General features: G+C 67.1%; 49 protein-coding genes (2 of these 49 cut by a window edge). 25 read left to right on the forward strand and 24 right to left on the reverse strand.

Annotated features, from left to right (window positions below; all coding sequences use genetic code 11):
• Nucleotides 1-148: the 5' portion of a nucleotidyltransferase family protein gene (locus LNV23_RS05290; protein ID WP_318023207.1), read on the reverse strand. 437 nt of this gene lie to the left of the window's left edge; the window shows 148 of its 585 coding nt (coding positions 1-148); the start codon lies at nucleotides 146-148; its stop codon lies off the left edge, out of view.
• A 289-nt stretch (nucleotides 149-437) separates the two neighbouring features.
• Here LNV23_RS05290 and recG point away from each other — a divergent pair, with 289 nt between their 5' ends.
• Nucleotides 438-2,540: an ATP-dependent DNA helicase RecG gene (recG, locus tag LNV23_RS05295; RefSeq protein ID WP_263562012.1), complete on the forward strand. Its 2,103-nt coding sequence runs from the start codon at nucleotides 438-440 to the stop codon at nucleotides 2,538-2,540.
• A gap of 56 nt (nucleotides 2,541-2,596) precedes the next feature.
• Here the strand turns inward: recG and LNV23_RS05300 are convergent, their stop codons facing one another.
• The 3 genes from LNV23_RS05300 to LNV23_RS05310 all read right to left on the reverse strand — a co-directional run bounded on the left by LNV23_RS05300 (nucleotide 2,597) and on the right by LNV23_RS05310 (nucleotide 5,774).
• The gene (locus tag LNV23_RS05300; RefSeq protein WP_263562013.1) at nucleotides 2,597-2,923 is read right to left on the reverse strand and encodes a hypothetical protein; all 327 of its coding nucleotides are present in this window, start codon (nucleotides 2,921-2,923) and stop codon (nucleotides 2,597-2,599) included.
• 154 nt (nucleotides 2,924-3,077) lie between these two features.
• A complete protein-coding gene (locus LNV23_RS05305) occupies nucleotides 3,078-4,448 on the reverse strand; it encodes an NAD(P)/FAD-dependent oxidoreductase (RefSeq protein ID WP_263562014.1) in 1,371 nt (456 codons plus the stop codon).
• A 99-nt stretch (nucleotides 4,449-4,547) separates the two neighbouring features.
• The gene (locus LNV23_RS05310; RefSeq protein WP_263562015.1) at nucleotides 4,548-5,774 is read right to left on the reverse strand and encodes a cytochrome-c peroxidase; all 1,227 of its coding nucleotides are present in this window, start codon (nucleotides 5,772-5,774) and stop codon (nucleotides 4,548-4,550) included.
• Nucleotides 5,775-5,969: 195 nt separating this feature from the next.
• On the opposite strand from LNV23_RS05310, the gene LNV23_RS05315 reads away from it, so the two are divergent.
• Nucleotides 5,970-7,634, forward strand: coding sequence for a hypothetical protein (locus LNV23_RS05315; protein ID WP_263562016.1), 1,665 nt, complete (start codon nucleotides 5,970-5,972; stop codon nucleotides 7,632-7,634).
• Nucleotides 7,635-7,686: 52 nt separating this feature from the next.
• Here LNV23_RS05315 and LNV23_RS05320 read toward each other — a convergent pair whose 3' ends face one another.
• From LNV23_RS05320 to panB, 6 genes are all read right to left on the reverse strand, one after another.
• Entirely contained in the window at nucleotides 7,687-8,328 is a 642-nt protein-coding gene (locus LNV23_RS05320) for an ABC transporter ATP-binding protein (protein ID WP_263562017.1), read from the reverse strand.
• A 4-nt stretch (nucleotides 8,329-8,332) separates the two neighbouring features.
• Complete coding sequence (locus LNV23_RS05325; RefSeq protein ID WP_263562018.1) at nucleotides 8,333-9,385, reverse strand: hypothetical protein; 1,053 nt, start codon at nucleotides 9,383-9,385, stop codon at nucleotides 8,333-8,335.
• A 35-nt stretch (nucleotides 9,386-9,420) separates the two neighbouring features.
• On the reverse strand, nucleotides 9,421-10,110 hold the full coding sequence (locus LNV23_RS05330; RefSeq protein WP_263562019.1) for a peptidylprolyl isomerase: 690 nt from the start codon (nucleotides 10,108-10,110) through the stop codon (nucleotides 9,421-9,423).
• A 97-nt stretch (nucleotides 10,111-10,207) separates the two neighbouring features.
• Nucleotides 10,208-10,912: a peptidylprolyl isomerase gene (locus LNV23_RS05335; protein ID WP_263562020.1), complete on the reverse strand. Its 705-nt coding sequence runs from the start codon at nucleotides 10,910-10,912 to the stop codon at nucleotides 10,208-10,210.
• A 172-nt stretch (nucleotides 10,913-11,084) separates the two neighbouring features.
• The gene (gene panC / locus LNV23_RS05340) at nucleotides 11,085-11,918 is read right to left on the reverse strand and encodes a pantoate--beta-alanine ligase (RefSeq protein ID WP_263562021.1); all 834 of its coding nucleotides are present in this window, start codon (nucleotides 11,916-11,918) and stop codon (nucleotides 11,085-11,087) included.
• A 25-nt stretch (nucleotides 11,919-11,943) separates the two neighbouring features.
• Nucleotides 11,944-12,750, reverse strand: coding sequence for a 3-methyl-2-oxobutanoate hydroxymethyltransferase (gene panB, locus LNV23_RS05345; protein ID WP_263562022.1), 807 nt, complete (start codon nucleotides 12,748-12,750; stop codon nucleotides 11,944-11,946).
• A gap of 156 nt (nucleotides 12,751-12,906) precedes the next feature.
• Between panB and LNV23_RS05350 the strand changes: the two genes are divergently transcribed.
• From LNV23_RS05350 to LNV23_RS05360, 3 genes are all read left to right on the forward strand, one after another.
• Complete coding sequence (locus LNV23_RS05350) at nucleotides 12,907-13,827, forward strand: hydrogen peroxide-inducible genes activator (RefSeq protein ID WP_263562023.1); 921 nt, start codon at nucleotides 12,907-12,909, stop codon at nucleotides 13,825-13,827.
• Nucleotides 13,824-16,694 carry an ATP-binding protein gene (locus tag LNV23_RS05355; RefSeq protein ID WP_263562024.1) on the forward strand — a complete coding sequence of 957 codons (2,871 nt, stop codon included), beginning with the start codon at nucleotides 13,824-13,826 and terminating at the stop codon, nucleotides 16,692-16,694. The genes LNV23_RS05350 and LNV23_RS05355 overlap by 4 nt, the downstream gene beginning before the upstream one ends.
• Nucleotides 16,695-16,763: 69 nt before the next feature.
• The gene (locus LNV23_RS05360; RefSeq protein WP_263562025.1) at nucleotides 16,764-17,621 is read left to right on the forward strand and encodes a methylated-DNA--[protein]-cysteine S-methyltransferase; all 858 of its coding nucleotides are present in this window, start codon (nucleotides 16,764-16,766) and stop codon (nucleotides 17,619-17,621) included.
• On the opposite strand, the gene LNV23_RS05365 is transcribed toward LNV23_RS05360, so the two are convergent.
• The 3 genes from LNV23_RS05365 to LNV23_RS05375 form a co-directional block, all read right to left on the reverse strand.
• Nucleotides 17,614-18,654 carry a substrate-binding domain-containing protein gene (locus tag LNV23_RS05365; RefSeq protein WP_263562026.1) on the reverse strand — a complete coding sequence of 347 codons (1,041 nt, stop codon included), beginning with the start codon at nucleotides 18,652-18,654 and terminating at the stop codon, nucleotides 17,614-17,616. The two genes, LNV23_RS05360 and LNV23_RS05365, sit on opposite strands and share 8 nt — an antisense overlap.
• Nucleotides 18,655-18,724: 70 nt before the next feature.
• The gene (locus LNV23_RS05370) at nucleotides 18,725-20,383 is read right to left on the reverse strand and encodes an ATP-binding protein (protein ID WP_263562027.1); all 1,659 of its coding nucleotides are present in this window, start codon (nucleotides 20,381-20,383) and stop codon (nucleotides 18,725-18,727) included.
• 130 nt (nucleotides 20,384-20,513) lie between these two features.
• Nucleotides 20,514-21,272: a PepSY domain-containing protein gene (locus LNV23_RS05375; RefSeq protein WP_263562028.1), complete on the reverse strand. Its 759-nt coding sequence runs from the start codon at nucleotides 21,270-21,272 to the stop codon at nucleotides 20,514-20,516.
• Nucleotides 21,273-21,422: 150 nt separating this feature from the next.
• Between LNV23_RS05375 and katG the strand changes: the two genes are divergently transcribed.
• A complete protein-coding gene (gene katG / locus LNV23_RS05380) occupies nucleotides 21,423-23,585 on the forward strand; it encodes a catalase/peroxidase HPI (protein WP_263562029.1) in 2,163 nt (720 codons plus the stop codon).
• Between the two features lie 231 nt (nucleotides 23,586-23,816).
• The gene (locus LNV23_RS05385) at nucleotides 23,817-26,627 is read left to right on the forward strand and encodes a sensor domain-containing diguanylate cyclase (RefSeq protein WP_263562030.1); all 2,811 of its coding nucleotides are present in this window, start codon (nucleotides 23,817-23,819) and stop codon (nucleotides 26,625-26,627) included.
• On the opposite strand, the gene LNV23_RS05390 is transcribed toward LNV23_RS05385, so the two are convergent.
• Nucleotides 26,611-27,264, reverse strand: a complete 654-nt coding sequence (locus LNV23_RS05390; protein WP_263562031.1) for a LysE family translocator — start codon at nucleotides 27,262-27,264, stop codon at nucleotides 26,611-26,613. The genes LNV23_RS05385 and LNV23_RS05390 overlap by 17 nt on opposite strands.
• Nucleotides 27,265-27,359: 95 nt before the next feature.
• Here LNV23_RS05390 and LNV23_RS05395 point away from each other — a divergent pair, with 95 nt between their 5' ends.
• The 6 genes from LNV23_RS05395 (at nucleotide 27,360) to LNV23_RS05420 (ending at nucleotide 33,864) form a co-directional block, all read left to right on the forward strand.
• Entirely contained in the window at nucleotides 27,360-28,337 is a 978-nt protein-coding gene (locus tag LNV23_RS05395) for a helix-turn-helix transcriptional regulator (RefSeq protein ID WP_263562032.1), read from the forward strand.
• Between the two features lie 62 nt (nucleotides 28,338-28,399).
• Nucleotides 28,400-28,909, forward strand: coding sequence for a Dps family protein (locus LNV23_RS05400; protein ID WP_263562033.1), 510 nt, complete (start codon nucleotides 28,400-28,402; stop codon nucleotides 28,907-28,909).
• A 179-nt stretch (nucleotides 28,910-29,088) separates the two neighbouring features.
• Nucleotides 29,089-30,480: a TolC family protein gene (locus LNV23_RS05405; RefSeq protein WP_263562034.1), complete on the forward strand. Its 1,392-nt coding sequence runs from the start codon at nucleotides 29,089-29,091 to the stop codon at nucleotides 30,478-30,480.
• Nucleotides 30,481-30,521: 41 nt separating this feature from the next.
• A complete protein-coding gene (locus tag LNV23_RS05410; protein ID WP_263562035.1) occupies nucleotides 30,522-31,505 on the forward strand; it encodes an HlyD family secretion protein in 984 nt (327 codons plus the stop codon).
• A gap of 89 nt (nucleotides 31,506-31,594) precedes the next feature.
• Entirely contained in the window at nucleotides 31,595-32,701 is a 1,107-nt protein-coding gene (locus tag LNV23_RS05415) for an ABC transporter permease (protein WP_263562036.1), read from the forward strand.
• A complete protein-coding gene (locus LNV23_RS05420) occupies nucleotides 32,701-33,864 on the forward strand; it encodes an ABC transporter permease (protein ID WP_263562037.1) in 1,164 nt (387 codons plus the stop codon). The genes LNV23_RS05415 and LNV23_RS05420 overlap by 1 nt, the downstream gene beginning before the upstream one ends.
• A 52-nt stretch (nucleotides 33,865-33,916) precedes the next feature.
• On the opposite strand, the gene LNV23_RS05425 is transcribed toward LNV23_RS05420, so the two are convergent.
• Nucleotides 33,917-34,681 carry a glutathione S-transferase family protein gene (locus LNV23_RS05425; RefSeq protein ID WP_263562038.1) on the reverse strand — a complete coding sequence of 255 codons (765 nt, stop codon included), beginning with the start codon at nucleotides 34,679-34,681 and terminating at the stop codon, nucleotides 33,917-33,919.
• Nucleotides 34,678-35,139: a DoxX family membrane protein gene (locus LNV23_RS05430; RefSeq protein ID WP_263562039.1), complete on the reverse strand. Its 462-nt coding sequence runs from the start codon at nucleotides 35,137-35,139 to the stop codon at nucleotides 34,678-34,680. The genes LNV23_RS05425 and LNV23_RS05430 overlap by 4 nt, the downstream gene beginning before the upstream one ends.
• A gap of 88 nt (nucleotides 35,140-35,227) precedes the next feature.
• On the opposite strand from LNV23_RS05430, the gene LNV23_RS05435 reads away from it, so the two are divergent.
• Complete coding sequence (locus LNV23_RS05435; RefSeq protein WP_263562040.1) at nucleotides 35,228-36,115, forward strand: LysR family transcriptional regulator; 888 nt, start codon at nucleotides 35,228-35,230, stop codon at nucleotides 36,113-36,115.
• 22 nt (nucleotides 36,116-36,137) lie between these two features.
• Here LNV23_RS05435 and LNV23_RS05440 read toward each other — a convergent pair whose 3' ends face one another.
• The 3 genes from LNV23_RS05440 to LNV23_RS05450 form a co-directional block, all read right to left on the reverse strand.
• Entirely contained in the window at nucleotides 36,138-37,589 is a 1,452-nt protein-coding gene (locus LNV23_RS05440) for an MBL fold metallo-hydrolase (RefSeq protein WP_263562041.1), read from the reverse strand.
• A 113-nt stretch (nucleotides 37,590-37,702) separates the two neighbouring features.
• Nucleotides 37,703-38,122 (reverse strand): tetratricopeptide repeat protein, encoded by a 420-nt coding sequence (locus tag LNV23_RS05445; protein ID WP_263562042.1) that lies wholly within the window; start codon nucleotides 38,120-38,122, stop codon nucleotides 37,703-37,705.
• A gap of 6 nt (nucleotides 38,123-38,128) precedes the next feature.
• Nucleotides 38,129-39,949, reverse strand: coding sequence for an OPT/YSL family transporter (locus tag LNV23_RS05450; RefSeq protein ID WP_263562043.1), 1,821 nt, complete (start codon nucleotides 39,947-39,949; stop codon nucleotides 38,129-38,131).
• A gap of 86 nt (nucleotides 39,950-40,035) precedes the next feature.
• On the opposite strand from LNV23_RS05450, the gene LNV23_RS05455 reads away from it, so the two are divergent.
• From LNV23_RS05455 to LNV23_RS05475, 5 genes are all read left to right on the forward strand, one after another.
• Complete coding sequence (locus LNV23_RS05455) at nucleotides 40,036-40,701, forward strand: DJ-1/PfpI family protein (RefSeq protein ID WP_263562044.1); 666 nt, start codon at nucleotides 40,036-40,038, stop codon at nucleotides 40,699-40,701.
• The gene (locus LNV23_RS05460; protein ID WP_263562045.1) at nucleotides 40,698-41,477 is read left to right on the forward strand and encodes a substrate-binding periplasmic protein; all 780 of its coding nucleotides are present in this window, start codon (nucleotides 40,698-40,700) and stop codon (nucleotides 41,475-41,477) included. The genes LNV23_RS05455 and LNV23_RS05460 overlap by 4 nt, the downstream gene beginning before the upstream one ends.
• Before the next feature lie 175 nt (nucleotides 41,478-41,652).
• On the forward strand, nucleotides 41,653-42,246 hold the full coding sequence (locus tag LNV23_RS05465; protein ID WP_263562046.1) for a hypothetical protein: 594 nt from the start codon (nucleotides 41,653-41,655) through the stop codon (nucleotides 42,244-42,246).
• The gene (locus LNV23_RS05470) at nucleotides 42,243-43,340 is read left to right on the forward strand and encodes a sensor histidine kinase (RefSeq protein ID WP_263562047.1); all 1,098 of its coding nucleotides are present in this window, start codon (nucleotides 42,243-42,245) and stop codon (nucleotides 43,338-43,340) included. The genes LNV23_RS05465 and LNV23_RS05470 overlap by 4 nt, the downstream gene beginning before the upstream one ends.
• Nucleotides 43,337-44,059, forward strand: a complete 723-nt coding sequence (locus tag LNV23_RS05475) for a LytR/AlgR family response regulator transcription factor (protein ID WP_263562048.1) — start codon at nucleotides 43,337-43,339, stop codon at nucleotides 44,057-44,059. The genes LNV23_RS05470 and LNV23_RS05475 overlap by 4 nt, the downstream gene beginning before the upstream one ends.
• A 31-nt stretch (nucleotides 44,060-44,090) precedes the next feature.
• Here the strand turns inward: LNV23_RS05475 and LNV23_RS05480 are convergent, their stop codons facing one another.
• From LNV23_RS05480 to LNV23_RS05490, 3 genes are all read right to left on the reverse strand, one after another.
• Nucleotides 44,091-45,971, reverse strand: a complete 1,881-nt coding sequence (locus LNV23_RS05480; RefSeq protein WP_263562049.1) for a serine hydrolase domain-containing protein — start codon at nucleotides 45,969-45,971, stop codon at nucleotides 44,091-44,093.
• Between the two features lie 147 nt (nucleotides 45,972-46,118).
• Nucleotides 46,119-46,535, reverse strand: a complete 417-nt coding sequence (locus LNV23_RS05485; protein ID WP_263562050.1) for a hypothetical protein — start codon at nucleotides 46,533-46,535, stop codon at nucleotides 46,119-46,121.
• A gap of 11 nt (nucleotides 46,536-46,546) precedes the next feature.
• Complete coding sequence (locus LNV23_RS05490; RefSeq protein WP_263562051.1) at nucleotides 46,547-47,671, reverse strand: porin family protein; 1,125 nt, start codon at nucleotides 47,669-47,671, stop codon at nucleotides 46,547-46,549.
• A gap of 181 nt (nucleotides 47,672-47,852) precedes the next feature.
• Here LNV23_RS05490 and LNV23_RS05495 point away from each other — a divergent pair, with 181 nt between their 5' ends.
• The 4 genes from LNV23_RS05495 to LNV23_RS05510 all read left to right on the forward strand — a co-directional run bounded on the left by LNV23_RS05495 (nucleotide 47,853) and on the right by LNV23_RS05510 (nucleotide 51,525).
• Nucleotides 47,853-48,374 (forward strand): DUF1203 domain-containing protein, encoded by a 522-nt coding sequence (locus LNV23_RS05495; RefSeq protein WP_263562052.1) that lies wholly within the window; start codon nucleotides 47,853-47,855, stop codon nucleotides 48,372-48,374.
• 63 nt (nucleotides 48,375-48,437) lie between these two features.
• Nucleotides 48,438-50,081, forward strand: coding sequence for a peptide chain release factor 3 (locus LNV23_RS05500; RefSeq protein WP_263562053.1), 1,644 nt, complete (start codon nucleotides 48,438-48,440; stop codon nucleotides 50,079-50,081).
• A 158-nt stretch (nucleotides 50,082-50,239) separates the two neighbouring features.
• Complete coding sequence (locus LNV23_RS05505; RefSeq protein ID WP_263562054.1) at nucleotides 50,240-50,428, forward strand: hypothetical protein; 189 nt, start codon at nucleotides 50,240-50,242, stop codon at nucleotides 50,426-50,428.
• 149 nt (nucleotides 50,429-50,577) lie between these two features.
• Nucleotides 50,578-51,525, forward strand: a complete 948-nt coding sequence (locus LNV23_RS05510; protein ID WP_263562055.1) for an amino acid ABC transporter substrate-binding protein — start codon at nucleotides 50,578-50,580, stop codon at nucleotides 51,523-51,525.
• Between the two features lie 3 nt (nucleotides 51,526-51,528).
• Here LNV23_RS05510 and LNV23_RS05515 read toward each other — a convergent pair whose 3' ends face one another.
• Nucleotides 51,529-52,980, reverse strand: a complete 1,452-nt coding sequence (locus tag LNV23_RS05515; protein WP_263562056.1) for a peptide MFS transporter — start codon at nucleotides 52,978-52,980, stop codon at nucleotides 51,529-51,531.
• 328 nt (nucleotides 52,981-53,308) lie between these two features.
• Between LNV23_RS05515 and LNV23_RS05520 the strand changes: the two genes are divergently transcribed.
• Nucleotides 53,309-54,109, forward strand: coding sequence for a hypothetical protein (locus LNV23_RS05520; RefSeq protein WP_263562057.1), 801 nt, complete (start codon nucleotides 53,309-53,311; stop codon nucleotides 54,107-54,109).
• Nucleotides 54,110-54,379: 270 nt separating this feature from the next.
• On the opposite strand, the gene LNV23_RS05525 is transcribed toward LNV23_RS05520, so the two are convergent.
• Entirely contained in the window at nucleotides 54,380-55,351 is a 972-nt protein-coding gene (locus tag LNV23_RS05525; RefSeq protein WP_263562058.1) for an MBL fold metallo-hydrolase, read from the reverse strand.
• A gap of 118 nt (nucleotides 55,352-55,469) precedes the next feature.
• Here LNV23_RS05525 and LNV23_RS05530 point away from each other — a divergent pair, with 118 nt between their 5' ends.
• Nucleotides 55,470-56,018 carry the 5' portion of an aspartate/glutamate racemase family protein gene (locus tag LNV23_RS05530; RefSeq protein ID WP_263562059.1) on the forward strand. 240 nt of this gene lie beyond the right edge of the window, so the window shows 549 of its 789 coding nt (coding positions 1-549); the start codon lies at nucleotides 55,470-55,472; its stop codon lies beyond the right edge, outside the window.

Raw genomic sequence — 56,018 nt, forward strand, 5'->3', positions numbered from 1 at the left:
CCCAGACCCGATTGCGCAGCGCCCCGGCGCCGATGCACCACTGGGGCAGGCCCAGATCACGGGCGGCATGGAGCGCCCGCATCAGCCAAGGGGAACTGCGCACGATGGCCTGCAGCTCGTCCTGGCGATCGGGGTGCCTGGCATTCACCCGCCCCGCCTCGTGGCCGAGCGCGCGGCCGCGCTCTCGCAAGCATTCTGGCTGCGGCACATCGGGCTGACGATCTTGCTGATAAACTGGATATTCATACAGTATTCGTGTCGCGCGCAGAGCCAGCGGGCCTTTGGGCTGAAGGGCAGCCGGTGGCACCGAACGAAAACACCATTATGTTGCCAGTCATGAGCTGCGAAGAGGCTTGAACATGCAGATGCCAGCGCCCCGCACCAGCTCGACGCCCCGGCCGGGTTTCGAACTCCGCCCGCAGGGCAAAATCCCGCCCATGCCTTCTTCGGCCCCCCAGCCTCCTCGTCCCTCGCCTGCCGGTGCTGCACCGGCTGCTGCATCGGCGGCCGCCCCCAAGCCCAAGTCCGCGCCGCAGAAGGCCATGGAGAAACTGGGCCTGCTGCGCGACATCGACCTGGCCCTGCACCTGCCCCTGCGCTACGAGGACGAAACCCAGATCACGCCCATCGGCCGCACGCGCGAGGGCGACACCGTGCAATGCGAGGGCGAGGTGATCGAATGCCGCATCGAAACGCGCGGCCGGCGCGTGCTGCTGGTGCGGCTGGAAGACGAGACCGGCGATCTGCTGCTGCGCTTCATCCACTTTTACCCCTCGCACCAGAAAAGCATGGCCGTGGGCCAGCGCATCCGCGTGCGCGGCGAGCTGCGCCACGGCTTCTTCGGCCGCGAGATGGTGCACCCGACCTTCAAGGCCGTGCAGCCCGACACGCCGCTGGCCGAGGCGCTGACGCCCGTCTACCCGGCCAGCGCCGGCCTGCCGCAGACGTACCTGCGCCGCGCCATCGCCTCCGGCCTGCAGCGCGCCGATCTGCGCGAGCTGCTGCCCCAGGGCACGGTGCCCAGCAGCTTGCCGCCGCTGCGCGACGCGCTGAACTTTCTGCACCACCCGCCGCCGCAGGCCCGCCTGGGCACGCTGGAAGACCACAGCCACCCGGCCTGGCAGCGGCTCAAGTTCGAGGAGCTGCTGGCCCAGCAGATCAGCCAGATGCAGGCCCAGCGCGAGCGCGCCCTGCTGAAGGCACCGGCCCTGCGCGCCAAGCCGGGCGGCCTGGTCGAGCGCCTGCTGGCCGTGCTGCCCTTCGGCCTGACCGGCGCACAGCAGCGGGTCAGCGAAGAGATCGCGCAAGACCTGGCCCTGGGCCAACCGATGCACCGCTTGCTGCAAGGCGATGTGGGCTCGGGCAAGACGGTGGTGGCGGCCCTGGCCGCCGCCGTGGCCATCGATGCCGGCTGGCAATGCGCGCTGATGGCGCCGACCGAAATCCTGGCCGAGCAGCATTTCAAGAAGCTGATCGGCTGGCTGGAGCCCCTGGGCCTGCAAGTGGCCTGGCTGACCGGCAGCGTCAAGGGCAAGGCGCGCCAGAAGATGCTGGACGCGGCGGCCAGCGGCGCTGCCCAGCTGGTGATCGGCACCCATGCGGTGATCGAAGACAAGGTCAGCTTCGCGCGCCTGGGCCTGGCCATCATCGACGAGCAGCACCGCTTCGGTGTGGCGCAGCGCCTGGCCTTGCGGCGCAAGCTGGCGTCGATGGATTTAGAGCCACACATGCTGATGATGAGCGCCACACCGATTCCGCGCACCCTGGCCATGACTTACTTCGCCGACCTGGCGGTCAGCACGATCGACGAGTTACCCCCAGGCCGCACGCCCATCGTCACCAAGGTCTTTGCCGATGGCAAGCGCCAGGACGTGATCGAGAAGATCGCTCAGGAGGTGGCCGGTGGCGCCCAGGTTTACTGGGTCTGCCCGCTGATCGAAGAAAGCGAGGCCCTGGACCTGAACAATGCGACCGAGACCCATGCGGAGCTGGTCGACGCCCTGCCGGGCTTCGAGGTGGGCCTGCTGCATGGCCGCATGCCGCCGGCCGAGAAGGCCGCCGTGATGGCGCGTTTTTCGGGCGGAGAGGCCAGCGTGCTGGTGGCCACCACGGTGATCGAGGTCGGCGTGGACGTGCCCAATGCCAGCCTGATGGTGATCGAGCATGCCGAGCGCTTCGGCCTCTCGCAGCTGCACCAGCTGCGCGGCCGCGTCGGCCGTGGCGCGGTGGCCAGCGTCTGCGTGCTGCTCTACACCGGCCCGCTGTCAGACACCGGCAAATCGCGCCTGCGCGCCATGGCCGAAACCAACGACGGCTTCGAGATCGCCCGCCGCGACCTGGACATCCGCGGCCCCGGCGAGTTCATGGGCGCCCGCCAGAGCGGCGCCGAGCTGCTTCGCTTTGCCGACCTGCAGGAAGACTCCCTGCTGCTGCAAGCCGCCCGCCGCCTGGCACCCCAGCTGCTGGACAAATACCCCGAGGCCGCGCAGCGCCAGGTGGCGCGCTGGCTGGGCTCGAAGGCGGAGTTCCTCAAGGCTTGATGGAGGGCGGCGCGCAACCATGTGGCTGATGCTCCGGTTTGTCGCGCCGAACTGACTCAGTCCTTGCTGGCAGCAAGCAGGCACGCATCGCGCCGCTTGTCGAACACCTCGTTCATCATCAAAAAATCCCGGGTCAATCGGGTGGCGCAATTCCCTGCGCCCCAGCCTGCGGTCTCGAACAGGAACTGCTTGCCCTGCTCGCCGAGGTAGCCCAAGGTGCTCTTCATCTGCCGACGACACACCTCCATCTGGGCCTGATAACTTGTCTGAAGCTCCGCCCGAGACTCGTTTCTGTCGCGTTCGCAGGCCGCCAGGCGAGTGGACTTGGCCCCCGCCTCCTGAGCCTGCACGAACGAGCTTCCCATCCAACAGGCCAGGAACACGGAGGTGACAGCTCGCTTCACAGCTGCATTCGAACTTCGCATAAACCCCATCAACGTTTCAAGGGCGGCACCATCACCACCATGTCAGCCTGGATTCTCAGGGACTGAAACGGGCATGCCGCTTCCGCCGCACATCGCCGTGCGCCCTGCAGATTCAGTCACCGGCCTTCTGCACCGCATCCACCGGCTCCGCCACCACCCGCGCATAGCGCTGAAAACTCCAGTAGGCCCAGGCCCAGTCCATCAGCACGACCAGGCGGTTGCGGAAGCCGATCAAGAAGTAGATGTGGACGAACAGCCAGAACAGCCAGGCGAAGTAGCCCGAGAACTGAAGGAATCCCAGATCGGCCACGGCCGCCTTGCGGCCGATGGTGGCCAGGGCACCGTAGTCGCGGTAGCGAAAAGCGCCGGGCGCATCGGCCGGCAAGGGAGGCAAGACCTGACCCTGTGGCGCCCGCAGCGATTGCAGGATCTGGCTTGCTGCGTAAGCGCCCATCTGCTTGGCCGCCGGGCTGACGCCGGGCACGGGCTTGAGCGTGCGGCCATCGGACTGCCGGCTGTGCGCGGCGGCCAGGTCGCCGATCACAAAAACCTCCGGGTGGCCAGGAATATTGAGCCGACCGTCGACGATGACGCGGCCGGCGCGATCCAGCGCCACGTCCAGCATACGGCCCAGGGGCGAGGCGGCCACGCCGGCCGCCCAGACCACGGTGCGGGCGGCGATGCGCTCGGTGCCCTCGGCGCCTTCCCCGGTCTGCACCTCCACTCCGCCCGCATCAATGCCGACCACCCGGCAGCCGGTACGCACCTCAACGCCCAGGGCACGCAGCTGCGCCTCCGCCTTGGCCGAGAGCTCGGGCGGCAAGGCCTGCAGCACGCGCGACGAACCCTCCAGCAGCAGCACGCGGGCGCTGGCCGGGTCGATGCGGCGGAACTCGTTCTTGAGCGTGTGGCGAGCGATCTCGGCCAGGGTGCCGGCCATCTCGACCCCGGTAGGGCCGGCGCCAATGACCACAAAGCTCAAGCAGGCGCGCTGCTGCGCCGGGTCGGGCGAGCTCTCGGCCTGCTCAAAGGCCTTGAGCACGCGGGCGCGCAGGGCAAAGGCGTCTTGCAAGGTCTTGAGCCCCGGCGCATGGGTGGCCCAATCGTCGCGGCCGAAATAGCTGTGCGTGGCGCCGGCGGCGACGATCAGATAGTCATAGCCCAGGCTTTGGCCATCAGCCAGCTGCACGCGGCCTTGCTCGCGATCGATACCGCAGACCTCGGCCATCAGCACCATGGCATTGCGCTGGCCGCGCAGCATGTGGCGGATGGGCGCGGCGATCGAGGGCGCCGACAGGCCGGCCGTGGCCACCTGGTAGAGCAAGGGCTGAAACAGGTGGTGGTTGCTGCGGTCGATCACCGTGATGTTCACCGGGGCACCGGCCAGGGCGCGGGTGGCGGCCAAGCCGCCGAAACCGCAGCCGATGATCAAGACCCGGGGTCGCGCAGCGAGGTGACCTTTGCCGTTGTTGTTTGTGCTCATGCGGCGATTCTGGCCGCCCAGCCGGGCCGCCGGCGCTGCCATACGCAAAGCGAATGACTTGCAGCGGTGGCGGGCATGGCTGCCCGGCACCACACACGATCAGTTGCAACCGGGCTTGGGCGGCGTGGCGGGGCCGGGGTAGCCGTCGCTGAGGGTGCGCAGAAAGCACAGGATGTCGGCGATGTCGGCATCGCTTACCAGCCGCGACGGGCCGAAGGGCGCATTGCGCATGACATTCGCTTGCAAGGCCGCAGGAAGATCGTCGTAGAGCTGCACCTGGCCTGCGACGGTCGGGTACCACTGCGCCGGGTCGGTATCGCGCGTCGCGTAGAAGCGCAGCACCTGCTCCAGGCTGCTGAATTTGCCGTTGTGAAAATACACCGGCCTATGCTCGACATTGCGGAGGCTCGGGATTCGGAAGAAGCCACAGGCTTCGTCACGCCCTTGCATGACGCTTCTCTTCGACTGACAAAGACCCAGATCGAAGGCATGGGCGTCCGCATTGTTTGGCAGGTCTGCATTGCGCGGAACGCCCAACGCCGCATAGCCAAAGGATGTGAAAGCAACTGGCGCATTGTTCGAGCTGAACGAAGGATGACAAGTCAAACAAGCCCCTCGCTGGGGATCGTTGAACACCCTCAGGCCGCGGGTCTCAGCATTGCTGAACTGCGCCCGCCCCTGCTGAACCCAATCGAACTTCGAGTCGTAGGGGTGGAAACGCGGGTCTTCGAGCTGAAACATCTGCAAAGCCTGGCTGGCCTGGCTGACCAGGCTGTCGTCGTCCGGGGCGGAGGCGCCGGCGGCGGGTGGGAAGGCGCGACCGAAGTCGCCAGCATAGGCGGCGCTACGCAGCTTGCGCGCCAAGATCCCGGCATTGCCGTTGTCCATCTCGCGTGGGTTGAACCATGGAAGCTTGGCCTGCTCGGCCAGGGTGTCGACCCGGCCATCGGCCATCAAGCCGCCGCGCAGATCGGCCACGGCGGTCTGGGCCGTGCCAGTGAATGCGGGCAGCCTCTCCAAATAGCGCAGCGAAGGCGCGGCGCGCGTGCCGAATTCGGTCTCGAAGGCCCCGCCCACCTGCACCGGAAGACTGTTCGGCGGCCCGTGGAAGAAGGCCGGGTCATGGCAGGTGGCGCAGGACATGCGGCCGGAGCCGCTGAGATTGCGATCAAGAAAGATCTTTTCGCCCAGCTGGGCCTGCAAGCTCAGCGGCTTGCTGCTCGTGGAGGGTGCCGAAGCCGGCATGCCCGGGCTGCTGGCAGCGCCAGCTGGCGCCACCGCGGGCGAAGTTCCACCGCCGCCGCAAGCGCCGAGCAGCAAGAGCAAGCCCATTCCCAGTAACGACGCGCGCCGAGGCAAGACGAAAGGGGTTTCAAAGGCCACAGGCATGCTGCTGATTGTCGAGCTTAGGCCTGGATTCGGGCGCCTAGGGAATTCACCCGGGCCCAAGTGCAGGTGCACCGCGTCCAATTCCTCTCACACCAGCTTTGGCTGTCATCTGCTTTAGACACCCCGCCCACCATGACCGAACACCTCGACTCTTGCGCCCCGCCCCAGCCATCGCCCTGCCCGCGGCCGCAACGCCGGCAACTGCTGCTGGGCGCAGGCCTGGCCGGTCTGCTGCAGGCTTGCGGTGGCGGTGGCGGCTCCGAACCCGCACCAGTGCCCACACCTGCACCCGTTCCGCCGGCACCCATCCCCCCGGCGCCCACGCCCCCGGCCCCGAGCCCAGCCACAGCGCCCTTTTGGGCCAACTACGGCGGCAATGCCCAGCACCAGGCCCAGACGCTGATCGCCACCCAGGCCTTGCAGCGCATCGTCTGGAGCACGCCGGTGGACCTGGCCCCGCCCTACCGGGCCGGCGGTTTTCTGCTGATCCACTACGGCACGCCGGTGATTTCAGGCGGCAACACGGTGCTGGTGCCGGTCAAGACCACGAGCGCCGGTGATTTCGAGGTGCAGGCTCGCAAAGCCACCGACGGCAGCCTGCTCTGGACCCTGAAAAGCGACTACCTGCTGCCGGCCAGCAGCTGGACGCCATCCTGGAACATCGGCCTGGACTTCAAGGGTCGCTTGTTCGCCCCGGCCGCCGGCGGCCGGCTGCTGATCCGCGACGCGGTGGACAGCACCAGCGCCAGCGTCCAAACCCTGGCCTTCTACGGCAACGCCGCGTTTGATGCCGACAGCGTCAACTACCGCGACAAGATCCGCATCAACACGCCGCTGAGCCTGGACAGCCAGGGCACGGTGTTCTTCGGTTTCACCGCCAAGGCCGGCGCACCCGGCGGCCTGCAAGGGGGCATCGTGCGTGTAGCGGCCGATGGCAAAGCGCTGTGGAAGTCCGCCGCCGAGCTCAGCGGCGATGCGAACATGTTCCAAACGGCGATGAATGCCGCGCCGGCCCTGTCCGTGGACGAGAAGACGCTCTACATCGCCGTCAACAGCGACCCTGCCAGTGCCAACATGCAAAACGGCTATCTGCTGGCACTGGACGCCGGCACCCTGACGCTCAAGGCCAAACGGCGCCTGATCAACCCAGCCACCGACCTGATCGCCCGCGTCAGCGACAGCTCCACCGCCTCGCCCACCGTGGGACCGGATGGCGATGTCTTCTACGGCGTGTTGGAGAACAGCCGCCTCGATCACAACGGCCGCGGCTGGCTGCTGCACTTCAATGCCGACCTGAGCCTGCTCAAGACGCCTGGCTCCTTCGGCTGGGACGACACGGCCTCCATCGTGCCGACCAGTGCTGTGCCCGGCTACAGCGGTGCCTCCAGCTATCTGCTGCTGGTCAAGTACAACAACTACTTCGGCATCGGCACGGGCGACGGCCAGAACAAGATGGCCTTGCTGGACCCACAAGCCAGCCAGGCCGACCCGATCAGCCCGGCGGTGACGGTCATGAAAGAGGTGCTGACCATCGTCGGCCCCACGGTCGATGCCGAGACCCCGGGAGGCGTGCGCGAGTGGTGCGTCAACACGGCGGTGGTCGATGTGAAAGGCCAGTCCGCCCTGGTCAATAACGAGGACGGCACGCTCTACCGCTGGGATTTCCGCAGCAACCGCTTCAGTGAAAGCGTCAAGCTCAACGCCGGCATCGGCCAGGCCTACACGCCCACCGTGGCCGGGCCCGATGGCTTGGTCTACAGCATCAACGGCGCGCAGCTGCACGCCGTGGGGCGTTGAACGTCTTGGCTTGCGCCAAGAGCTGCCGGGGCGGCAAGGCGAATCAACAAAATCAGGCCGACAGCTCGACGCAGGCGCTCGGCACCACGCCCAGCTCCTCATGGCTGACCAAGAGCAGGAGCCGGTCCGTGGCCTGAGCGGCGCGAGACAGCTCGCTGCGCAGGTGCGTGAGCGAGACGGCATCGAGCGCATTGAGCGGCTCATCCAGCAGCAGCAGAGGCGTGCCCAGGGCCAAGGCCGTGGCCAGCGCTGCTTTGTGCTGCGTGCCGGTGGAGAGGCTGCGCAGCGGCTGGCTCAAAAAGGGCTGCAGACCGAAGCCTTCAATGTGAGCGCGCCAGGCCGCCGCATCGGCACGCGGGTAGAGCCCGCTCAGAAAGGCGAAGTACTCGGCCGGGCTGAGATGCTCAAACGGCGGCGGCTCGGCGCCCACGAAGGCGACCTGGCGGCGGTAGGCCAGCGGCTCTTGCAGCAAATCGCAGCCCTGCAGTTCGGCGCTGCCGTACTGCGGCGCCAGCGCACCGGCCAGCAGCTTGAGTCGGGTGGACTTGCCCGTGCCATTGGCGCCGCGCAGCCAGACCAGGCCGGGACCGAAGTCCTGGCTCCAGAGGTCGACCACGCGTCGCGCCTGGCCGGCATAGGCAAAGCTCAGGGCGCGGACATGCAGATGGAAATCAGGGGCTTGAGGGTCGGGCATGGTTTCAGAGGATGACTTCGCTGGCGAGGGCAACCCAGACGCCCCAGGACAAAAGCCAGCGGCCCGCACGTGCCTCGGGGCTCAGGGCTTCGGGCCGCCAGAGGGCCAAGGCGGGCGCCGCGGCGGCGGCAATAAAGAAAACAGGCGTGGCACGGGGGCCCAGCGACCAGGGACCCAGCGCCAGCAGTACGGCCCAACTCAGCCAGGCGGCCAAGGCCGGCAGCAGGGCCAGGGCATAGAGGCGCAGCGACCAGTCGCGGGGCTTCAAGGGCAGCATGGAACTGGCCGCCTGCAGTGGCGCATAGCATTGCCGGGCCTGGGCCTGCAGGCGAGCGCAGAAGCCCTGGGTCAGCAGCGTCGAGAAGGCCAGAGCCCAGGCCGCGTGCTGCGGAAGCCAGCAGGCCACGGTCAGACACAGGCTGAGGCCCAGGACTGAAGCCAGCAAGCCATGCCGCACCGGCCGCGCCGGGCCACGCCAGAGCGGCAGCCAGAGCAAGGCGGTCCAAGTCGACACGGCCTGGCGGCGCGAGGCCTGAAGCGCCGCCGGCGCACGCCGGGCGGGTGCTCCGGGGCGTCGCCGGTACTGCATCAAGGCCAGAGCGCCCCCGGCCGAGAACAGCAGCGAGATCGCGAAGCCGAGCACCGCTTGCAGCCACAGACCCTGCATCCAGGCCGGGCTGGCGGCCCGCCAGGCGGCGAAAGAAATGAGGTTGAGCAAGGCCCAGGGCAACAGAGCCAGGGCCAACACGCCCAGATCGGCCCGCCAGATGTCCGCCCTTTGCAGCGGCAGCGCTCGCTCGAAAGGAATCCAGCGCACTGGCAGCAAGGCCTCGCGCAAGCCCCAGGCCAACAGCAAGCCCGGCAGCGCATGGCCCAGCAGCGCGGCTAAGGAGAGCGCGGGCGGCTTTTCGGCCTGCATGGCCCAAAACAGGGGCAAGGCCGGCCAGCCGATCAAGGTACTGATGAAGCTGCCCAGCACGGCGGCCACCACAGCAAGAAAAGCCGCCCAGCGTCGCAGCAGGGCGGCCAACTCGGCACGGCTCCATTGCAGGCGCATGCGCGCCAGGCTCAGGGTCGCGGGCTGCGAGGGGCTTATTGCAGTCTTTGCACCCAATAGATCAGCACTTCCTGGCGCGGCCGCGAGACATCGGCATCGGCGTAGTAGTAGGTGGGCACGGCATTGATGGCCTCCACCGTGGCCATGCCGGAAATGACCCGTCCGAACACGGCGTAACCAGGCTGGGTCGGGCTCTTGTAGTCATTGCCCGGATTGTCTTTCACATTGACGAAGAACTGGTTGGTGGCGCTGTTGGGCTCGCCGCGCCGCGCCATGGCCAGGGTGCCGGGCAAATTGGCCAGGGTGTTGTTGCTCTCCAGGGGCACCGGCCCGTAGGTTGCACGGCGCTCGTACATGCCGCTGGTGTAGCCGCCGCCCTGGATCACGAAGTCGCGCTCGACGCGGTGGAACAAGGTGTTGTTGAAGTGGCCATCGGCCACATAGCGCAGGAAGTTGGCCACGGTGGCCGGCGCGTAGGCGGTGTAGAGCTCGAAGACGATCTCGCCGCTGCTGGTCAGCATGCAGACGGTGGAGAAGCGGCTTTGCGCCGATTTGGCCAAGCCCTCGTTGCTGCAGCTGTTGGTGTTGGGGCGCGGGTTCGGATTGGGCACCGGCACGGGCACCGGCTCCGGGCGGTAGTGATCGCCGTCACCACCGCCGCCACCGCAGGCGGTCAAGGTCACCAGGGCGGCCACAGCGGCCAGGCGCAAAACAAAAGAGCGCATGAGACAAGACTCCTGAACAAGGTGTCTGCTCAACGCGCTCGATAGCAGCGCCGCTGACGGCGCTGACATCTGCTTACCCTTGCGGGTGAAAGTCAGCTTATTTGAGCTGTGTGGCCCAGTAAAGCAGCACTTCGGTGCCGGTCATGTCGGCGCCTGCATAAAGCTGCGGCTCGGCATTGATGGCATCGACCGTGGCCAGGCCCGAGATGATGCGACCGAACACGGCATAGCCGTTCTTGCCCGAGATGGCGGCGCTGTAGTCCAGCGTCTTGTTGTCCACGGTGTTGAAGTAGAACTGGCCGGTGGCCGAATCGACGGCGCTGGTGCGTGCCATGGCGATGGTGCCGCGCACATTGGACAGACCGTTCTGGTTCTCCAGCATGATGGGCGCGAGCGTGCCGGCCTTGGCCACATTGCCGCTGGTGAAACCGCCGCCCTGGGCCACAAAACCGGGCACCACGCGATGGAAGATGGTGTCCTTGTAGTAGCCACTCTTCACATAGGCCAGGAAGTTGGCCACGGTGATTGGCGCCTTGGCGCTTTCCAGCTCGATGACGATTTCACCCTTGCTGGTCAGCATGCAAACCGTGGCCGAAGCCGGGCTGGCGTTCGACGCAGCAATGCCGGCGGCGCTGCAGGTGGTGGTGGGCGCCGTCGGGACCGGGTTGGGCTTGGGCGTAGGCAGGGGCTTGCCGGCATCGGCCGAGCTGCCGCCGCCGCAGGCGCTCAGCAGGGTCAGGGTGCTCAGGCCGGCGGCCAGCAGTGCGGCCTTGGCAATGGAGAAGCGGGATGTGGTGTTCATACAGGACTCGAAAAAAGGCGGTGAATCAACAAACAAACAAGCCTGGCTGCTCGCCAGCGACCGGCCTGCAGTATCCATGCAGCGACGCGCGCAGGACTGCCGTTTTGAACGCACAGCGCACACACGTGGGAAATTTTCCCACCAACCCATGCAGCCAGACAATCCGCCTGGCTCAGAGCTCGAGGTTGTCGATCAGCCGTGTCGTGCCCAGCTTGGCCGCGCCCAGGGCGACCAGGGCCTGGCCCTCGCGGGCCGGGCTCAGATCATGCTGGCAGCGCAAGGTCAGGTAGTCGGGTTGCCAGCCGGCATTGCGCAGGGCCTGCATGCTCTCGGCCTCGAGCGCAGCCAGATCGCGTTCGCCGGCCTGCCAGCGATCAAGCAAAGCCCGGAGCGTGCGGCTCAGGCGCAGGGCCTCGGTCTTCTCGGCCTCGCTGAGGTAGCCGTTGCGCGAGGACAGGGCCAGGCCTTCCGGGCTGCGCGTGGTCTCGCCGGCGCGGATCTCGATCGGCAGCGCCATCTGCGCCACCATGCGGCGCAGCACCATCAGCTGCTGGTAGTCCTTCTTGCCGAACAGGGCCAGACTGGGCTGGACGATGTTGAAGAGCTTGGCCACGACGGTGCAGACACCGATGAAGAAGCCGGGGCGGAAATGACCTTCCAGGATATCGGCCAGCTCGGCCGGCGGGTGGACCTTGTAGCCCTGGGGCTCGGGGTAAAGCTCGCGCTCGTCGGGCGCGAAGACGATGTCGCAACCGGCGCCCTGCAAGAGCTCGGCGTCGCGCGCCAGGGTACGGGGATAACGGTCAAAGTCCTCGTGCGGCGCGAACTGCAGGCGGTTGACGAAGATGCTGGCCACCACCAGGGCATCGAGGCCTAGAGCCGCGCGGCCCTGGCGCACCAGGTCGAGATGGCCCTGATGCAGATTGCCCATGGTGGGCACAAAGGCGCGGCGCGGCTGCCCGGCCAGGGCCTGGCGCAGTTCGGCAATGGTGTGGATCACTTGCATGGTGGTCGGAGAGAGAAGGCGAGGCTCAATAGCCGTGCAGATCGTCCTGCGGGAAGCTCTGGGCCTTGACCGCGGCCACATAGCGCAGCACCGCGTCCTGCACCGAGGCCGCGCCCTGCATGAAGTTCTTGACGAAGCGCGGGCGACGGCCCGGGGTCACGTCCAGCATGTCGTGCAGCACCAGCACCTGGCCCGAGCAGCCAACGCCGCCACCGATGCCGATGACCGGGATGCCCAGGCTCTGGGTCAGCTCGGCCGCCAGGGCGGAGGGCACCATCTCCAGCACCAACATCTGCGCGCCGGCCTCGACCAGCTCGCGCGCATGCTGTTTCATCAGCGCCGCGGCCGCTTCCTCGCGGCCCTGCACCTTGTAGCCACCCAGCATGGTGGCGGTCTGCGGCGTCAGGCCCAGATGGGCACACACGGGAATGCCGCGCTCGACCAGAAAACGCACCACCGGCGCCGTCCAGCCGCCGCCTTCGAGCTTGACCATGTGGGCGCCGGCCTTGACCAGGGCGGCCGCGCTCTTCCAGGCTTCCTGGGGCGAGCTCTGATAGCTGTCAAAAGGCAGATCGCCAATCACCCAGGCGCTCTTGCGGCCGCGTGCGACGCAGCGGGTGTGATAGACCATCTCGTCCAGCGAGACCGGCACGGTGCTGCTCTGGCCCTGCAGCACATTGCCCAGGGAATCACCGACCAGCAGCACGTCCACGCCGGCTTCGTCCAGCAAGGTGGCAAAAGCGGCGTCATAGCAGGTCAGCATGGCGATCTTGTCGCCGCTGGCATGCATGTCCAGCAGGCGCTGCAAGGTCATGGGTTTGCGCTCGGTCATGGCGGCTCCTCGGGGGCTGTGGGGGCGGAGCCCGCAAAGCCAGGCCCCATTTGGCGCGCAGTGTAGCCGCCCATCTCCGGGTTTGCGCTAGGCTGAGACGCCCAATGGCCGGCCGCCGCCCCGCACAGGGCCCGTGCTCCAGTTAGGATGGGCCGCATGACCCTGACCGAGTTGCGCTACATCGTTGCCGTGGCCCGCGAACGCCATTTCGGCCGCGCCGCCGAGGCCTGTTTCGTGTCCCAACCCACGCTCAGCGTGGCCATCAAGAAGCTTGAAGAAGAGCTGGACGTGCGCATCTTCGAGCGCGGCGCCAACGAGATCAAGGTGACGCCGCTGGGCGAAGACATCGTGCGCCAGGCCCAGTCGGTGATCGAGCAGGCCAGCGCCATCCACGAGATCGCCAAGCGCGGCAAAGACCCCCTGGCCGGCGCCCTCCGCGTGGGCCTGATCTACACCATCGCACCCTATCTGCTGCCCGAGCTGGTGAAAAACGTCATCGAGCAGTACCCACAGATGCCGCTGATGCTGCAAGAGAACTTCACCGTCAAGCTGCTGGAGATGCTGCGCACCGGCGAGCTGGACTGCGCCATCATGGCCGAGCCCTTCCCCGACACCGGCCTGGCCGTGGCGCCGCTCTACGACGAAGACTTCATGATCGCCGTGCCGGCCAGCCACCCCTTCGCCGGGCGCGATTCGGTGTCGGCCGAGGAGCTCAAGAGCGAAACCATGCTGCTGCTCGGCGCCGGCCATTGCTTCCGCGACCATGTGCTCGAGGTCTGCCCTGAGTTCGCCCGCTTCAGCAGCGACGCCGAGGGCATACGCAAGAGCTTCGAAGGCAGCTCGCTGGAAACCATCAAGCACATGGTGGCCTCGGGCATGGGCGTGACCGTGGTGCCGGCGCTCAGCGTGCCCCTGCTGCCGCCCGCGCATCTGCGCTTCGTGCCCTTTGCGCCGCCGGTGCCGACGCGCCGCGTGGTGCTGGCCTGGCGCAAGACCTTCACCCGCTACGAGGCCATCGCTGCGTTGCGCAATGCCGTCTACGGCTGCAGCCTGTCCGGAGTGAAGCGCCTGTCATGAAACCCGCAGCCGCAGCCAGGACCCGGGAGCTGCGGCTCTACGAGCTCGATGGCGAGCTCGCCACCCTGCGCGCCGGCCGGGACGACACGCTGAGCGAGGCCGAGCGCTGCCGCCTGCTCGTCGCCCTGGCTTGGCATGAGCGCGAGCGCAACACCCCGCAAGCCTTGGCGCGGGCCGAGGCCGCCGAGCAGGCCCTGGCCGCCACGCCGGCGCTGCCCGCCGACGAAGGCGCGGCCTTGCGGCGGCGCCTGAGTCTGACCCGGCTCGACGCGCTGCGCCTCCATGGACGCTTCGCCGAAGGCCTGCCGCTGGCAGCCGAGCTGCTGGTGGAAGCCGCAGCCGCGCAGGACTGGCTGGCTTGTGCCGACAGCGCCTGGCTGAAGTCCCTGCTGCACAGCGGCGCCGGGCAAATGGACGATAGCTGCGCGGCGCTGGAGCAAGCCATCGTCTGGGCCGAGCGCGCCGGCGACCGCACGCGCCAATGGATCTTCGAATGCAGCTTGGCGCGCAGCGCTGGCCTGCAGAACCGTGAAGCCGCCGAATTGCGCTGGGGCCAGCATTTTCCGGCCAAGCTCAGTGGCCTGCATGCCAGCGCGGCCGTGCTGATCGAGCTCTACCAAGGCTACCGCGCCCTGCGCGCGCGCGATCTGAAGCTGGCGGTGCGTCGCTTTTCCGTCCTGATCCAGCCGCTGCAGGCGGCCGGCTTTGTGCGCGAGGCCATCAACACCCTGGGCAATTTGGGCAGCGCCTTCAACGACTTGAATGACCCGGAATCGGCCCTGGAATGGATGGAGCGCGGCCTGGACATGGCCCGCGCCTCGGGCTGGTCGACCAGCCTGGGCGGCTGCCTGATGCAGATGGGCGAAACCTTGCGCCGCCTGGGCCGTCTGGAACTGGCGCGCAGCCTGCTCGACGAGGGCACACAGATCTTTGCGCCCCAGCCCGACTCGCGCAACTATGCGGTCTGCCTCAGCTACCAAGGCCTGCTCAGCCTGGATCTGGGCGAGGGCCAGCGGGCCCTGAACTACTTCGAAGCGCTGGACCGCCATCCGGGCGGCTATCTGGACCTGCGGCGCAATGCCCGCCGCGGCCATGCACGTGCTCTGCTGCTGTTGGGCCAGCTGGAGCCGGCACGCCAGATGGCCAGCGAGGACCTGGCACGCGCCGAAGCCGAAGGCGCAGCCGAGGCTGAGGTTGAACTGCGCATGGTGCTGGCCCAGATCGCCCAGCAGGACCCCGGCCCGAACGGTCGGGCCCAGGCCTTGCAGCAGCTGGAGCTGGCACGCGAGCGCGCCCAGTCGATCGCTGGCAACAAGGACAGCGCCGAACTGCTGGCAGCCCTGGCGCAAGCCTATGCCGGCACCGGCCGCTACCGCGAGGCTTTCGAGACCAGCCAGCTGGCCGCCAACGCCCGCGCCAACATGCTCGGCCGCAGCTCGGCCGATCGCGTCGAGGCCCTGCAGCTGCGCCATCTCAATGAAAACGCACGCAGCGAAGCACAACATCTGCAGGACATGGCCGAGGCCGAGCGCCAAAAGGCCGCGCTGATGCAGCGCAACAGCCTGACGCTGGAAAAGCTCGGCCTGATTGGCCTGGAGCTGACCCAGCACCTGGAGCTGGGCTCGATCTTCGATGCGCTGAGCCGCCACATCCCGGCCCTGCTCGATGCGCGGGCCTTCGAAATCTATCTGCTGGATGAGGATGGCGAGAGCCTGAACTCGGTGTTCGGCCTGGAGGACGGCCAGCCCCTGCCGCATGACTGCATTGCACTCAGCGACACCGACTCCAACGCCGCCCGCTGTGCACGCGAACGGCGCGAGCTTTCGGTCCATCTGGCCGCCGACGGCAGCGACCCCAGCCAGGTGCCCGGCACCATGCGCACCCTGAGCGCGATGTTCGCGCCGTTGCTGATCCAGGAGCGTCTGCTGGGCGTGGTGACCGTGCAGTCACCGCAAGCCCAGGCCTATGGCGAGCATGAGCGCATGGTGTTCCGCTCGCTCAATGCCTTCACCGCCATCGCCCTGGACAATGCCCACGCCTACCGGCGCCTGCAGCAGGCGCAGAGCCAGCTGGTCGCCAAGGAAAAGCTGGCCGCCCTGGGCTCCCTGGTCGCTGGCATTGCCCATGAGCTGAACACCCCACTGGGCAACAGCCTGCTGATGGCCAGCACCCTGGAACAACGCAGCCGCGAGGTGGAGCAGGCGGCCGAGGCCAAATCGCTGCGGCGCAGCGAACTCGAGGTCTTTTTGCGCGAGACCCAGTCGGTGGCGCGCCTGATCATGCAGGGCCTGCAGACCGCCGCCGAGCTGATCACCAGCTTCAAGCAGGTGGCCGTGGACCGCACGGCCGAACAGCGCCGCCTGTTCGACCTGGCCCTGCTGTGCGAGCAGGTCACCGCCACCTTGCAAGCCGGCATCCGCAACAAGGGCCACCGCCTGGAGCTGCAGGTGCCCGAGGGCCTGCTGCTCAACAGCTTTCCCGGCCCCCTGGGTCAGGTGCTCAGCAATCTGGTCAACAACGCCATGCTGCACGGCTTCGGCGCCCGGCGCGGCGGCCTGATGCACTTGAGCGCCCGGCCGCTCAAGGATGGCCGGGTCGAGCTGCGCTTTCGCGACGACGGGGTCGGCATCAGCGCCGCCCATGCCGGCCGCGTGTTCGAGCCCTTCTTCACCACCAAGTTCGGCCAGGGCGGCAGCGGCCTGGGCCTGTCCATCAGCCACAACATCGTCAGCTCGCTGCTTGGCGGCAGCCTGGCGCTGGACCCCGCGCCGGGGCCGGGCTGCTGCTTCGTGCTCTGCCTGCCCCTGCAGGCGCCCGAGGCCAGGGCCCGAGAGGAACCGGGAAGTGCGGATGCCGCCGCCCTGTAAGGCCTGGCCAGCACAGCTGAGCGCAAGAACCGGGTGGTCGGCCAAGAGCTCGCCCTTCACACTGCCGCCATGAACAGCCCCCGTTATGAACGCATCCGCCAGGCCCTGGAGCAGCTGAGCCAGGGCCCGGTGCCCCTGCAAGCCCTGGCCGATGCCGCCGGCCAAAGCCTGTTTCACTTCCAGCGCAGCTTTGTCGAGCTGGCCGGTGTCACGCCCAAGGAGTTCAGCCAGGCACTGGCCTTGCAGCGCGCCAAGCAAAGTCTGGCGCAGGCCGACTCGGTGATGCAAGCGGCCCTGTCGGCTGGCTTGTCAGGCCCCTCGCGCCTGCATGATTTGTTTGTCGGACAAGAAGGTCTGAGCCCAGGCGAGTTCAAGAATGGCGCGGCCGGCCTGACGCTGCGCTGGAGCAGCGCCGACAGCTTGCTGGGGCCGATCTGGTTGGCCGCCAGCGAACGCGGCGTGGTGTCGCTGGTGTTCAGCCAAGGCGCCAGCGACGAACACATGCTGGCCAAGGCGACAGCCCAATGGCCGCTCGCGCAATGGCAGGAGGCGCGACAAGAACTGGCACCCATCCTGGACGAAGTGCTGCGTCGCATCAGCGGCCTGGGGGCCAGCCGGCCCATCGGCTTGGCCTTGTCCGGCACGTCCTTACGGCTGAAGGTCTGGCAGGCGCTGATGCGCATACCAGAGGGTCAGGTCTTGAGTTACGGCCAATTGGCGCGGCAGGTCGACGCTCCACGGGCGGTGCGGGCCGTCGCCAGTTGCGTTGCAGCAAATCCGATTGCTTACCTGATCCCCTGCCACCGGGTGATTCGCGCCAATGCGGACTTTGGCGAATACCGCTGGGGGCCGCGCACCAAACGTGCTCTGCTCGGCTTGGAACTGGCTCGCGGCGAAGCCTCGGCCTGCTCAACAGGCGCTATTTGACGTCGCTGCCGAAGACTGTTTTCTTGGCCACGGGCAGCCATTGGTCGATGTTTTGGCTGGTCGCAATCAAGACCGGCACCAGAATCTGCTTGGCCGGCGGTGACGCAGCGCTGCGGCTCGCCAGCAGCGCTTCTGCGGCCTGACTGCCCATCAACAAGGGCTGCTGCATGCCCACCGCGACCAGGGCCTTGCGTCTGAGCAAGTCGACAAACTCGGGAATGCCATCGAAGGACCCCAGCAGCAAGTCGTTGGATCGCTTCAGCTCACGAATCGCCTGCAAAGCGCCGAGCGTGGGCTGATCCACCTCGACAAACAAGCCGCGCAGCTTGGGGTGCTGGGTCAGCAAGTCCTTGACGAAACCATAGGTCTCTTCGGTGCTGTAGGTCTTCATCTGCCGCAGCGCCAGTTCCTTGCCAAAGCCGGCATCGCGCATCGCATCACGAAAGCCATTGGTGCGGTCCTGGCCGTTTTTTCGGTCCAAGGCAATCGTGCACATGGCATAGGGCTCGCCCTGCCAGCCGCGCTCCTTCATGACCTGGGCCAAGGCCTCGCCTACACCGTAAGCGCCCTTGTAGTTGTCTGACTTGACGTAGGAGACATAGTCGCCGCCATTGGTGCCGATATCGGCCACCACCACCGGCACCCGGGCTTTGCTGGCCAAGTCCAGCACATCAACCGCCGACTTGCTGCTGGTCGGTGAGAGCACCAAACCCGCCACGCCCTTGCCCAGCGCGGCCTGCGCGTTCTGCAGTTGCAGGGCATCGCTGTTGCGACTGTCCAAGACCTGAAAGCCATGCCCTCGGGCTTCAACATACTGTTGAACGCCCTGACCCAGGGTGCGCCAAAAGGGCAGATCCAAACCGGGCGTCAGGTAGACCACTTGCGGCGCCGCGGCCTGTGCGGATCGCAGACCCAAAGCCCCAAGGCCGACTCCCGCCAAGGGCGCCAAAACCAAACCACGTCGGAGGGTCTGAAGTTCCAGGTCCTGAACTTTGCGTTTGTCCATCTGCGTCCCCTTGGTTTTTCGCTTCATGGGGCTTGGCCAGAGCAGCTGTCCCGAGGCTCGAACCCGGCCATGCCTGCACATCTTGGCTCAGCCGTCCTCAGCTGTCTATCGTCTCCAGGGGCAGCAAGAGGGTGACGGTACAGCCCTGGCCCGGCACACTGTCAACTCGAATCTTGCCGGCCAAAATGCTGGTGACGATATTGAAGGCAATATGCAGCCCAAGGCCGGAACCGCCACTGCCCAACCGGGTCGTGAAGAAGGGTTCAAACACACGGTGCAGATGTGCCGGATCAATCCCGCGCCCGTTGTCCCGTACCGTCAGTTCGAGGTGGCCAGCGTCTTTCATGATGGCGGTGATGCAGATCAGGCCTTCATCGCGATCTTCGAAGCCATGGCGAATGGCGTTGTTGATCAAATTGCCAAGAACCTGCCCCAAGGGTCCGGGGTAGCTGAGCATTCGGATGTCGGGGGGAATCTGCTGTTCCAGGTGAAAGGCGCCGGCCTTGAGGGAGGGCTGCAGCGTCAAACAGACCTCGTTGACCACGTCAGTCAGCGCAAAGCGCCGCCTTTGCGCGCTCTGACGATCAACAGCCAATTGCTTGAAGCTAACGATCAGCTCCGATGCACGTGACAGATTGCGCAGCAAGATATCGCCGGCGGCCTCCATCTCATTCAGATAGCGCACCAAGCTGCTGCGCGTCAGAGTCTGCAAGCCATTGCGCTCGAAGCTGCTGGTTCTGTCGACAACGGTGCTGGCGGCCAGCAAACCATTGCCAATCGGCGTGTTCAACTCATGGGCAATACCCGCCACCAAAGCCCCCAATGCCGCCAGCTTCTCTTGCGCCACCAGTTCACTCTGAGTCAGGCGCAGGGTCTCAATCAGTTGGACCAGTTCAGCATTGACCTGCTGCACGGCTTCGTCACGCTCAATCAGCTTGCCCTGCATCAGCTTCATTGCATACAGCAGGCTACTCACATCGCGGTGGCCCACTTCGACATCCACGCGCAGATTTCCAGCGGCGATGGTGCGTGCGACTTCGGCTGCGTACTCCGGCTCGCCGCCCAGCTTGGCCAGCAATGAGCGTGTGATGGATGCCGTCACCAGCACACTCAGCAACAGAGCCAATGCAGCAATGGACAGTATCCAATTGCGCGAGCTGAGATAGGCGCGCTCCACTTCGTGGCTGGCCGTCACCATGCGCTCGCTTTGAAAGCGCCGGAGTTGCTCCAACAGTTCGAAATAGGTGTTTTGGTAGCCGTGCAGATCCACCACCAGCAAGTTGCGCGCCTCACCCATGCGCTGGCTGCCGATCAGCTGGATGAAGTCGTCCTGGTTGATGACATAGGCCGAATGGACTACGCGGATCTTGTCCATCAAGTCCAGCGCCACCGGATCGCGGACACTTTGCTTGAGCTCGACCAGGGTCTGCGTCATGCGTATCTTGGCTGCGGAAATATCGCGCAACTGTTCTGCGACCTGCTCGTCTTCCGCCAGGATCAGCGCATTGCGCATGGCGCGAGCAATCAGCCCTAACTCCTGCGTCAGCTGGTTGACCAACAAGGTCTTGGGATAGCGGTCGTTCAGCGCTTCGCCGGTCGTCTCACTCAAAGTCTTGAGCTGAAAGACGGCCGTCGCCATGGTCAGCACCAGCAAGAGGATCACCGCGCCATAGCTGAGGGCCAAGCGCTGGCCGATCTTCAGACTGACCGAGTGCAAGCGCGACGCAGTCAGCAGGCTTTGAAGAACGGATCTCAAGCGCAAAACTCTGGTTGCATGGTTTAAGAAACAGCAGGATCGAGTCAAAGCAAGAACGATGCGATTCAGTCTACATGCCTCAAGGCGGGCAAATGCGCTGGCCTCTTGCGCTAGGGCCAAGCCAGACCTTTCAAAAGCTCTCGTGGCTTGGGTGCTTCGATACCCGGCGGAAAGCACGGCGTGAAGCACGACGCACAGCCAAGGCGCTGAGCGCCAGTCCGCTGGCGACCAAGAACAGGGCCGCGGCCGCAGCGGCGCGCAAGAGGCTGTTGTTGAAGTCCTCGCCGCCCTGGTAGTCCATCAGGTGCAAACGCCAGAAAAAGTCGTAGAGCACCCAGGCCTCGTTGCGCACGGCCAGCAGCTCGCCGCTGCGGGGGTCGAAGTAGAAGCGACTGCTGAAACGGTCATCGAAGCGGACCCGCCAGACGGGCCCCGGCCGCTCGCCCAGTTCGCGCACCAAGCCGAGCCGGCGCGGCACGGTCTCGATCCGCTCGACGCCCAGCAAGCGGCCCTCGCCGATGTAGAGCGTGCGGGCAAAGGCCTCGATCTCAGCCGCACTCGGCGGGCCCAGGCGCTCACCACCGGCGCGCATCCAGACTTCGCCGCCCTCGGCATAACGAAGCTTGAGCGCCGGACCGGCCGGCGTCGCCACGCTCTGCAGGGCCAGCAGCGCGCCCCGGTCGCCGGGCAGATCCTGCTGCTTCAGTTGCCAGCCCACGGGCAAAGAGAGCTGCGGCTTGCGCAAGACCTCGCCACCCTTGACCCAGGCCTGGAAGGGCAGCCAGGCAAAGATCAGCCCGCCGAGGATCCAGGCCAACACCTGCACGGCCACCAGGTAGCCCAACCAGCGATGCCAGCGAAACAAAAAAGGACTCCAGCGCATGGCCATGGTCATGATTTCTTTGGAAGATGGGCGGCGATTGTCAGGCGAGCAAGCTTTTGGCTATCCACACGTTAAAACTATTCAATTGGCGAGTTTGATAGAAGAAATCTAAAGTCCATCCATCCCAGCACCCCCTCACCTCAGGAGAGAAGCGCCATGTCCACCGAATCCAAATGCCCCTTCCACCACGTCGCCGGCGGCGGCACCAGCAACCGCGACTGGTGGCCCAAGCAGGTGCGCGTGGACTTGCTGAACCAGCATTCCAGCAAGTCCAACCCGCTGGGTGAGCAGTTCAACTACGCCGAGGCCTTCCAGAAGCTGGACTACCACGCGCTCAAGGCCGATCTGGTCAAGCTGATGACCGACAGCCAGGATTGGTGGCCGGCCGACTTCGGCCACTACGGCCCGCAGATGGTGCGCATGGCCTGGCACGCGGCCGGCACCTACCGCACGCTCGACGGCCGCGGCGGTGGTGGCCGTGGCCAGCAGCGCTTCGCCCCGCTGAACAGCTGGCCCGACAACGTCAACATCGACAAGACGCGCCGCCTGCTCTGGCCCATCAAGCAGAAATATGGCCAAAGCATCTCCTGGGCCGACCTCTTCATCCTGGCCGGCAATGTGGCGCTGGAGAGCATGGGCTTCCGCACCTTCGGCTTCGCCGGCGGCCGCGAAGATGTGTGGGAACCGGATCAGGACGTCAACTTCGGTGCCGAGACGAAGTGGTTGGCCGATGACCGGCGCTTCCACGCCGGCGCCAGCCCGCGTGAACTGGACGCCAACCTGGCCGCCACCCATATGGGCCTGATCTATGTGAACCCGGAAGGCCCGAACGCCAGCGGTGACTACTTGGCCGCGGCCCATGACATCCGCATAACCTTCAATCGCATGGCCATGGACGACGAAGAAATCGTCGCCCTGATCGCCGGCGGCCACACCTTCGGCAAGGCCCACGGCGCCGCCCCTGAAGCCCACAAAGGCCCCGAACCCGAAGCCGCCGGGATCGAGGCCCAGGGCCTGGGCTGGCAGAGCAATTTCGGCAGCGGCCATGGCAAAGATACCGTCTCCAGCGGCCTTGAAGTGACCTGGACCACCACGCCCGCGCAGTGGAGCAACAACTTCTTCGAAAACCTCTTCAAGTACGAGTGGGAGCTGATGCACTCGCCGGCCGGCGCCAAGCAATGGGTGGCCAAGGATGCGCCGGAGATCATTCCGGACGCGCACATCCCAGGCAAGTTCCACAAGCCCACCATGCTGACCACCGACCTGACGCTGCGCTTCGACCCGGCCTTCGGCGCCATCTCCAAGCGCTTCCTCGAGAACCCGCAAGCCTTTGCCGAGGCCTTTGCCCGCGCCTGGTACAAGCTGACCCACCGCGACATGGGTCCGAAAGCCCGCTACCTCGGCCCGGAAGTGCCGAAGGAAGAACTGATCTGGCAAGACCCCCTGCCCGCGGCCACACACCAGCCCACGGCGGCCGACATTGCCGACCTGAAGGCGCGCATCGGGGCTGCAGGCCTGTCGGTGAGCGAGCTGGTCTCGGTGGCCTGGGCCTCGGCCTCGACCTTCCGCGGCAGCGACAAGCGCGGCGGCGCCAACGGTGCCCGCCTGGCCCTGGCGCCGCAGAAAGACTGGGCCGTCAACCAGCGCGCTGTGCAGGTGCTGCCGAAGTTGGTCGAAATCCAGAAAGCGGCCGGCACCGCCTCGCTGGCCGATGTGATCGTGCTGGCCGGCGTGGTCGGCGTCGAGCAGGCGGCTCAGGCGGCCGGCGTCAAGGTTGAGGTGCCCTTCGCGCCGGGCCGGGTCGATGCCCGCCAGGACCAGACCGATGTCGAATCCTTCGCCGTGCTGGAACCGCTGGCCGATGGTTTCCGCAACTACCGACGCGGCCCGGTCGGCGCGCCGACCGAAGCGCTGCTGATCGACCGTGCCCAGCAGCTGACGCTGACGGCACCGGAGCTGACGGTGCTGATCGGTGGCCTGCGCGTGCTGGGTACCAACTTCGACGGCAGCACCCAGGGCGTGTTCACCGAGCGGGTCGGTGTGCTCAGCAATGACTTCTTCGTCCATCTGCTCGATATGAGCACGGCCTGGAAGGCCAGCGACGCCAGTGACGAGCGCTTCGAGGGCCGCGACCGTCAGAGCGGCGCACTGAAGTTCAACGCCAGCCGCGCCGACCTGGTGTTCGGCTCCAACGCGGTGCTGCGCGCCTACGCCGAGGTCTACGCCAGCGCCGATGGCCGCGAGAAGCTGGTCCGCGACTTCGTGGCCGCCTGGACCAAGGTGATGAACCTGGACCGCTTCGAGCTCGGCAGCCGCTGAAACCCGGAGTCAGACATGGACCTGAAGATGCGCCGAAATTTGCGCCTGCTGGCCGGACTGGCCATCCATTGCGGCGGTGCCGCCGCGGGCCTGGGCATGCTGCTGCAATTCACGCACAACCAACCGCATTGAACGCCGTGCCGCGAAAGCGGCATTGATGCACAGCAAGAAGGGCTCGCTTGACCGGCGAGCCCTTCGTTTTGGCGGGTGCGGACTGACAGAATGCGCGCCATGCATCTGATCCTCACCGACGATGAGTTTGCCGAACTGGAGGCGCGTCTCCATGCGGCCGGTTCCGCCGCCTGCGTGCACGAGCGCGTGGCACTGGCCTGGCATCTGCGCGAGCGCCACACGCGACGCGCGCAGCAGCTGGCCGAGCAGCTGTTGGCCGAACTGCAAGATGCCCCGGTCGCCCATGCGCTGAATTCCGGCGGCACGGCCGCGGGCCTGCGTCTGCGCCTGCAACTGCTGCAGGCCGAATGCCTGTGGCTGTTCGCCGAGCTGGACACGGCCCAGGCGCAAGCACGCCAGGTGGTGGAGCTGGCGCGCCAGCAGGGCGAGATGCCGCTGCTGTCCGATGCTCACCTGCTGCTGGCTCAGATCGCCGGCGACCGCTACGACCTGGCCCTGCGCTGCCGCGAGCTCGATGCCGCGGCCAGCGTGGCCGTGGGCTGCGATGACGATTTCCGCTTGGAGTTTGCCCAGCTCTGCCTGGCCCATGCCGCCCTGCGTCAAAACGGCCCGGCCGCCGCCGCGCAGTGGAGCCTGCACGTGCGCGAGCGCCTGGCCCAAGCCCTGCACCCGGCCCTGCATGTGCTGTGCAACGAGTTCCTGAGCTTCGAGGCCTTGCAGCGCTCGGACTTCCGCACCGTCTTCCAGGTCTGCAGCCACACCGTCACCGAGCTGACCCGCGCCGGACTGCAGCGCCAGATAGCGCTGACGCTGACGACCATGGGCGTGGCCTTCTCCAACCTCGGCGACGACGCCCAGGCCATGGAATGGATGCAGCGCAGCCTCAGCCGCGCGCGGCCGACCGGCTGGCCCCTGGTCTTGGGCCTGGCCCTGCTGCAGGTGAGCACGGTGCAATGCCGGCTGGGCGAGCTGGAGGCCTCGCAGCAAGCGCTCAACGAAGGCCTGGCCCTGCTGGCGCCGCTGCAAAGCTCGCGGGCCTACAGCCTGGGCCTGGTCTATCTGGCCGAGCTGCAGCGCGACCTCAAGCAGCCCGAGGCCGCCCTGGCCTCCGCCCTGCGCCTGGAGGCGCCCGGTCCCATCCCGCGCAGCCTGGACCTGCGCCTCAATGCCATGTGCGTGGCCGCGCTGTGTCTGTCGGAGCTGGGTCGCGCCGAAGAGGCCATGGCCACGGCCCATAAAGCCCTGGCCCTGGCCCAGCCCAGCCATTTCGCCTTCTACCACTGCGAGGCTTTGCGCACCCTGGCCACCCTGCACGAACGCCACGCCCTGCCGGCTCCGCCCGAGATGGCGGTGGCCAGCGCCAGCCTGCATTACCTGCTGCTGTCCCTGGCCGTGTACGCGCCCGAGGCCCAGCACAATGTGCCACCGGCCGTGTTCGACGCCATCGCCAGCGAGTACGCCCGCCTTGGCGATGGCCTGCAGGCGTTTCACTACGCCGGCCGGGCCCGCGCAGCCAGCGAAAGCGTGCACAAGCAAGACGTCAGCAAACGCCTGATGTCCATGGAAGCGCGCTTCCAGGCCGAACGCACGGCAGCCGAGAGCGAGCATCTGCGCCAGCTGGCTGCGGCCTCGGCCGAGCGCGCCGAGCTGCTCAGCCAGACCAGCGCCACGCTGGAAAAGCTCAGCCTGATCGGCCAGGAGATCACCGCCCATCTGCAAGACCAGGCGGTCTACGCCACCCTGGACCGCAATGTCCACGGCCTGCTGACGGCCAACCATTTCGCCGTCTACCTGCTCGACGAAGCGGCTCAAGAGCTGCGTCTGGCCTACGGCACCGAGAACGGCCGGCCGATCACGCCCTTTGCCATTCCCTGTGATTCATCGCAGTCCCAGGCCGCGCGCTGCGCCCGCGAGCGCAGCGAGATCTTCCGCGACATCGACCCGACGCAGCTGCAGTCCCTGCTGCCCGGCACCGCCCCGACCTTGAGCTCCATGTTCATGCCCTTGCTGGCCAATGGGCGCGTGCTGGGCGTGATGTCCATCCAGTCGACCCAGGCCTTCGCTTATGCCGACCGCGAACGCCTGATCTTCCGCAGCCTGGCCGCATATGGCTCGATCGCGCTGGAGAACACGCGCAACTACCGCCGCCTGGAGAGTACCCTGGGCCATCTGCACCAGGCCCAGGCCGAGGTGCTGGAAAAGAACCAGGAACTGGAGCGCGCCTACCAATCGCTCAAGGACATCAGCCTGACCGACCCGCTGACCGGCCTGCGCAACCGCCGTTTTCTGGAACAGCACTTGGCCGCCGAAGTGGCGCAATGCCTGCGCCTGTATCAAGACTGGCGGCGCCAGCCCGAACGGCCACGTCCGACGGAGTCGGACCTGGTCTTCCTGCTGGTGGACATCGACCACTTCAAGCAAGTCAACGACGACTGGGGCCACCCGGCCGGCGACGCCGTGCTGGTGCAGATGCGCGAACGCCTGCGCCGCGCCTGCCGCGAATCGGACTATCTGGTGCGCTGGGGCGGCGAGGAATTCCTGGTGGTGGCACGCGCCGTGGACGCCACGAGCGGGCCGCTGTTCGCCGAACGCATTCGCGCCGCTGTGGCCGAGCAGCCCTTTGTCATCGACGCCGGCGGCAGCCTGGCCCTGAGTTGTTCGGTCGGTTTTGCCGCCCTGCCCTTCATCGCCGAACAGCCCGAACGCCTGGACTGGCAGCAGGTCGTCAGCCTGGCCGACCAGGCCCTCTACATGGCCAAGCGCGCCGGCCGCAACACCTGGGCCGGCCTGTCGGCATGTGCCGAGAGCGCCACGCTGGCCGATCTCAGCCATTTGCTCAGCGCGCCGCAGTCCTGCGTCGAAAAGGGGTGGCTGCGACTGAGCCAGCCGGCCCTCATTTCCAGGCACTGAGCAGGGTCAGCGCTGCAGCGGCCATCAGCAGCAGGCCCACGCCCGCCAGCAAGCCACGCTGGGCACCCGCGCCCGGAGCCGCCACGCGGCGGGCGCCGAGCGCGCTGAGCAGCACCGTGCCGTAAATGACGATCTGGTTGCCGGCAATGATGGCGCTGAGCAGGGCCGCCTGAGCCAGCACGCTGCGCTCCTGGGTCTGCAGATAGGCCGGGAACACGGCCAGCATGAAGGCATAGGCCTTGGGGTTGAGCAGGCAGTTCAATACGCCTTTGCTGAAGATCGCCATGGACGACTGCGGCAAGCGGGCAGGCTGGCTGACTTCCTCGGCTGCAGCAGCAACAGCCGGCTGCCAGGCGGCGCGCACCATGCCCCAGCCAATCCAGGCCATATAGGCCGCACCTGCCAGCAGCAAGAGATTGAAGGCGGCCGGCCACCAGAGCAGCAAGGCCGCCAAGCCGCTGAGGTTGATCAGCACATGGAGCACGCCGCCGACGACGATGCCGGCCAGCGCGACGCCCCCGGCGCGCGCGCCCGAGGCCACGGCCGTGCCGACGATGAAGGCCATGTCCAGGCCCGGCAGGACGATGATGCCGAAGGTGAGAACGAAGAAGATCCAGAGGCTGTGGGTCGGTTCCATGGGAGGCAGAGGGAGGCGGAGGAAAGCTGTAGGGCTGCATGCTCGAGGGCACAGGTCGCCAGTCTAGAAGCCATACCGGACATAATCCGCCCTGTATGCAACAGGAGAACCCGACCCGACGCGTCCTGGCCCTGCTGGAATTGCTACAGGCCAAGGCCTTGAGCCCGGGGCCTGAGCTGGCGCAAGCCCTGGGTGTCGATGTGCGCACATTGCGGCGCTACATCGGCCATCTGGTCGAGCTGGGCATCCCGGTGGCGGCGCAGCGGGGCCGCGACGGCGGCTACGGCCTGAGTGCCGGCCACAAGCTGCCGCCGCTGATGTTCAACAGCGACGAGGCCCTGGCACTGGCCATGGGCTTGCGGGCGGCGCGCGAGCTGGGCCTGGACGGCATGCTGCCCGCCCTGCACAGCAGCCGCGCCAAGCTCGAACGGGTGCTGCCTGCGACGGTGAAGCGCCGGCTCAGCGATGTTCACGAAACCGTGGCCCTGGACTTGCGACGCGGCGCGGCGCCGTCCGATGGACAGCCGGCGGGTGTACAGGCGGAACTGGCGCTCTTGAGCGCGGCCGCCCGGGCGCAGCAGCGTGTCAGCCTGCGCTATCAGGATCGCGACGGCAGTTGCAGCGAGCGCCAGCTCGATGTCTACGGCCTGGGGCTGCGCGGTGGCGCCTGGTATGCGGTGGGCTTTTGCCATCTGCGCCAGGCCCTGCGCTCCTTCCGCTTGGACCGGGTGTTGGCGGTGCAGCCCCTGGCCGCGAGCTTCGGCCGCCCGGCTGGGTTTGATGTGCTGGCATTCCTGAACGAAGCCCTGGCCCGCCTGCCCCGTGCCCACCAAGTGCGCTTGCTCTTGCACACCGGGCTGGACGCCGCCCGCCGCGCCCTCTACCCCGAGCTCGGCCTGCTGGAAGCGCGCGCCGAGGGCGGCGTGGTGCTGAGGGCGCAGATCGACGATCTGACCAGCCTGGCGCGCGAGCTGGCGGCCCTGCCCTTTGATTTCGAGATCCTGGAGCCCGCCGCGTTGCGCCATGCCCTGGCCGACCATGCCCGCGCCCTGCTGCGCCGCAGTCAGGACTGAGGCCGCCGCTCTATAGTGTTTGCCAGCCCCACCCCATTCTTTGCTCTCGAACAGGAGTCCTCATGGCCAAGAAGCCCGTCGCCAAATCCGCCGCCAGCACCAGCATCAATATCGGCATCAACGAGAAAGACCGCGCCGCCATCGCCGCCGGCTTGTCCAAGCTGCTCGCCGACACCTACACGCTCTACTTGACCACGCACAACTTCCACTGGAACGTGACGGGGCCGATGTTCAACACCTTGCACACCATGTTCATGGCCCAGTACACGGAGCTGTGGAACGCGGTCGACCCGATCGCCGAGCGCATCCGCTCGCTGGGCCATGTGGCGCCGGGCTCTTACGCCCAGTTCGCCCAGCTCAGCAGCCTGCCCGACGCGCCGACCCAGCCACCCAAGGCCCTGGAGATGGTGCGCATCCTGGTGGAAGGCCATGAAGGCGTGGCCCGCACGGCACGCAGCCTGTTCGCCGCCGTCGACAAGGCCAGCGACGAGCCCAGCGCCGACCTGCTGACCCAGCGACTGACGGTGCACGAGCAAACTGCTTGGATGCTCAGGAGTCTGCTGGAGGACTGAGCAGGCAGACAAGAAAGTTGGCGAAGCCCGATGGTGCACCAGCGCCAGCACCGGCCGGCTGTCGGCGCTTGCCTTTGCTAGAGTGAAGCGCGGCCAAGTCCTGGTCACAGTCTTGTCAAGACTGCGTCTTTTTGGCCGTTTATGCTAAGCCCATTTCTCATCGGACTGTTTCCCGACCCATGCCTGTTTTCCGCACGCTTTTGATCAGCCTGCCCTTGTTGTGGGCGGGCAGCGTGGGGGCGCAATCTGCGGCCTCTTTGAGCTGGAACGACGCCATGCATCGTCTGCAAGAGGGCTCCGATCAACTGGCCGGTGCCCGCGCCGTGGTGGCGCAGCGTCAGGCTCAGGCCGAGGGCATCGCAAGAGCCGGCGGCCCAATGGTCTCGGCCCAGGGCGTGGCCTACACCTACCGGATGAGCCTGGATCTGGACCTGGATCCCCTCAAGCAAGGCCTGGGCAATGCCGTCAATCTGCTGCCGCCGCAGGTGGCTGGCATGCTGCCTGCGCTGCCGCCCCTGCCCTCCAACTACACCATCGAACGGCGCAACAGCAGCCAGTCGGCTTCGGTGAATGCGGTCTGGCCCATCTACCTGGGCGGTGCTCCCGATGCCTTGCGCGGGATGATCGGCGCTCAAGGCGATGAAGCGCAGGCCGACCTGCAGCACAGCGAGGACGAGGCCATCGCTGTGCTGGCCCAGCGCTACTTCCAGACCCAGATGGCGCGCCGCGCCGCCGCCTTGCGGGATGCCGCTGCGGCCGGCGTGGCCGAGCATGACCTGGCGGCCGAAAAGATGCTCAAGGCCGGCGTGGCCTCGCAGCTGGAGCGCCTGCAGGCGAAAGCCGCCCTGCAGGACGCGCAATACCAGGCCCGCAAGGCACGCAGCGATGCGGACCTGGTGGCCATGGCTCTGGCACGAACGCTCAAGTTCGACGGCATACCCGCCCCCAGCACGCCGCTGGCGCTCAGCTCGCAAGCACTGCCACCGCTGCAGGACTTCATCAACACCGCCCTGACCCTGCACCCGGGTCTGTCCAAGATCGCAGCAAAGAAGGCCCAGGCCGAGTATCTGAAGGCAGGCACCAAGGCGCTCAACAAGCCCCAGGTCTTCGCCTTCGGCCAACGCTCCCTGAGTCACAACGGCGACTGGCTCGCAGGCGTCGGCGTGCGCTTCAATTTGTGGGACTCGATCGACCACCAGGCCATGGAGCGCTCGCACCAAAGCCAGATCCACCAGGCCGAAGCCGCCGAGGCGCAGGCCCGTAGTGACATCGCCCTGCTGGTGGAGCGCCAATGGCGCAGCGCCGAGCAGGCGCGCAGCCAGTACATCAGCCTCGCGGCGCAAGATGAGCTCGGCCAGGAATTGCTGCGCCTGCGTCGGGCCGGCCTCAAACAAGGCACGAGCACGGCCATCGACCTGATCGATGCCGAGCTGAACCTGAGCAAGTTGCGCACCGAGCGCGCCCAAGTCGCCTATGAGCATGTGATGGCCCTGGTCGGGCTGCTGCAGGCCTGCGGCCAGATCCAAAGCCTCGCCGACTACCTGGCGCGGGCCGATCTGCGTCTGGAGTGAATCGGCCCTGCCCCACCTGCATCAAGGAAAAGTCTCCCCTCATGAAACTTCCGAAACTTGTCGTGCCCGTCCTGGCGCTGACGGTGCTGGGCATCGCGGTCTATGCCATGTGGCATCACCAGCCGCCCGCGCCTGAGCAATTGCAAGGGATGATGGAAGCCCGCGAAACCGATATCGCGCCCAAGCTGACTGGCCGCATTGCCGAATTGCACGTGCAAGAAGGCCAGCGCATCGAAAAGGGCAGCCTGATCCTGCGCATCGACAGCCCCGAAGTGGCGGCCAAGCTGGCCCAGGCCAACAATGCCGAGGCGGCCGCATCGGCCGTGGCGCAGAAGGCCCGGAACGGCGCACGGCCCGAAGAGATCCGCATGGCCCAAGCCAATTACGAGCGCGCCCGGGTGGGCGCCGACTTGGCACGCAAGAGCTATGAGCGCGTCGAAGGGCTGTTCAAGGAAGGCCTGGTGGCCGCGCAGAAACGCGACGAGGCGGAAGCCAACTGGCGCGCTTCGCAAGGCCAGGCCGATGCGGCCAAGGCCCAGGCCGACCTGGCCCGCGCCGGCGCCCGCAGCGAAGACCAAGCCGCCGCCACCGCGCAAGCGCGCCAGGTGGCCGGTGCGGTGCAGGAGGTGGAAGCGGCACGCGCTGAAACGGAACTGAAAAGCCCGGTGAATGGCGAGGTCGCCAAGCTGCTGGCCAAGGTGGGCGAGTTGTCGCCGGCCGGCGTGCCCGTGTTGACGGTGGTGGACCTGAGCGACCAGTGGATGCTGCTGAATGTGCGCGAGGACCAACTCCAGCGCTTTGCCATCGGCAGAGAATTCGATGCCACGCTGCCGGCGCTGGCCGATGGTGCGAGCAAGCGGGTGCGCTTCAAGGTCATTGCCTCTCAGGTCCTCCCCGACTTCGCCACCTGGCGCAGCACGCGCAACAACCAGGGCTATGACTTGCGCACCTTCGAGGTGAAAGCCCAGCCGCTGAAGCCGATTGCCGGCGCACGGCCCGGCATGAGCGTGCTGGTCGCACGCTGACGCTGATGCAGGCCTGGGGCACTTGGGGTAACTGGGGTACTTGGCGCAGGGAGTGGGCGCGGCTGCGCGCCAGCCCCTTCGATCTGGCCATGGTCTCCTGGCTGCCGCTGCTGATGGGCCTGCTGCTGGTCTGGACCTTTGCGTCCGGCCTGCCGACACGCCTGCCCATCGGCGTGCTCGACGCCGACCACAGCGCGCTCTCGCGCCAGCTGCTGCGCATGCTGGACGCCTCACCGATGCTGAGCCTGAGCGCGCAGTACAGCGACGAAGCCGAGATGCAGCGCGACCTGCGCGCCGGTCGTGTGTACGGCGCGCTGGTGATCCCAGCCGGCACGGCGGCCGCGGTGAAGCGCGGCCACCCCAGCCACCCGGCGCAGCTGGCGCTGCTGCACAACGCCCAGTTCTCCAGCCACTCGGGCCTGTTGCAAAAAGCGCTGCGCGGCGTGGTGGGCACGCTCTCGGCCGGCATTGAAATCTCCATGCGCGAGAAACGTGGCCAGAGCCCGCTGGCGGCGCGCCAGAGCCTGGAGCCGGTGCGCGCCAGCCTGCAAGCTGTCTACAACCCGGCGCTGAATTACCAGCAGTTCCTGGCCGCCGCCCTGCTGCCGGCCCTGCTGCACATGCTGGCCATGGTGGCCGGTGCCTGGAGCTCGGGCACCGAATTGCGCGCGGCCAGCGCGCCGGCTTGGCTGGCCAGCGCGGGGGGTCAGGTCTTGCCTGCGGTGCTGCTCAAGTTGGCGCCCGCCTGGCTGCTGCTGAATGCGGTCAATGGGCTGCTCTGGCTGCTGATGCGGCAGCTCGGTCTGGTGCCGGCCGACAGCCTGCTGCCTCTGCTGGGCCTGCATGCGCTGCTGCTGGCGGTGTATGCAGCGCTGGGCGCATTTGTGGCCCTGGCCGCCAGCTCGCTGCGCACCGCGCTGTCGGCGGCCGGCTTCATCACCGCGCCGGCCTTTGCTTTCTCAGGCCTGGCCTTTCCGCTGATGGCCATGCCGCCCGGCGCGCGAATGTGGGCTGAGTCGCTGCCGCTGACCTGGGTGTTGGAAGGCCAGGTGGGCCTGCTACAGCAAGGCCGCAGCGCCCTGGAGCTGCTGCCGCTGGCGGGCTGGCTGGGCCTGGGCGCGGCCGCGCTGCTGCTGGCGAGCGCCGCCCTGCTCCAACGCGCGGCCCGCAGGCCGGCCTGCTGGGGGCGGCGCTGATGCGAACTTGGCTCGCCACGCTGGCGCAAACCTGGCGCGCCGCCCTGACAGACAAGGGCACGCTGCTGATGTTCATCGTGGCGCCCGTGCTCTACGCCTTTTTCTACCCCTGGCCCTACACCACGCAGGAGCTGCGCCGCGTGCCGGTGGCCATCGTCGACCTGGATCACAGCCATATCGCGCGCCAGATCGGCCGCTTCACCCAGGCCAGCCCGCGCCTGGATCTGCGCTTCGTCACCGCCAGCGAGGCCGAGGCGCGGCGCGCGCTGGCGCGGCGCGAGATCGAGGGCTATGTGCTGCTGCCCGCCGACATGAAGCGCGAGATCGTGCGCGGCCAGGGCGTGGTGCTTCCGGTGCTGGCGGACGGCGCCTACTTTTTGATCAACAAGGTGGTGCTGAGCGGCTTTGGAGAGGTGATAGGAACGGTCTCGGCCGGGGCCGAGCTGCGCCAGCTGCAGGCCCGCGGCGCCCCGAAGCAGCAGGCCGCCTTGAACCGCAGCCCGCTGAACTTGAGCCTGGTGCCGCTCTTCAACCCGACCGAGGGCTATGGCAGCTATGTGGTGCCGGCGGTCGCGGTGCTGATCATTCAGCAATTGCTGCTGATGGGCAGCGCGATGTGGGTGGGCACCTGGTTCGAGACACGCCGCACGCCCGAGCCATTGCTCGGCGTGTGGAGCGCGCGCACCGCCGCCTTTGCCAGCCTGGGCCTGCTTTCGGCGGCCTGGTTCTTCGGCCCGGTGTTCCGCTTTTTTGACTACGGCTATGGCGGCAATGTGGGCGCGGCGGCCTTGTTGCTGCTGCCTTTTTGCTGGGCCATCGCCGCCCTCGGCGTGGCCCTGGGCGCACTGCTGGCCGACCGCGAACGCGCCCTGCAGGCCCTGCTGTGCAGCTCGTTGCCGATGGCCTTCCTGAGCGGCTTCTCCTGGCCGCGCGAGGCCTTGCCCGCGGCTCTGGTCACGGCCGGCGACTTCATTCCGGCGGTGGTGGGCATTCAGACCTTTCTGCGCCTGAACCAGATGGGCGCCACGCTGGCCGAGGTGCGGCCCTTCGCCGAGCTGCTGCTGCTGCACGCGCTGGCTTACAGCGTCTTGGCGGCTGGGGCTTTGAGCTGGCGCGCTCGACGCGCAGGCCCACAGCCCGCAAAGACCTCGCCGGCGCCGTAAGGCAAGGACGAGCCCAGCGCCTGTCGGCGCCGCCAAGAGACGGCCTGGAGGCTCAGGAGCCTGCTGGAGGCATGAGCGTTGGAACTTCCCTTGCTGCGCTGATGGGCTCGCGCTGACCCTGAACAACACGCGCCGAAGGCTGGCGGGCCAGAAAGGCATCGAGCCGTGCCTCGTAGTCGGCCGCCACCGCAGCTTTGACCGAGGGGCGTGCCAGCAGCGCTTGACTCCAGGCCTGCAGGCGCGGCAATGGATACAGCAGCGCGGTGGCATCAATCAAGCCGGCCCGGTGCAGGGCCGGGAAATAGCGAAAAACCGGCGCAAAGGCCGCGTCGCTCAGTGCGAAATCGGCACCAGCAAAGTACGGCCCGGCAGGGTCCAGCTCGGCTTCGAGCTGGACCAGGCGCTGCTTCAGCGCCGCCCCTTGAGCACGCAGGCTGTCCTCGTCCGCGGCCCGGTACAAGGCGGCGATCTGGGCCAGCAGCTGCGAGGCGAACTCCATCCAGGCGCGGTGGCGCGCCCGGTCCAGTGCATCGCTGGGGTGCAGGCGGCGTTCCGCCGGGCCGGCATCCTCCAGGTATTCGCAGATCACCGAGGACTCGAACAGCGCCCGGTCCGGCCCGCCGGCCGCATCCTCGACCTGCAGCACCGGCGTCTTGCCCAGCGGCGACAGGGCCAGAAACCAGCCGGGCTTGTCAGCCAGATCGACATCCCTGCGCTCGAAGCGCAGGCCTTTTTCCTGCAAGGCGATGGCCACCCGCTGCACATAGGGGCAGAGTGCATGGCTGACCAGCAGATAGGGGGTTGATGCCGGCTTCATCGCGCACTCCCACGAGCTTGGAAGGGGCGGGCGAAATCGCTGCGCCGCCAGGCCCAGGCACCGTCACCCAGCAGCCACTGAACCAGGGAGGCCAGGGCCAGAAACACCGGGTACTCCCAGCCGCCCCCGGGGCTGGTGTGAACCCAGCCATTCGGCAGGTGCAGCCAGGCAGCCCCGAGCAAGATCGGCAGCAGCAGCAAGGCCGCCTGGGGCGCGTAACAACCCACGATGAGCGCCAGACCGCCAAGCAGCTCCAAGGCAAACACGGGATAGGCCAATAGGCCCGGCAAGCCCTGGCTGAAAAAGAACTGGGCGGTGCCTGGCAGGCTGAAGACCAGCAGCTTGAGCAAGGCATGGGCGATCCACATCAGGCCCAGGCTTTGGCGAAGGATGAAGCCAGCCCACTGGGCCGCGGAGGTGTCCGCAGAGGCAGGCGAGAAAGCAGGTCGGAGTGTCATGAGTGAGGGGGCAGCTGAGCTGCCTGGAGTGCACAGAAGGCCTCACTCTAGAATTGCCAGATTGCAATGAAAATATGCAGTCAAGCAAATGTCTATTGCATCCACGCAATTCACTCTGAGTGCCGCCGATCTCAAATTGATGCTGGCACTGCTGCGCGGCGGCACGCTGGCGGCGGCCGGCGAACGCCTGGGCGTGGACGCCTCCACGGTGTTCCGCAGCCTGCAAAAGCTGGAGCGCGGCCTGGGGCAGCGGTTGTTCGAACGCTCTCGCTCGGGCTACCAGGCCAATGATTTGGCCCTGCAACTGGCAGCGCATGCCGAGCAGATCGAGGCCCAGCTCGAAGCCGCACAGAATGCCGCCCGGCTGCAGCCCGAACAGCTGGGCGGCACCGTGCGCATCAGCAGCACCGACACCTTGCTGCACGGCCTGCTGGCCCCGGCATTGAAGCCCCTGCAAGCGCGGCATCCCCGGCTGGGCTTCGAGCTGCACACGGGCAACGAACTGGCCAGCCTGAGTCGGCGCGATGCCGACATCGCATTGCGCGCCACCCGCCGCCCGCCGGAGCACCTGATCGGCCGCCACCTGGGGCCGCTGCGTGTGGCCTTGTTCGTGGCGGCAGACAGCCCGCTGAGCAGCCTCGAGGATGCGCTGGCGGCCGAGTGCCCCTGGGTCGCACCCGACGAGGCCTTGCCAGAGCACCCCTCGGTGCTCTGGCGCAAACGCCACTGGCCCAAGATCACGCCGCAGTACCAAGTCGGCAGCATTCTCTCGGTGCAGGAGCTGGTGGCCCTGGGTCTGGGGGTGGGGGTGCTGCCCCTGTTCCTGGCGCAGCAGCGAACCGGCCTGCGTCAGCTGGGCCGGCCGATCGATGAGGCGCAGAGCGAGCTGTGGCTGCTGAGCCATCCCGAGTCGCGTCACCTGCGCCGCGTGGCGGAGGTGTTCAGCCATTTGGCCAGCACAATCAGCCTGAGCTGAGCGGGCCGCGCGGCCCGCGAATTCAGCGCTCGCCGAAGGCCGAGCCCTGCTTCAACCCCTGCGCACGCAAGGCCAGCGCCTGACGAAGCTCCGCCACCGTGCCCGAACGGCCATGCACGCCGACGATCCAGGCCGGCTCCAAGCGCTGCGCCTGGATCAGGTCCAGCAACTCCTGGCCCGTGGCAAAGGCCGGGGGCACGGGGCCGAAGTCCGGGATGTAGAACAGATCCCCCTGAAACAGCGCCCGCGACTGGCCGTCATAGGCGACCAACATATCGCTGGCATGGCTGCTGGCCAAAGGCCACAGCTGCACACGACGGTCACCCAAATCCAACACCTGAGGACCCTGCAGCTCTTGCACCCGCTCGTCCCACACGCCCCAGGCGGCGCCGAGCTGGCGACGCAAGGCCTGGCGAGCCTGGGGCCCGACCAGCACCCGGGGCGCGTCTGCTTGGTAGGCCGGCAGCCCGGCGATATGGTCGCGGTGAGCATGGGAAACCACCACGTGGCTGACCTTGCGCCCCGGCGCCAGCTGCTCAATCAGCGCGCGCACCAACGCCGCTTCGGCCGGGCTGACCGGCGCGTCGTACACGACGATGCCCTGGCTGCCGATGCTGAAACTGCTGTGGTAGCCGCTGCTTGAGCCGTCGACCCGGTAGCTGCCAGCGCCCAGCGGCGTGGCGCGCAGACCGGCAGAGTCAGTGGGGGCGTCGGTGTAGCCGGCTGGCAGGGTGAAGGCCGCTGGATTCGCGTTCGGCGTCGCCACGGCCCGGACCTGCCAGACCCAGGCCGGTGCCTCGCCGCGCTGCTCGCTGATGCGGCGCGGCTGCTGCAGCCCGCCGGTCAGGGTTTCGTAGTCGCTGTACTCATAGCGCCGACCCGCGCTGCGGGCCCAGAGCACCCGGTCGCTGGCACCGTCCAGGGCCAGGCGCGCCGGCCGGCCGGCGCCATCCTCGAAGGCCAGGCTGCCGTCGCTGGCAGGCTCGCCGCGCGCCGCACTCAAGCGCTGAAGCAGCCAGGCCGGGACCAGGAACTCCTGTTCGGCCCAACGCTCACGGGCGGCCGCGGCGGGCAGACGCGAGATGGCCAAGCCTTGCCGCCACTGCAGCAGGTCGACGGTGCTCACGCCCTCGGGCCGGCCGATCTCCAGAAATTGGAAGCGGACCGGGCCGGGGTAGACACTGTCGGTCTCCAAGCGGTAGCGGCCCTGCGGGTCGAGCAAGAGCTGCTGCCGCAGGGGCACGCGTGCCAAGGCCTCGGCCGGATTGCGGGCCTGTTCACCCACCAGTCGCTCGGTCCGCATGTCCAGTTGCAGGGCCGCGCCCACGCCGGGCGCCCGGACATGCGCTTCATCGGCGCGCAGCTCCTGGGCTGACAGTCCCGAGGGCAGGCTGCCCAAGGCGCAGAAAGCCACCAGCAGCGCCAGGCCGCAGGGTCGAAAACGCTTCGGCAAGGAAGCGTGCATGGGATTCATGGACATGGGCACCGTGTTTCAGCCGGGGAGGCCGGAGTGTGCCCAGGCCTTGACGCCCTGCCAGAAGTCACCGACGGTGCGTGGCCGGAGTAAAGGTCCGAGGCACCGCGCCATCAAGGGCGTCGCGCCAGCTCCAGATACTTCGGATCCTCATAACGGAAAGCCTGCTCGCCGGCGCTTTTCAGCACCGCCTGCAGATGCGGCAGTGCCTCGGCCTCCCGGCCCTGCTCCAGCAGGCACTGGCCCAGGCGCAGCTGCGGCAAGGGCTCGGCCCGGGCCGACTCGAAGCTGGCCAGCAAGGCGCTGAAGGTGTCGCCGCTGGCTTCAAAGTCCTCCAGTAGGAACTGCATATCGGCGACGGAGAACAAGAGGGTCTGCGCCTGCGCATGGGCAGACCAGGGCTCGGGCAACAGCTCCAGCGCCTGCTCGAACAGGTCCAGCGCGGCCTCGAACTCGCCCTCATCGGCCTGCTCATCGGCGCGCTCGACCAGGGCACGAACGCGCGCCACTTCGGCGGGTGACAGATCAGCCATGGCCGATCAACCCAGCACCGCCGCCATGCCCGCCAAGCCCAGGCCCAACGCGGCAAGGGCGTCGCCGGCAATCAAGCCGCCGCCGACCAGGGAGGTACTGCTCATGTCCGAAGGCAGCTCGTTCTCACCCGGCTTGGGTTTCGGCGCCAGGGTGTTGATGGCACTGGAGATCACACCACCGGCAGCAAACCACATTGAGGTGTGCAGATTGACGAAGCCGCCGAAGGACGAGGCGTAAGGGCTGGGCAGCACCACCGCGTCGAGCATGAAGTCGGTGGCGAAGCCGGCCTTGCTGCCCGCAGCGAAGCGCTGGTAGCTCTTGTTGGCCTTGATGATCTTGCGCAGCAGCTCGGTTGCGAAGCCGATCAGCACGCCGATCAGGATGGCCTGCGTCTGGTAGGGCTTGGGCTCGGTCAGGCTGCGCAGGGCGCCGACGAACTTGTAGGTCATGGCCGAGGTCCATTGCGCGGGCGCCTGGTCGGCGCTCATCACGGTCTGGTCCAGCTGCAGCACCGGGTAGGCGGTCATGAAGAACTTGGCCACGGCCACGGCCAGCACCGAGCCGAGCAGCAGGCCGGCCACCTGGAAGCGGAATTGCAGGGTCCGGTTCGAGCCCAGGCGCCAGCCGGTCGAGCGGTCCTGCTGCATATCGCCGGCCACGCTGGCCGAGACGAACACCACCATGGCCGCCAGCAGGCCCAGCATCGGGTCCTTGAGGCCGATGCTGGCGAGGATCAGCACGGTGACGACAAAAGCGCTGGAGATCGGGTTGGAATCGGTCAGGCCCAAGGAGATGCCGTTGACGATGACGAACAGATAAACCAGGGCCACGGCCAGGATCATGTAGCCCAGGGGCTCGTTGAAGAACTGCACGCCGCAGACGATGGTGGCCACGGTCCAGACACCCACCCAGGCCAGCAGGCGCGGCAGGCTGGCGCGCGGGCCGGTGCGCTGTTCCTCGGGCACCACGACGCGCTCACCCGGCTGGGTCAAGCGGCGAGCAACACGCCAGAAGATCAGGCTCAGGTCGACCACGGCCGCGCCCAGAATCATGCCCAGGGCAATCAGGAAAGCGATCTTGCGGAAGGGCTCGCCTTCTTTCAACCAGCCGATGCTGACGAAATACGGCGCCAACGCCCAGAAGATGCCGCCGCCGACGATGGCCGGAATGCCGACCCGGGCACCGACGATCAGACCGGCGCCGAAGGTGGAGGTGGACAGCTCGATCGCACCCAGCACGGCGATCTTGGCCGCGCCGATGCCGCCAATCAGGCCGGCACCCATGCCGCCGAACAGGCGCGACACCGATTGCTTGAGCAGCACCGGGTCGGTCAGCGCGCGCAGGATGTTGGCGACCGCCAGGCCCGAGGGGAAGGTCAGCTGCATGCGCTCGACCAGGATGGGCGTGTAAAGCATGCCGATGCCGGCGGCCATCATGCCGATGCAGAGCATGTAGGTGACCAGCTGCCAGGCCGGCACCTCAGGCATGCCCATCCAGGCCATGGCCTGGATCAGGGTGCTCATGGCCATCATGCCGGCCACGGAGGCGGCCGTGGTCTGGATGTAGTTGGCGCCATGCTTGCCCTCGGCGCCGTAGCCGTAGGTGACCACCGAACCCAGGATGCCGGCCAGCACCTGCCCGCCGACATAGAAGCCGATGGAGAAATTCATGAAGGCCGCGGCGATGCCACCCAACGGGCCCAGGATCAGCATGCCAATGGCAGCCAGCAAGGTGTAGTAGCCCCATGTACCCACCGGGGGCAGCCAGGCCCAGCGACGGGTGTCGATCGAAGCGCCCGGAGGCGGAAAAGCAGGTATGGCGGACATGTCAGCTCAAGAAAATAGGGAAAGCCATGGCGCACAAATGCGCCGGGGAGTGGCGCGCAATGTAACCCCGGGTTCACAATCCGACCATGCGTGAAGTCACCCCCACCGGTCTGAACGCGCCCGCCACCACGCGGGTGGCCATCGTCTGCTTCGATGGTTTCGACGAGTTGGACTGCTTCATCACCCTGGGCTTGCTGAATCGCCTGCGCCCCCTGGGCTGCTCGGCCGAGCTGTGCGGGCCGGGCAGCGCCATCAGTTCGATGAATGGCGTGCAGCTCCAGCTGCAGCGGCCCCTGGAATGGGCCAACGAGGCCGAGGCCGTGCTGTTCGGCTCCAACCTCTACAACCGCGCACTGGCCGAGAACTCGGCCCTGCTCGACCGCCTGCAGCTCGACCCCTTGCGCCAACGCGTCGGCGCCCTCGGCTCCGGCACCTTGCTGCTGGCCCGCCTGGGCTTGCTGGGTGATATGCCCGCCTGCTGCGACGCCGCCACCCGCCCCTGGCTGCTGGAGGCCGGTGTGCGCGTTCTGGAGAACGAACCCTTTCATGCCCACGGCCCCGTGGCCACCGCCAGCGGCGGCTTGGCCGCGCCTTTGCTGGCCACCTGGTTGATGCTGCATCTGCAGGGCGAGGCGGCCACGCGCGAAGCCCTGCGCCCGGTCGTCGCGGCAGGCGCGCGCGAGCCAGCGGTGGACCGCCTGCTCGCCCAGGTGCGCAGCGCCTGCACAGGCGGCTTGGAGCATCCGGCATGAAAGCCCGCAGCGCTTGGTCTGCGACTTTGGCTCTGGCTTTGTATGCTTTGCCGCTGCACGCGGCGGAGCCGGCCGTGCGCCCGCCACCGCTGCGCATGGCCCATACCGAGGCCATGGCCTTCCCCTTGCTCACCGTCAGCGGCCCGAACAAGCTCAGCGGAGGTTTTCTCAAGGAACTGGGCGATCTGATCGCTGCCGAGCTGGGCACACAGGCACAGCACCAGCTGGTTTCACGCCGCCGCATGCAGGCCACGGTGATGGGCGGCGACGCCGACATCGCCTGCTATTTCAGCCCGCTCTGGCTGCCGGGCACGGGCGAGAACTGGACCGTGGCCGTGGTGCCCCAGGTTGAACGGGTGGTGTCGCTGGCCGCAGCGCCGCTGCACTTCGAGAGCAACCAGGACCTGATCGGTCGGCGCGTCGCCGTGCTGCTGGGCTACCAGTACCCGCAGTTGCAGGCTGCGTTCGAGGCCGGCCAGGTCACCCGGCTTGACGAGAGCCAGGTGGATCTGTTGTTCCGGCGCCTGCGCCTTGAAATGGCCGATGCCCTGATCACCTCGGAGGTGGAAATTGCCGGCTATTTCAAACGCTACCCGCAGGAGCGGGAGCGCTTCCACATCAGCAGCCGCAGCTTCTCAGTCACCGACACCCAATGCCTGGTCTCGCCCGCCTCGGCCTGGCGCCTGGCCGCGATCAACGAGGCCTTGCAGCGGCTGATCAAAAGCGGCACGGTGGCCCGCCTGGCCCAGCGCTATGGCATGAGCAGCGGGCGCTGACATCGGCGCTCACACGCCTTGCTCCACTCATGTGCGCCGAGCGACCGCTCGTGCGCGTTCTGGCGGCTTTCGCCTCCTGCGGCCCTGACAATGCCGGGCCCCACCTACGCTTCGCATCGTTTCCAGGCCTGCAACACCTGTGCAGACTCTTTTTGACAAAGGCGAGCGAGACTTCATGAAAACCACGTCCTTTCCGCTGCGCGCCCTGATCGCGGCGCCTCTGGTGGCCCTGATGGTCACGGCCCTGGCGGCCAATCCGAACCAGTTGCCGCAGGGCTGGTTCCGGGCCGGTGATGCCGCGGACTGCCGCAGCACCACCGAGCCGCGCGCGGGCGCGCCCACGCCCAAGGTGTTTGTGCTTGATTGCAAGAGCGATTCGCGCGGCTTTGTCACCACCATGCAGAGCATTCAGGCCCGGGATTACACCGGCCAGCGCCTGCGCTTGAGCGCACAAGTCCAGGGCGAGGCCCTGTCGCAATGGGGCGGTATCTGGCTGCGCGGTGACGTCGGACAGGACATCGGCCGCGTTTTCGACAATATGGAGCTGCGCCCGCTGAAAGGCAGCTTCGGCTGGCGCGAGGCCTCGGTGGTGCTGCAGATTCCCAAGGAGGTGGACTCCCTGCATTTCGGCACCTTGCTGACCGGCGGCGGGATCTTGCGCAGCACCCGTTTCAAATTGGAAATCGTGCCCGACAGCGTGCCCGAAACCCAAGGGCCCAAGGACGCGCTGCTGCTGCCGCGCCAGCCTCAGCATCTCTCGCCCCCGTGAGCGCCCCGTCACGCTCTGCAGGACCGCGCGGGCCAGCCAGCCTGGCGGCGCGCGCCTTGCGCGAGGAATTCGGCCGCCCGGCGCTCTGGCCGCAGCTGGGCCTGGGCTTGCTGGGCTTCGGCCTCAGCGCGCCGTTCTGGGCCAGTCACGCCGCCTGGTGCCTGGCCCTGGGCTTGTGGCTGGGCTGCGTGCTGAGCCAGCTCCTGCTGAAGGCGCTGAGCTTGTGCGCCGATGGCGGCCTGCAGCGCCGGGGTTGGGCGCTGGCCCTGCCCCTGTGCGCCCTGGCCATGCTGACGGGTGCAAGTGCGGGAAGCCAGCTCGAACAGGCGCTGAGCGCGCGGCTGCTGGACCTGCACCGCTGGACGCAAGGAGAGCCGCTGGCACGCGCGAGCCTGCATCTGGGCTTTGTCGCTCTGCTGCTGGGCCTGCCCTTGTTGCAGCGCACGCGCCGCCTGGCCGGCGAGCAGCGCCTGGAACAAGAGCGCGACCGGGTGCGCGCCGAGCTGCAGCTGCTGCAAGCACAGATCGAGCCGCATTTCCTCTTCAACACCCTGGCCACGCTTCGCGGCCTGGTGCGCCAGCAATCGAGCCTGGCCCTGCCTCTGCTGGACCGCACGACGGCCTTTCTGGAGGCGGTGCTGCCCGAGGTGCGCACGGCGGACTCCACCCTGGGCCGCGAGCTGCACATCGTGGAACAGTACCTGGCCATCATGGCCCTCCGCCTGGGCCCGCGCCTGCGCTACCGCATCGATGTGGACTCTGCACTGCATGCCCTGACCTTGCCGCCCTTGCTCCTGCAACCTTTGGTCGAGAACGCCATCGTGCACGGCATCGAGCCCTGCGAAAGCGGCGGCGAGCTGCTGCTGCAAGCGATCCCCAGCACCCAAGGTCTGCAGCTGTGCGTGCGCAACAGCGGCGAGCCGCTGCTGCTCCGCTCGCCGCAGGCCGGCCAAGGCCTGGCCCTGGCCAATCTGCGCCAACGCCTGCAAGCCTTGTACGGCCATACGGCCGAGTTTCATCTCCGGTCTCTGAGCGAAGGCACCGAGGCAAGCCTGAGCCTGCCCCTCAGCCCCAAGGCACAAACGGTTTCATGACGCCCGCCACCACCGCCCTGATCGCCGACGATGAAGCGGTGCTGCTTGAAGAGCTGCGCTGCCTGCTGCAAGAGGCCTGGCCCGAGCTGCACATCGTCGCCAGCGCCAGCAGCGGCAGCGAAGCGCGCCGCCTGCTGGACGCCCTACGGCCGGATATCGCCTTCCTCGACATCCGCATGCCCGGCATCGATGGCCTGAGCCTGGCCAGGCTGGCGCCGCCGCAGACCCATTTGGTTTTCGTCACCGCCCATGCCGAGCACGCGCTGGAAGCGTTTGAACATGCGGCGGTGGACTATCTGCGCAAGCCGCTGACGCCGGCCCGGCTGGCGCTGACAGTGCAGCGCTTGCGAGAGCGCCTGGCACAGCGCCAAGCAGGGCCAAGCCCATCCTCCGCCCCGCGTTTTCTGCAAGCCTGGATCGGCAACAGCCTGCGCCTGATCGAGCTGGAGCAGGTGGCCGTGCTGCGCTCCGAGCTGCGCCACACCCGGGTGCAAAGCTTCGATGGCACGGCCCTGCTGCTGCGCACGCCGCTCGGCGAGCTGCAGCAGGAACTGGACCCGGCCCTGTTCTGGCAGGTCCATCGCGGCACCGTGGTCAACGCCCGCGCCATCGAGCGCGTCGAGCGGCGCGAAGACGGCGAGCTGCAGTTGCATCTGCGCGCTCAGGCAGGGACGCTGGCGGTCAGCCGCGCACATCGCAGCCGCTTCAAGGGCATGTGAAACCGGGCTTGCCACCCGGACGCCCGGGCGCTCAGCGCGCCGCCGGCTCCAGCGCGGCCAAGGCTGCCTTGGCCGCGGGCAGCTCAGGCTTCAGTGCCAATGCGCGACGATAGGCCGCGGCGGCTTGCTGCTTGTCACCCAGGCTGAGCAAAACCTCGCCCAGGCTGTCCCAGGCATTGGCCGACTCCGGGTTGAGCTGGGTGTTCAGGTCCAGCAGGGCGCGCGCTGCCGCCTTGTTGCCGCCGCGCAGTTCGCGATAGCCCTGGTTGGTCAGATAGGACTCGCTGCCGGCTTCGTCACCGGCATCACGCAGGGCCCGATAGGCCGCCAAGGCAGCCTTGGCCTCGCCCGCCAGCAGCAGCTCGCGCGGCATCCGCTCGGCCTCGGCCAGGCGCGCCAACAACTGGGCCGTGCCGTCTCGGCGCTCCAGCTTCAACTGCCAGCGGCCTTGGGCGTCCGGGGCGAAGCTGCGCGCCTCGTCCTGCTCGCGTTGCAGATAGCGCCCGCCAGCCACCGGCACCAGCTCGCGCGCCGTGTCGCCGCCACGAGCCATGAAGAGCTGCTCGCCCTTGCGCGTGATCTGGATGAACTGCTCAGCGTTGACGCGGTAGCGGCCGGGCGCCTTGTCCAGAGCTTCCGCGCTGGCCGGCAGCGCCTGGTGGGCCTTGAAGCCGGGCCATTGGTACTCGAAAGCCACGGCACGGCGCAGTTCGTCCATCAAGGCCGGCTGGTTGGCGTTGATCATGATGGCCATGCCGACGCCGGCGCTCGGGTGGGCCATCAGGCTGGCACAGAAGCCCTCGTTCCAGCCGCCGTGGGCGAAGTAGACCTCGCCCTCTTCCTCAGGCAGCCCGAAACCCAGGCCGTAGCCGCTGCCGGCGCGCTGGCTGAGCATGTCCTTGACCATGGGCGTGGACAGCAGCGCTGTCTTGTCGCCGCGCCAGGCGGCCTGCACGCCCAGGGCGAATCGGGCCAGGTCCTGCGAGGTGGTCCACAAGCCCGCGGCGGCCAGCTCCGGGTAGCTGTGGCGCTTGCCGAGCACCGCGCGGCCGTCCGGCAACACACCGGCCGCGGCGCGCGCCAGCAGCGGCGCCGGCAGGGGTTGGGCGAAAGTGCTCTCGGCCATGCCCATCGGGCCCAGCACGCGGCGTTGCATCAGCTCGGCAAAAGGCCGGCCGTCGGCCTCGCTCATCAAGAGCTGGGCCACGGTGTAGCCGCCGCCCGAATAGCGAAAGGCCTGGCCCGGCAGCTGATTCACGCGCACGGCATCCGAGTTCGCCGGCGGCTTGCCGTCCAGCACGGCAGTCACATCGGGCAGGTTCTGGCCCGGTGCATAACCACCAAAGCCATGGACCGTGAGGCCACCCGTGTGGCTGAGCAGATGGGCCAGGGTGACCGGCACCTGGGCGGTCCAGGTGTTGTCGGGGATGCGCCAGGCTTTCAGGCGCGCATTGACCGGCTCCTGCAAGGCCAGCTTGCCTTCCTGCACCAGGGTCAGGGCACCCAAGGCCGCCACCGGCTTGCTGATGGAGGCCGCTTGGAACAAGGTGTCCGGCCGCACCGGCAGGCCGGCCTCGCGGTCGGCCAGGCCGTAGACGCGGGTCCAGGCCAGGCCGTTCTTGTCAATCACCGTGATGCTGAGGCCGGGCACGCCGTAGTGCTTCATGCGTTCCTGCAGCGTCCAGCTGCTGTCGCCGACAAAGCTGACCGGCGGCCGCAAGCCGGCCAACACGCGGGCGATGCGAGCCTCGTCACTATCGGCCGCTGCCGGAGCGCTCGCAGGCACTGCCGGGGTCGCCGCTGACGCCGACCCGGCGTAGGCCAGACCCAGGGCCAGCGACAACAGGGAGCGGCGCAAGAGGAGCGCAGGACGGGAGGCTGCGGCGAGGTGAAGGCGGTGGCTGACGGTCATGGCGGGATCCGGGCGTTGGCTGAAGTGGCCGCAGCGTAGCCAGCACCCGCCGTTCCGTCCAGCGCCAGCCTGATGAAATGACGCCTTAGGGGCCCCAGCTGCCGCCGCGGCGGACCAAGGCTCAAGTCCCCGGCTGTGAGCGCCCGCCTACTTGGTGCTGATCACCTTGACGCTGGCGTCGACCTTGCTGCTGTCGAGGATGCCGACACCATTCGGCGTGCTGGCCACCCATTTCTTGAGTTCGTCCTCGCTGTCGAACTGCTTGGGTGCTTGGGCCCGGCCGGTGAAGATCAGCTGGGTCCAGATGGCCTTGTACTGTTTCTCGTTCTTGCCGACATAGCCGATCACGAAGTCCTCGCGCAGCTTGCCTTCCTTGGGCAGCGCCACCTGCACCGCGCCGCTGCCGGGCAAGGTGTTGGCTTGGCCCAGAAACAGGGCCTTGACCTCATCGGCCGAAGGCTTGCCGGCCAGGGCCGGATTCACCACCACCACCGGTTCGGCCAGACAGGCACTGCCACTGAGCAGCAGTCCCGACAACAACAGGATCTTGGGGTTCAGCATCATGGTCTTGCTCCTCAGAACACATGGTCGAGGGAAACCGCAATCGCCTTGGCATTGCCCATGAAGGGGAAGGCGGACTTGTCCTTGAAGATGTCGTACTGGAACTTCAGAGCCGTGTCGGAGCGGAAGTCCCAGCGCAGGGTGGCGATCCAGGTGTTGTGCTTCTCATTGGCCGTCGGGTCGTCCTTGAAGTCCTCGGTGAAGCGCGAGTAGGTCAGCATGGGCAGCCAGTCGCCGAAGCGGTAGCCGCCACCGAGGAAGAAGATGTTGTAGATGTCCTTGGGCGAATCGGGCCGGACGAAGCGGTTGATTTCGCTGCGCAGCACGAAGTTGCCATGGTCGACATTGCCGGTGATGCCGTAGAAGTTCTGCTTCACCCCGTCCTTGTTGACGCTGCGGGATGCACCGGTGCCGAGGAAGCGATCGACCTTGCTGGTCATGGCCACCATGCGCAGGGAGCCCCAGTCATTGCTGAGCTCGACGAAACCGCCGACGATGCCCTTCCATTTCTCCTCGACCTTGTCGCCGTAGTAGATCTGACCCAACATGCGATTGTCCTTGTCGGACTCGCTGCCGGCCCAGACATTGGCCGAGATCGAGAGGCTGCCTATGCTCTTGCGGTACTGCAGATTGGCGCCGTTGTAGGCCACGATCTGCCAGCCGTAGAGGTCGCCCGGCGGGCGGATCCAGGGGTAGGCGTAGCCGACATGGAAGAAGTCCGAATAGCCGAACAAGGGCAGGCGCTTGCGGCCGGCCTGCAGGGTCAGGCTCTCGTTGAGGTTCCAGCTGGCATAGGCCCAGTCCAGCGTCGGCTTCATGTCGTTGGCGGCATGGCCGGTCAGCTGGCCCGTGAAGCTGAGCGCATCGCTGGGCCGGTAGATCACCTGCACACCGGCGCGGCTGTCGGGCTTGAGCGAGAGCGAGTCGCGGTAGACACCGACATCGGGATAGTTGGCGATATAGCAAGGGCACTTGAAGCCGTAGTAGTCCTGCTTCACACCCGAAACCGTCTTGCCCACCCCGAGGGTGGCAAAACCCGAGACGCTCCAGTCATCGGCCCGGGCGGCCGTGCTGGCAGACGCCAGCATCACAAAAAGCAGACCGAGGGAAAACGACAAACCCTGTTGTGCGTGGCGCATGGCGTTGAACTCCTGGAAGAGCCTGGGGTCAGGTCATGATGCCACCGGCGGACTTCGTGCGATAGCCGCCCAACGTGACATTGTTGCCACAGCGCGGACCGCACGCGCAGGGACTTGGCTAGCGTGTCAAAGGCGCAAGAATCGGGTGGCCGCGCGCCAGTGCCGCAAAGACACTCGCGCCATGAATGAATCACAGATCCACACCCCGCCCCGAGCCATGTCCTGGCGCATCGCGCCCATCCGCGCCAGCTTTCTGCAGCAGGTGCGCGAACAAGGCCGCGACGACCTGGGCCAGGCGGTTGAACACCACATCGCCCAAGGTGGCGAGCCCTGCCGCGATGTCCTGCGGCGCGCCCGCCCCGGCGAGGCCTTGATCCTCGCCAGCTATGGCCCTTTTTCTCAGGCCGGCCCCTATCGCGAATACGGCCCGGTCTTTGTGCTCGCCGAAGCCTCGGACGAAACGCCAAACCTCCAAGCCCGGCCCTGGGTCGGCGACAGTCCCTACCTCGGGGCCAGCTTCGTGCTGCGCGCCTATTCGACGGCGGAGACCATCGTCGACGGTCAGGTCGTGCCGCAGGAGCAGGCCGAGGCCCTGCTGCAGGCGCTGCTGACGCGCCCGGATGTGGCCTTCGTGCTGGCACGCTTTGCGGGCTATGGCTGCTATGCCTGCCGCCTGGAACGCGCCGAGGGCGCGCCGGCTTGAAGCGTCTGCTGCGATAATCCGCCCCTTTCGCCGACCCGCGCTGCCCAGCTGCGCGCCGCACCCATGTCCGCCGATCAGCAGCCCGACCACATCCCGTCCCATATTGAGAGCGAAGTCAAGCGTCGCCGCACCTTCGCCATCATTTCCCACCCGGACGCGGGCAAGACCACGCTGACGGAAAAGCTGCTGCTGTTCTCGGGCGCGATTCAAATCGCTGGCTCGGTGAAGGCGCGCAAGGCCTCGCGCCACGCGACCTCGGACTGGATGGAGATCGAAAAGCAGCGCGGCATCTCGGTCGCCTCCTCGGTGATGCAGATGGAGTACCGCGACTGCGTCATCAATCTGCTCGACACCCCCGGCCACCAGGACTTCTCGGAAGACACCTACCGCGTGCTGACCGCGGTCGACGCGGCCCTGATGGTGATCGACGCCGCCAATGGCGTGGAGCCGCAGACCCGCCGCCTGCTGCAGGTCTGCCGCGCCCGCAACACGCCCATCCTGACCTTCGTCAACAAGATGGACCGCGAGGTGCAAGACCCGCTGGCCCTGATGGACGAGATCGAGCGCGAGCTGGGCATGACGGTCGTGCCCTTCACCTGGCCGGTCGGCATGGGCAAGCATTTCCACGGCGTGATGGACCTGCGCGAAGAGCGCATGCGCGTGTTCTCGCCCGGCGAGGACCGCGTGGCCGGTGACGAAGAAGTCCTGGAAGGCATCAACAACCCGGCCTATGCCGAGCGCTTCGGCATGCAGTACGAGCAGGCGCAGGGCGAGATCGAGTTGGTGCAGGACGCGGCCGCGACCTTCGACCTGGACGAGTTCCTGGCCGGCCGCCAGACGCCGATGTTCTTCGGCTCGGCCGTCAACAACTTCGGCGTGCAGGAAATCCTCGACGCCCTGGTGCAGTTGGCGCCGCCGCCGGGTGAGCGCGCTGCCATGCAGCGCGTGGTCAAGCCCGAGGAAACGAAATTCACCGGCGTGGTGTTCAAGATCCAGGCCAATATGGACCCGGCCCACCGCGACCGCATCGCCTTCCTGCGCGTGGCTTCGGGCCACTTCGAGCGCGGCATGCGACTCAAAGTGGTGCGCTCGGGCAAGGAGTTACGCCCGAACACCGTGGTGAGTTTCCTGTCGCAACGGCGCGAGCTGCTGGACGAGGCTTTTGCCGGCGACATCATCGGTATTCCCAACCACGGCGTGCTGCAGCTCGGCGACACCATCACCGAAGGAGAGGCCCTGCAGTTCACCGGCCTGCCCTTCTTCGCGCCGGAAATGTTCCGTTCGGTCGAAGTGGCCGACCCGCTCAAGACCAAGCAACTGAAAGCCGGCCTGCAGCAGCTCGGCGAAGAAGGCGCGATCCAGGTCTTCCGCCCCATGGCCGGCAGCGTGCTGCTGCTGGGCGCCGTGGGCCAGCTGCAGTTCGAAGTGGTGGCCCACCGCCTCGAGCACGAGTACGGCTGCAAGGCCCGCATCAGCGGCAGCCGCTTCCAGGTGGCGCGCTGGGTGACCTGTGACGACGAGAAAGAGCTCAAGCGCTTCATCGAAGCCAACGACCACCGCATGGCCCTGGACGCCGTCGACGCGCCCACCGTGCTGGTCGAATACGCCCCCGAGCTGCGTGCCATCGAAGCCAACTGGCCCAAGATCAAGTTCCACGCGCTGCGGGAGCACGCAGGACTGGTGTTCCAGAAGCGACTCGAAGGTTAAGTTGAGTTGAGTGCATCAAGCGTGGCCCGGTGACCGCCCGGCCGCGCCTCGCACGGCCGGGCCGGGGCGAGCCAAGCACCTTTGGCCTTGGCGTCGCAAAAATACACATCCCTCTGTGCTAGCCTGAAGCCACAGGCCCGGTGGCCCGAGGAGCTGCGATGCAAACCCTGAACGAGATGCTGGCGCTCAAGCTGCTGACCCCAGAGCAGCACTTCGAGATCCTCAGCTGGACCACCCGCGCCAAGACGCCCGAGAAGATCATGGAGATGCCGCCGCACCTCTGGCGTTCCCTAGAGCTGGCCGCCGTCTTGATGGGCTTTGAGAGCGAGTCCGCGCAGGCGCTCTGAGCTTGCGGCCTAGTTCACAGTCACTTACACCGAGCCCCTCCCGGCCTCTGCTATCGTCAGGTCAGCCGCGCAGCTGCCATCCGGGCAGCGCTGCGCTTTGTGCCGGCATGCCGGCGGCCCATGGGCGTGCCGCGCCCCGAAATACCGCAATGACCACACACCGCACCCCCACGACCCGGCTGCTGCCGCGCAAGACCTGGCCCCTTCTGATCAGCGCGGCCACGGCCGCACTTGCGAGTGGCCTGGCAGCCCCGGCCCAGGCCGGCAGTGGCACCTTGGACAGCATACGCAGCAGCGGTGAACTGGTGATCGGCTACCGCGCCGACGCCATCCCCTTTTCCTACGATCTGCCCGGTGCCAAGCAGCCGGTGGGCTATGCCATTGAGATCTGCAAGCAGTTGGCCGAGGTGATGAAGAAAGAGCTCAAGCTGAAAGACCTGAGCCTGCGCTTCAAAGCTGTGGACAGCAAGCAGCGCTTCCCGGCCGTGGCCGAGGGTCAGGTCGACCTGGAATGCGCCAACACCACCAACAACCGGGAGCGCCGCGACAAGCTGGGCATGGCCTTCACCATCCCGCACTACATCGCCGGCACCCGCATGCTGGTGCGCAAGGAGTCGAATATCGAGCGCGTGGAAGACCTGGGCGGCAAGCGGGTCATCACCACCAAGGGCACGACCTCGGCGCCGCTGATCAAGGCCAAGGCGCAGGACCTGAGCCTGAGCATCAAGCTGCAGGAATGCGACGACGACCAGCAATGCTTCAATGCCGTCGACAAGCGGCAGGCCGATGCCTATCTGATGGACGACATCCTGCTTTACAGCTTCCGCGCCAGTGCGCCCAAGCCCGAGGAGTTCGCCGTGGTCGGCAAGCTGCTGTCGATCGAGCCCCTGTCCATCATGATGAGCAAAAAGGACCCGGCGCTGAAGAAGTTCGTCGATGTGGAAATGGCCCGCCTGATTCGCAGCGGCGAGGTGGCCAAGCTCTACAAGCATTGGTTCGAGTCGCCGATCCCGCCCAAGGGCTTGCAGCTCAATGTGCCGATGAACTATCTGATGCGGGATTCCTTGAAGTTCCCGACCGACCAGGTCGGGGACTGAAGCTCAAGCACTCGGCTGAGGCTCCAGCACCCGGCCCAGCATGAGCTTGACCAGCACGAGGATCACGCCCGCGGCTGCCACCAGCACGGCATGCAAGGCCCAGAACTGCGTGCCCGGGAGCACGTCCAGCAGGCCCGCCAGCCAGCCGACGAAAGAGTTGCCGATGAAGAGGTGCAAGTAATAGATGCCGATCATCAAGCCCTCCAGCCGGCGCGGCGCTGCGCGCGAATAGAGCGCCAGGCCGACCGGCAGGATATTGGCAAAGCCCAGGTCATTGAGCAGGGCATAACCCACCGTCCAAGCGAAGCTGATCTTCTCGCCGGTGGCCTCGATCTGAGCCGCAGCGATCACCAGCAAGGCCGGCGCACAGGCCGCCATCAAGGCGCCCAGCGCCATCTTCGTGATTTCGTCCGGCTCGCGTCGGCGGGTCGCCCACCAACGCCAGAAGGCCAGCGAGGCGATCATGGTGGCCGTGCTGAGGAAGGCGTCCACCGCCTGCAACCAGGTCACGGGCACCTGCCAGCCGAACATGACCAGATCCATATGCTTTTGCGACCACAGCGGGAAGGCATTGTTGAACTGCTGGTTGCCGACGATGGACAGCATCAGCACCGGGATCAGCGCGATCAGCAAGATCAGACGGGCCCGCTCGTTGGCCGTCATGCGCGGCTTGGCCTCAAGCGTGTTCCGGGCGGCGCTGACCCGCGGCGCCTCGGCCGGCAACCAGCGGCGGCCGGCCAGATAGACCACCAAGCCGATCAGCATGCCTACGCCGGCGGCGCCAAATCCCCAGTGCCAGGCCACCTTTTCGCCGAGCGTGCCGCAGACGATGGGCGCGAGGATCACCGCCACCTGCACGGCCAGCATGAAGATCTGGAAGGCACTGGCACGGCGCTGGTCGCCGGGCACATAGAGCGCACCGACCTGGGCGGCGATATTGCCCTTGAAGCAGCCGACGCCGATCAGCAAGCAGGCCAGCGCAGCCAGGAAACTGGCCTCAAACGCCATCAGGAAATGGCCCAGGGCCATCAGGCTGGCGCCGATGACGACGGTCCGGGTGCGGCCCAGCAAACGGTCGGCCAGCAGACCGCCGAACAAAGGCGTCAGGTAGACCAGGCCGGCGTAGAGCCCGAACACCACCGAGGCCAGCTGCTGCGGCGAGCGCGGGCCGGTGACGCCCTCGATCCAGGCGCGCAGGGTTTCAATGCCTGCGACATGGCCGATGTTCTCGGGCAGGAACAGGTAGTTGCTCAGGTAGAGCACCAGCAGAGCCTGCATGCCGTAGTAGGAAAAACGCTCCCACAACTCGCAAAAGGCCAGCCAGCCCAGGCCGACCGGATGGCCAAAAAAGGCGCGATCGCTGCGCGCCGCCGCATCGGCGACCACTGGCGGGACGATCGCTTCGGCCGGCGCGGACGCCGAAGTGGATGAGGGGGAGAGAGAGGAAGTGCTCACAGGTGTAGAGCCGGCGGCCCAGGACAGCTGGCCTGGGCCCTAGGGCCTCGAATGAATCAGAAGCCGGCACTGTTGCGCAAACCAGGCCCGGGGGCAATCCGCACAGACCAAGGGGCGCAGCCCTGTGTGCGCAGGGCGCCAGCGCGGGACAGACCACCACCGGCCTGGGTGGATTCATCCCCTCGATTCTTCCATCCGTCGCCCTGGGGCTGCGCGCCGGCCGGTCCCGCGCCTACAGTCGCCGCCAGATGTTCCGGCAGACCGGGCTCGAAGTTCAAGCCAGTCCCTGCCGCCTCAGATCAAACACCAACAATTCCACCGACCCGCTATGAGCACTGTCCATCCCGCCTCCCTGCCCGACACCAGCCCGCGCCCGTCCCTGCTGGCCATGGCCGCCCTGCTGGGTCTGGCTCTGCATGCCCCAGCCCATGCCGATGGCCTGAGCGACCTCAAGAGCGCCCTGCAGCGCTTGCAAGGCCAGACGCCGGTGAAGGCACAGCTGGAGGTCAAGACCCTGCGCCGCAGTGGCGAGGGCAAGGAGCTGGACGAAGACCAAGGTGCCGCCGTCATCAGCGTGGAAGATGGCAGCCGTGGACTGCAGCTGATCTACAGCAAGGACTTGCTGGCACGCAGCGAGGCCGAAGAGCGAGCCAAGACCAAGGACAGCAAGAGCAAGTCGCCCACCACCCTGGGCCTCGGTGAACTGAAAACCAGCGATGTGCGGCATATGCTGTCCGCCGCCAGCCATTTGGCGCGCCAGATCGATGAGGCCAACTTCCGCAGCGAAAAAGCCGACAACTACAAGGGCTCGCCCGCACGCCTGCTCAGCTTTGAAGTGCCGATGGAGCGGATCCCCGAAAAGGAACGCAAATACATCAAGAAGTTCGAATCCCAGATGGAGGTCTGGATTGCCGCCGACGGCACGCCGTTGGGCCTGCGCTCGCAGAGCAGCTTTGGCGGCCGGGCCTATATGGTCTTCAGCTTCGAAGGCCGCGCCGAGGATGAGCGCAGCTACAGCGTGGTCGGCGACCGCCTGATCACCGTGCGCCAGGAAACTCGCACCGGCAGCTCCGGCACCGCCGGCAACAGCGACTCCAAAGTGCTGCGCAGCTTGCAGATCCAAAGCTGACAGGGAAGACCCGGCAGACTTCGGGGCCGCCGCCCGGCCCGGCCAAGTCAGGCCGGGCAGACCTGAGCTTTCTCGCCCTCTCGGGCGATGCGCCAGTGGTCCAACAATGGTTGAGCGACCCGCACATGCAAGCGATCAGTCTGCCGCAGGGTGGCTGCAGGAGCGCCGGCACGAGCGAACCGGCGGCGCAAAAGCTGCCTGGCAGCCCATCTCCTGCCTAGGCTACTGGCCGGTTCGTGACCGGCCCGGCCTCGCGGCACCGGGCCCCGCTCAGGGCTTGCTGCTGTAGTTGGCCGGAACCCAGACATAGCCTTTGCCGTCGGCACGCAGGCGGCCGATGCCAGGAAAGGCCACATGGGCCACACCGACGTAATAGCCATTCTTGGCGGCGTCGGCGTAGGCCTTTTCGCGCTGCGGACGGGCGGCTTTGGAATCGCTGTCGAACTGGATGGTCACCGAAGGATCCGGGAATTGCACTGCGGCCACATGCATCAGGTCGCCCCAGATGGCCAGCTTCTGGCCCTTGCTTTCGGCCACGTAGACATTGTGGCCAGGCGTGTGACCGTAGGTGGAGACGGCACGCACGCCAGGCACCAGCTCCACGCCTTGCGGCGAACCCTCGAAAGGCTTGAAGCGGCCGGCCTCCTGGTAGGGCTTGATCGACATCATGGCACCCTTGAAACCGCCTTGCGCGGCCTCGGGGGCCTTGGCCATATTGGACTCGCTGAGCCAGTAGTCGGCCTCGCGCTGGTCGATGCGTACCACGGCATTGGGGAACGCCGCCTTGCCCTCGCTGAGCAGGCCGCCGACATGGTCGCCGTGCAAATGGGTGATGTAGATCTCATCGACCTGCTCGGGCTGGTAGCCGGCAGCCTTGAGATGGCCCAGCAGCTTGCCAAGCGTAGGGCCGAACAGACTGGCGGCCCCCGTGTCGACCAGCACCAGCTTGGCTCCGGTGTTGATCAGATAGCCGTTGACCGAAGTCTCCAGCGGCGTGCCCAGGTAGGCGTGCTGCAGAGCGCGCAAGACCTGACCCGGCTTGGCGCCGGTCAGCAGCTTGTCCATGGGCAGATCGACCGTGCCGTCGTTCAAGGCCGTGACTTCTAAATCCCCCAGCATCATGCGGTAGTAGCCCGGCGCCTGGGTCTTGACTTGGGGCGCGGCGGCCTCGGCGCTGTGAGGAAGGCCGGCAGCCAGCAGAGCGGCGGCCAGGGCAAGACTCGAAGTGGCAAGACGGGACATGGCGGTGTTCCTTGGGCAGGTGAACAAATGGCTGGTTCAAGCCGGGTGCCGGCAAGCATAGCAAGCCGGCTTGCTGCGGGCCGGAGCCGGTGACAATGCCCTCACGAGGACGGAATTCATGAAAAAAATTGGCATCGTCGGCGGCGTGGCCTGGGCCTCGACCGTGGAGATCTACAAAACCCTGTGCCAACTGGCGCAGGCCCGCGCCCAGTCGCTGGACAACGGTCTGGGGCCGACCGGCGCGCCGCAGATGCCCGAATTCAGCATCGAGTCGCTGAACATCGCACGCAGCCAGAGCCTGCGCGGCATCGAGGGCGACGAGGCTTCCTGGGCCGGCTTCGACGCCTACTTCCGCGCGGCGCTCTTGCGCCTGCAGGCCAGCGGCGCCGACTTCGCCCTGATTGCCAGCAACACACCGCACAACCGTTTCGACGCCATCACCGCCGGCCTAAGCCTGCCAGTGCTGAACCTGTTTGAGCTGGTGGCCGCGCAGGCGGCAGCGCTGGGCTTGCGTCGTCTGCTGATCCTGGGCACCGAGCCCACCATGCGGGGTCAGGCCTTGCCGTCCGCCCTGGCGCGCCAGGGCATCGAGGCCTGCGTGCCGGCGCCGGGCAGCGCCGAGCGGGCAGCCTTGGTGCCGCTGATCCTGAGCCTGCAGGCCGCACCT

Source organism: Kinneretia sp. DJ1R-11 (assembly GCF_025717595.1).
Taxonomy (GTDB): Bacteria; Pseudomonadota; Gammaproteobacteria; order Burkholderiales; family Burkholderiaceae_C; genus Paucibacter_A.

Excerpts from the sequence above, each read along its gene's own strand:
- recG (WP_263562012.1), top strand. The coding sequence starts at position 438 with ATGCCTTCTTCGGCCCCCCAGCCTCCTCGTCCCTCGCCTGCCGGTGCT.
- LNV23_RS05305 (WP_263562014.1), bottom strand. The coding sequence starts at position 4,448 with ATGAGCACAAACAACAACGGCAAAGGTCACCTCGCTGCGCGACCCCGG.
- LNV23_RS05315 (WP_263562016.1), top strand. The coding sequence starts at position 5,970 with ATGACCGAACACCTCGACTCTTGCGCCCCGCCCCAGCCATCGCCCTGC.
- LNV23_RS05320 (WP_263562017.1), bottom strand. The coding sequence starts at position 8,328 with ATGCCCGACCCTCAAGCCCCTGATTTCCATCTGCATGTCCGCGCCCTG.
- LNV23_RS05325 (WP_263562018.1), bottom strand. The coding sequence starts at position 9,385 with ATGCGCCTGCAATGGAGCCGTGCCGAGTTGGCCGCCCTGCTGCGACGC.
- LNV23_RS05330 (WP_263562019.1), bottom strand. The coding sequence starts at position 10,110 with ATGCGCTCTTTTGTTTTGCGCCTGGCCGCTGTGGCCGCCCTGGTGACC.
- LNV23_RS05335 (WP_263562020.1), bottom strand. The coding sequence starts at position 10,912 with ATGAACACCACATCCCGCTTCTCCATTGCCAAGGCCGCACTGCTGGCC.
- panC (WP_263562021.1), bottom strand. The coding sequence starts at position 11,918 with ATGCAAGTGATCCACACCATTGCCGAACTGCGCCAGGCCCTGGCCGGG.
- panB (WP_263562022.1), bottom strand. The coding sequence starts at position 12,750 with ATGACCGAGCGCAAACCCATGACCTTGCAGCGCCTGCTGGACATGCAT.
- LNV23_RS05350 (WP_263562023.1), top strand. The coding sequence starts at position 12,907 with ATGACCCTGACCGAGTTGCGCTACATCGTTGCCGTGGCCCGCGAACGC.
- LNV23_RS05355 (WP_263562024.1), top strand. The coding sequence starts at position 13,824 with ATGAAACCCGCAGCCGCAGCCAGGACCCGGGAGCTGCGGCTCTACGAG.
- LNV23_RS05360 (WP_263562025.1), top strand. The coding sequence starts at position 16,764 with ATGAACAGCCCCCGTTATGAACGCATCCGCCAGGCCCTGGAGCAGCTG.
- LNV23_RS05365 (WP_263562026.1), bottom strand. The coding sequence starts at position 18,654 with ATGAAGCGAAAAACCAAGGGGACGCAGATGGACAAACGCAAAGTTCAG.
- LNV23_RS05375 (WP_263562028.1), bottom strand. The coding sequence starts at position 21,272 with ATGGCCATGCGCTGGAGTCCTTTTTTGTTTCGCTGGCATCGCTGGTTG.
- katG (WP_263562029.1), top strand. The coding sequence starts at position 21,423 with ATGTCCACCGAATCCAAATGCCCCTTCCACCACGTCGCCGGCGGCGGC.
- LNV23_RS05385 (WP_263562030.1), top strand. The coding sequence starts at position 23,817 with ATGCATCTGATCCTCACCGACGATGAGTTTGCCGAACTGGAGGCGCGT.
- LNV23_RS05390 (WP_263562031.1), bottom strand. The coding sequence starts at position 27,264 with ATGGAACCGACCCACAGCCTCTGGATCTTCTTCGTTCTCACCTTCGGC.
- LNV23_RS05395 (WP_263562032.1), top strand. The coding sequence starts at position 27,360 with ATGCAACAGGAGAACCCGACCCGACGCGTCCTGGCCCTGCTGGAATTG.
- LNV23_RS05400 (WP_263562033.1), top strand. The coding sequence starts at position 28,400 with ATGGCCAAGAAGCCCGTCGCCAAATCCGCCGCCAGCACCAGCATCAAT.
- LNV23_RS05405 (WP_263562034.1), top strand. The coding sequence starts at position 29,089 with ATGCCTGTTTTCCGCACGCTTTTGATCAGCCTGCCCTTGTTGTGGGCG.
- LNV23_RS05410 (WP_263562035.1), top strand. The coding sequence starts at position 30,522 with ATGAAACTTCCGAAACTTGTCGTGCCCGTCCTGGCGCTGACGGTGCTG.
- LNV23_RS05415 (WP_263562036.1), top strand. The coding sequence starts at position 31,595 with ATGGTCTCCTGGCTGCCGCTGCTGATGGGCCTGCTGCTGGTCTGGACC.
- LNV23_RS05420 (WP_263562037.1), top strand. The coding sequence starts at position 32,701 with ATGCGAACTTGGCTCGCCACGCTGGCGCAAACCTGGCGCGCCGCCCTG.
- LNV23_RS05425 (WP_263562038.1), bottom strand. The coding sequence starts at position 34,681 with ATGAAGCCGGCATCAACCCCCTATCTGCTGGTCAGCCATGCACTCTGC.
- LNV23_RS05430 (WP_263562039.1), bottom strand. The coding sequence starts at position 35,139 with ATGACACTCCGACCTGCTTTCTCGCCTGCCTCTGCGGACACCTCCGCG.
- LNV23_RS05435 (WP_263562040.1), top strand. The coding sequence starts at position 35,228 with ATGTCTATTGCATCCACGCAATTCACTCTGAGTGCCGCCGATCTCAAA.
- LNV23_RS05440 (WP_263562041.1), bottom strand. The coding sequence starts at position 37,589 with ATGAATCCCATGCACGCTTCCTTGCCGAAGCGTTTTCGACCCTGCGGC.
- LNV23_RS05445 (WP_263562042.1), bottom strand. The coding sequence starts at position 38,122 with ATGGCTGATCTGTCACCCGCCGAAGTGGCGCGCGTTCGTGCCCTGGTC.
- LNV23_RS05450 (WP_263562043.1), bottom strand. The coding sequence starts at position 39,949 with ATGTCCGCCATACCTGCTTTTCCGCCTCCGGGCGCTTCGATCGACACC.
- LNV23_RS05455 (WP_263562044.1), top strand. The coding sequence starts at position 40,036 with ATGCGTGAAGTCACCCCCACCGGTCTGAACGCGCCCGCCACCACGCGG.
- LNV23_RS05460 (WP_263562045.1), top strand. The coding sequence starts at position 40,698 with ATGAAAGCCCGCAGCGCTTGGTCTGCGACTTTGGCTCTGGCTTTGTAT.
- LNV23_RS05465 (WP_263562046.1), top strand. The coding sequence starts at position 41,653 with ATGAAAACCACGTCCTTTCCGCTGCGCGCCCTGATCGCGGCGCCTCTG.
- LNV23_RS05475 (WP_263562048.1), top strand. The coding sequence starts at position 43,337 with ATGACGCCCGCCACCACCGCCCTGATCGCCGACGATGAAGCGGTGCTG.
- LNV23_RS05480 (WP_263562049.1), bottom strand. The coding sequence starts at position 45,971 with ATGACCGTCAGCCACCGCCTTCACCTCGCCGCAGCCTCCCGTCCTGCG.
- LNV23_RS05485 (WP_263562050.1), bottom strand. The coding sequence starts at position 46,535 with ATGATGCTGAACCCCAAGATCCTGTTGTTGTCGGGACTGCTGCTCAGT.
- LNV23_RS05490 (WP_263562051.1), bottom strand. The coding sequence starts at position 47,671 with ATGCGCCACGCACAACAGGGTTTGTCGTTTTCCCTCGGTCTGCTTTTT.
- LNV23_RS05495 (WP_263562052.1), top strand. The coding sequence starts at position 47,853 with ATGAATGAATCACAGATCCACACCCCGCCCCGAGCCATGTCCTGGCGC.
- LNV23_RS05500 (WP_263562053.1), top strand. The coding sequence starts at position 48,438 with ATGTCCGCCGATCAGCAGCCCGACCACATCCCGTCCCATATTGAGAGC.
- LNV23_RS05505 (WP_263562054.1), top strand. The coding sequence starts at position 50,240 with ATGCAAACCCTGAACGAGATGCTGGCGCTCAAGCTGCTGACCCCAGAG.
- LNV23_RS05510 (WP_263562055.1), top strand. The coding sequence starts at position 50,578 with ATGACCACACACCGCACCCCCACGACCCGGCTGCTGCCGCGCAAGACC.
- LNV23_RS05520 (WP_263562057.1), top strand. The coding sequence starts at position 53,309 with ATGAGCACTGTCCATCCCGCCTCCCTGCCCGACACCAGCCCGCGCCCG.
- LNV23_RS05525 (WP_263562058.1), bottom strand. The coding sequence starts at position 55,351 with ATGTCCCGTCTTGCCACTTCGAGTCTTGCCCTGGCCGCCGCTCTGCTG.